Source organism: Aeromicrobium alkaliterrae, assembly GCF_039529015.1.
Lineage (GTDB): Bacteria > Actinomycetota > Actinomycetes > Propionibacteriales > Nocardioidaceae > Aeromicrobium > Aeromicrobium alkaliterrae.
The window spans coordinates 1,245,851-1,289,250 of the sequence record NZ_BAAAME010000002.1; the positions used below are offsets into that span (position 1 = coordinate 1,245,851).

42 protein-coding genes, 2 tRNA genes and 1 other RNA gene are annotated in these 43,400 nt (G+C 71.7%); 22 read left to right on the forward strand and 23 right to left on the reverse strand.

Annotated features, from left to right (window positions below):
* The first annotated feature begins 1,756 nt into the window (after nt 1-1,756).
* Nucleotides 1,757-2,167: an SbcC/MukB-like Walker B domain-containing protein gene (locus tag ABD127_RS19065; protein ID WP_425545798.1), complete on the forward strand. Its 411-nt coding sequence runs from the start codon at nt 1,757-1,759 to the stop codon at nt 2,165-2,167.
* Here the strand turns inward: ABD127_RS19065 and ABD127_RS07275 are convergent.
* Entirely contained in the window at nt 2,151-2,723 is a 573-nt protein-coding gene (locus ABD127_RS07275) for a DinB family protein (RefSeq protein ID WP_344199295.1), read from the reverse strand. The two genes, ABD127_RS19065 and ABD127_RS07275, sit on opposite strands and share 17 nt — an antisense overlap.
* 49 nt (nt 2,724-2,772) lie before the next feature.
* Between ABD127_RS07275 and ABD127_RS07280 the strand changes: the two genes are divergently transcribed.
* Nucleotides 2,773-3,114: a TraR/DksA family transcriptional regulator gene (locus ABD127_RS07280; RefSeq protein ID WP_344199297.1), complete on the forward strand. Its 342-nt coding sequence runs from the start codon at nt 2,773-2,775 to the stop codon at nt 3,112-3,114.
* On the opposite strand, the gene ABD127_RS07285 is transcribed toward ABD127_RS07280, so the two are convergent.
* From ABD127_RS07285 to ABD127_RS07295, 3 genes are all read right to left on the reverse strand, one after another.
* Nucleotides 3,111-3,713: a hypothetical protein gene (locus ABD127_RS07285; protein WP_344199299.1), complete on the reverse strand. Its 603-nt coding sequence runs from the start codon at nt 3,711-3,713 to the stop codon at nt 3,111-3,113. The two genes, ABD127_RS07280 and ABD127_RS07285, sit on opposite strands and share 4 nt — an antisense overlap.
* Nucleotides 3,710-5,053 (reverse strand): MFS transporter, encoded by a 1,344-nt coding sequence (locus ABD127_RS07290; RefSeq protein ID WP_344199302.1) that lies wholly within the window; start codon nt 5,051-5,053, stop codon nt 3,710-3,712. Before ABD127_RS07290 ends, ABD127_RS07285 begins: the two co-directional genes overlap by 4 nt.
* A gap of 243 nt (nt 5,054-5,296) precedes the next feature.
* Nucleotides 5,297-5,920: a TetR family transcriptional regulator gene (locus ABD127_RS07295; protein ID WP_344199304.1), complete on the reverse strand. Its 624-nt coding sequence runs from the start codon at nt 5,918-5,920 to the stop codon at nt 5,297-5,299.
* Between the two features lie 162 nt (nt 5,921-6,082).
* Here ABD127_RS07295 and ABD127_RS07300 point away from each other — a divergent pair, with 162 nt between their 5' ends.
* From ABD127_RS07300 to ABD127_RS07330, 7 genes are all read left to right on the forward strand, one after another.
* The gene (locus tag ABD127_RS07300; RefSeq protein ID WP_344199307.1) at nt 6,083-7,192 is read left to right on the forward strand and encodes a ferredoxin reductase; all 1,110 of its coding nucleotides are present in this window, start codon (nt 6,083-6,085) and stop codon (nt 7,190-7,192) included.
* Between the two features lie 20 nt (nt 7,193-7,212).
* A complete protein-coding gene (locus ABD127_RS07305; protein ID WP_344199311.1) occupies nt 7,213-8,499 on the forward strand; it encodes a fatty acid desaturase family protein in 1,287 nt (428 codons plus the stop codon).
* Nucleotides 8,496-8,720 carry a hypothetical protein gene (locus ABD127_RS07310; RefSeq protein ID WP_344199314.1) on the forward strand — a complete coding sequence of 75 codons (225 nt, stop codon included), beginning with the start codon at nt 8,496-8,498 and terminating at the stop codon, nt 8,718-8,720. Before ABD127_RS07305 ends, ABD127_RS07310 begins: the two co-directional genes overlap by 4 nt.
* A gap of 15 nt (nt 8,721-8,735) precedes the next feature.
* Nucleotides 8,736-10,007: an NAD(P)/FAD-dependent oxidoreductase gene (locus tag ABD127_RS07315; protein WP_344199317.1), complete on the forward strand. Its 1,272-nt coding sequence runs from the start codon at nt 8,736-8,738 to the stop codon at nt 10,005-10,007.
* A complete protein-coding gene (locus ABD127_RS07320; protein ID WP_344199320.1) occupies nt 10,004-10,750 on the forward strand; it encodes a DUF1365 domain-containing protein in 747 nt (248 codons plus the stop codon). Before ABD127_RS07315 ends, ABD127_RS07320 begins: the two co-directional genes overlap by 4 nt.
* Nucleotides 10,747-12,030 (forward strand): class I SAM-dependent methyltransferase, encoded by a 1,284-nt coding sequence (locus ABD127_RS07325; RefSeq protein WP_344199323.1) that lies wholly within the window; start codon nt 10,747-10,749, stop codon nt 12,028-12,030. Before ABD127_RS07320 ends, ABD127_RS07325 begins: the two co-directional genes overlap by 4 nt.
* A gap of 87 nt (nt 12,031-12,117) precedes the next feature.
* Nucleotides 12,118-12,435 (forward strand): WhiB family transcriptional regulator, encoded by a 318-nt coding sequence (locus ABD127_RS07330; RefSeq protein ID WP_344199326.1) that lies wholly within the window; start codon nt 12,118-12,120, stop codon nt 12,433-12,435.
* Between the two features lie 10 nt (nt 12,436-12,445).
* On the opposite strand, the gene ABD127_RS07335 is transcribed toward ABD127_RS07330, so the two are convergent.
* Nucleotides 12,446-15,379, reverse strand: a complete 2,934-nt coding sequence (locus ABD127_RS07335) for a bifunctional [glutamine synthetase] adenylyltransferase/[glutamine synthetase]-adenylyl-L-tyrosine phosphorylase (RefSeq protein ID WP_344199328.1) — start codon at nt 15,377-15,379, stop codon at nt 12,446-12,448.
* A gap of 68 nt (nt 15,380-15,447) precedes the next feature.
* A complete protein-coding gene (glnA, locus tag ABD127_RS07340; RefSeq protein WP_344199330.1) occupies nt 15,448-16,788 on the reverse strand; it encodes a type I glutamate--ammonia ligase in 1,341 nt (446 codons plus the stop codon).
* Nucleotides 16,789-16,890: 102 nt separating this feature from the next.
* On the opposite strand from glnA, the gene ABD127_RS07345 reads away from it, so the two are divergent.
* Nucleotides 16,891-18,660 (forward strand): NAD+ synthase, encoded by a 1,770-nt coding sequence (locus ABD127_RS07345; protein WP_344199332.1) that lies wholly within the window; start codon nt 16,891-16,893, stop codon nt 18,658-18,660.
* On the opposite strand, the gene betC is transcribed toward ABD127_RS07345, so the two are convergent.
* On the reverse strand, nt 18,632-20,179 hold the full coding sequence (betC, locus tag ABD127_RS07350; protein WP_344199334.1) for a choline-sulfatase: 1,548 nt from the start codon (nt 20,177-20,179) through the stop codon (nt 18,632-18,634). The two genes, ABD127_RS07345 and betC, sit on opposite strands and share 29 nt — an antisense overlap.
* A gap of 83 nt (nt 20,180-20,262) precedes the next feature.
* Here betC and ABD127_RS07355 point away from each other — a divergent pair, with 83 nt between their 5' ends.
* Complete coding sequence (locus ABD127_RS07355; protein WP_344199337.1) at nt 20,263-21,138, forward strand: formylglycine-generating enzyme family protein; 876 nt, start codon at nt 20,263-20,265, stop codon at nt 21,136-21,138.
* A gap of 94 nt (nt 21,139-21,232) precedes the next feature.
* On the forward strand, nt 21,233-22,105 hold the full coding sequence (gene panB, locus ABD127_RS07360; protein ID WP_344199339.1) for a 3-methyl-2-oxobutanoate hydroxymethyltransferase: 873 nt from the start codon (nt 21,233-21,235) through the stop codon (nt 22,103-22,105).
* Between the two features lie 25 nt (nt 22,106-22,130).
* Here panB and ABD127_RS07365 read toward each other — a convergent pair whose 3' ends face one another.
* Both ABD127_RS07365 and ABD127_RS07370 read right to left on the reverse strand, forming a co-directional pair.
* Nucleotides 22,131-22,424: a hypothetical protein gene (locus ABD127_RS07365; RefSeq protein WP_344199341.1), complete on the reverse strand. Its 294-nt coding sequence runs from the start codon at nt 22,422-22,424 to the stop codon at nt 22,131-22,133.
* Nucleotides 22,425-22,435: 11 nt separating this feature from the next.
* Nucleotides 22,436-22,627: a hypothetical protein gene (locus ABD127_RS07370; RefSeq protein WP_344199343.1), complete on the reverse strand. Its 192-nt coding sequence runs from the start codon at nt 22,625-22,627 to the stop codon at nt 22,436-22,438.
* A gap of 51 nt (nt 22,628-22,678) precedes the next feature.
* Between ABD127_RS07370 and map the strand changes: the two genes are divergently transcribed.
* The gene (map, locus tag ABD127_RS07375; RefSeq protein ID WP_344199345.1) at nt 22,679-23,533 is read left to right on the forward strand and encodes a type I methionyl aminopeptidase; all 855 of its coding nucleotides are present in this window, start codon (nt 22,679-22,681) and stop codon (nt 23,531-23,533) included.
* A 13-nt stretch (nt 23,534-23,546) separates the two neighbouring features.
* Here map and ABD127_RS07380 read toward each other — a convergent pair whose 3' ends face one another.
* Both ABD127_RS07380 and rnpB read right to left on the reverse strand, forming a co-directional pair.
* Entirely contained in the window at nt 23,547-23,987 is a 441-nt protein-coding gene (locus tag ABD127_RS07380) for a hypothetical protein (protein WP_344199348.1), read from the reverse strand.
* Nucleotides 23,988-24,010: 23 nt separating this feature from the next.
* Nucleotides 24,011-24,402: RNase P RNA component class A (gene rnpB, locus ABD127_RS07385), an RNA gene on the reverse strand.
* A 284-nt stretch (nt 24,403-24,686) separates the two neighbouring features.
* Between rnpB and ABD127_RS07390 the strand changes: the two genes are divergently transcribed.
* From ABD127_RS07390 to ABD127_RS07400, 3 genes are read left to right on the forward strand one after another with little or no spacing between them, the layout of a single operon-like run.
* Entirely contained in the window at nt 24,687-25,268 is a 582-nt protein-coding gene (locus ABD127_RS07390) for a TMEM165/GDT1 family protein (RefSeq protein WP_344199351.1), read from the forward strand.
* Between the two features lie 42 nt (nt 25,269-25,310).
* Entirely contained in the window at nt 25,311-26,366 is a 1,056-nt protein-coding gene (locus tag ABD127_RS07395; protein WP_344199354.1) for an SLC13 family permease, read from the forward strand.
* 19 nt (nt 26,367-26,385) lie between these two features.
* The gene (locus ABD127_RS07400) at nt 26,386-27,183 is read left to right on the forward strand and encodes a YaaA family protein (RefSeq protein ID WP_344199356.1); all 798 of its coding nucleotides are present in this window, start codon (nt 26,386-26,388) and stop codon (nt 27,181-27,183) included.
* A gap of 24 nt (nt 27,184-27,207) precedes the next feature.
* On the opposite strand, the gene ABD127_RS07405 is transcribed toward ABD127_RS07400, so the two are convergent.
* Genes ABD127_RS07405 through ABD127_RS07425 form a run of 5 tightly spaced genes read right to left on the reverse strand, consistent with a single transcriptional unit; the run spans nt 27,208 to nt 32,525 of the window.
* Entirely contained in the window at nt 27,208-27,867 is a 660-nt protein-coding gene (locus tag ABD127_RS07405; protein ID WP_344199358.1) for a histidine phosphatase family protein, read from the reverse strand.
* Nucleotides 27,864-28,652: a zinc ribbon domain-containing protein gene (locus tag ABD127_RS19070; RefSeq protein WP_425545799.1), complete on the reverse strand. Its 789-nt coding sequence runs from the start codon at nt 28,650-28,652 to the stop codon at nt 27,864-27,866. The genes ABD127_RS07405 and ABD127_RS19070 overlap by 4 nt, the downstream gene beginning before the upstream one ends.
* Nucleotides 28,601-29,755, reverse strand: a complete 1,155-nt coding sequence (locus tag ABD127_RS07415; RefSeq protein WP_344199360.1) for a Nif3-like dinuclear metal center hexameric protein — start codon at nt 29,753-29,755, stop codon at nt 28,601-28,603. The genes ABD127_RS19070 and ABD127_RS07415 overlap by 52 nt, the downstream gene beginning before the upstream one ends.
* A gap of 21 nt (nt 29,756-29,776) precedes the next feature.
* Complete coding sequence (locus tag ABD127_RS07420; RefSeq protein WP_344199362.1) at nt 29,777-31,876, reverse strand: RecQ family ATP-dependent DNA helicase; 2,100 nt, start codon at nt 31,874-31,876, stop codon at nt 29,777-29,779.
* Between the two features lie 34 nt (nt 31,877-31,910).
* Complete coding sequence (locus ABD127_RS07425) at nt 31,911-32,525, reverse strand: TetR/AcrR family transcriptional regulator (RefSeq protein WP_344199365.1); 615 nt, start codon at nt 32,523-32,525, stop codon at nt 31,911-31,913.
* Between the two features lie 104 nt (nt 32,526-32,629).
* Here ABD127_RS07425 and ABD127_RS07430 point away from each other — a divergent pair, with 104 nt between their 5' ends.
* Nucleotides 32,630-33,835, forward strand: a complete 1,206-nt coding sequence (locus ABD127_RS07430) for a PP2C family protein-serine/threonine phosphatase (RefSeq protein ID WP_344199367.1) — start codon at nt 32,630-32,632, stop codon at nt 33,833-33,835.
* Nucleotides 33,836-33,884: 49 nt separating this feature from the next.
* Here ABD127_RS07430 and ABD127_RS07435 read toward each other — a convergent pair.
* The 3 genes from ABD127_RS07435 to ABD127_RS07445 form a co-directional block, all read right to left on the reverse strand.
* Nucleotides 33,885-33,958, reverse strand: a tRNA-Val gene (locus tag ABD127_RS07435).
* A 188-nt stretch (nt 33,959-34,146) separates the two neighbouring features.
* Complete coding sequence (locus ABD127_RS07440; RefSeq protein WP_344199369.1) at nt 34,147-34,602, reverse strand: peroxiredoxin; 456 nt, start codon at nt 34,600-34,602, stop codon at nt 34,147-34,149.
* A 4-nt stretch (nt 34,603-34,606) separates the two neighbouring features.
* Entirely contained in the window at nt 34,607-34,993 is a 387-nt protein-coding gene (locus tag ABD127_RS07445; RefSeq protein ID WP_344199371.1) for a DUF3052 domain-containing protein, read from the reverse strand.
* A gap of 149 nt (nt 34,994-35,142) precedes the next feature.
* Between ABD127_RS07445 and aceE the strand changes: the two genes are divergently transcribed.
* Complete coding sequence (gene aceE, locus ABD127_RS07450) at nt 35,143-37,899, forward strand: pyruvate dehydrogenase (acetyl-transferring), homodimeric type (RefSeq protein WP_344199373.1); 2,757 nt, start codon at nt 35,143-35,145, stop codon at nt 37,897-37,899.
* Nucleotides 37,900-37,974: 75 nt separating this feature from the next.
* Complete coding sequence (locus ABD127_RS07455; RefSeq protein ID WP_344199375.1) at nt 37,975-39,087, forward strand: phosphatase PAP2 family protein; 1,113 nt, start codon at nt 37,975-37,977, stop codon at nt 39,085-39,087.
* On the opposite strand, the gene ABD127_RS07460 is transcribed toward ABD127_RS07455, so the two are convergent.
* The gene (locus ABD127_RS07460; protein ID WP_344199377.1) at nt 39,036-39,977 is read right to left on the reverse strand and encodes an alpha/beta fold hydrolase; all 942 of its coding nucleotides are present in this window, start codon (nt 39,975-39,977) and stop codon (nt 39,036-39,038) included. The two genes, ABD127_RS07455 and ABD127_RS07460, sit on opposite strands and share 52 nt — an antisense overlap.
* A 90-nt stretch (nt 39,978-40,067) precedes the next feature.
* Here ABD127_RS07460 and ABD127_RS07465 point away from each other — a divergent pair, with 90 nt between their 5' ends.
* Nucleotides 40,068-40,940, forward strand: a complete 873-nt coding sequence (locus tag ABD127_RS07465; protein WP_344199379.1) for an acyl carrier protein — start codon at nt 40,068-40,070, stop codon at nt 40,938-40,940.
* A 3-nt stretch (nt 40,941-40,943) separates the two neighbouring features.
* Here ABD127_RS07465 and ABD127_RS07470 read toward each other — a convergent pair whose 3' ends face one another.
* The 3 genes from ABD127_RS07470 to ABD127_RS07480 form a co-directional block, all read right to left on the reverse strand.
* Nucleotides 40,944-41,465 carry a DUF3145 domain-containing protein gene (locus ABD127_RS07470; RefSeq protein WP_425545789.1) on the reverse strand — a complete coding sequence of 174 codons (522 nt, stop codon included), beginning with the start codon at nt 41,463-41,465 and terminating at the stop codon, nt 40,944-40,946.
* A 117-nt stretch (nt 41,466-41,582) separates the two neighbouring features.
* A complete protein-coding gene (locus ABD127_RS07475; protein ID WP_344199381.1) occupies nt 41,583-42,017 on the reverse strand; it encodes a phosphatase domain-containing protein in 435 nt (144 codons plus the stop codon).
* A gap of 16 nt (nt 42,018-42,033) precedes the next feature.
* Nucleotides 42,034-42,110: transfer RNA gene (locus tag ABD127_RS07480), tRNA-Met, on the reverse strand.
* Between the two features lie 69 nt (nt 42,111-42,179).
* On the opposite strand from ABD127_RS07480, the gene ABD127_RS07485 reads away from it, so the two are divergent.
* On the forward strand, nt 42,180-42,770 hold the full coding sequence (locus ABD127_RS07485) for a hypothetical protein (protein WP_344199383.1): 591 nt from the start codon (nt 42,180-42,182) through the stop codon (nt 42,768-42,770).
* Nucleotides 42,771-42,826: 56 nt separating this feature from the next.
* Complete coding sequence (locus ABD127_RS07490) at nt 42,827-43,339, forward strand: hypothetical protein (RefSeq protein ID WP_344199385.1); 513 nt, start codon at nt 42,827-42,829, stop codon at nt 43,337-43,339.
* The last annotated feature ends 61 nt before the right edge of the window (nt 43,340-43,400 follow it).

Here is a 43,400-nt window from a genome sequence, read left to right on the forward strand (position 1 = left end):
GGCTCGCGCCGCCGACGAGCTCGCCACCGCCGACGCGGCCTGGCAGGCCGACCGCACCACGGCCGAGCGCCAGCGTCGCCGCGCCGAGGCGGCCGAGCGGCGCGCCGCACTGCTGACCGAGCACGAGCTCACGCAGCAGCGACGCCAGCAGGTCGCGGCCGCGCGGCGCGCCGCACTGGCCCACCAGGCCGTCACCGCCCAGTCCTCGGCCGCCGAGTCGCTGGCCACGGCCACCGCCGCGCTCGACGCCCTCGCCCCCGAGTCGTCCGACGACCTCGCATCGCTGCGCGAGCGCGAGCACGACCTCGCCGGCCAGGTCGGTGCCCTCGCCACCGCAGCCGAGCAGGAGCGCGCGCTGCCGGGGCTCCGCCGCCTCGCCGAGGAGGCACGCGTCGCCCTGGCCGACCTCGAGAGCGAGACGGCTCGACAGCGCGACCAGCAGCGCGAGCTGCGCAGCCGGCAGGCCGAGGTCGACCGCGAGGTCGAGTCCCTCGGCGACCTCGGAGCGCGTCACGAGAAGGCTCGATCCGCCCTCGAGTCGCTCCGTGCCCGACTCGCCCAGGCCACCCAGGCGGAGGTCGTGGCCGAGCAGCTCCGGCAGGCCGAGCACGAGCACGTGACGCTGTCCGAGGCGGCCCTCGAGGCGAACCGCGCCGTGGTCGCACTGCGCCGCCGCCAGCTCGAGGGTTGGTCGGCCGAGGTCGCCGCGCAGCTCGAGCCCGGCGCCGCGTGCCCCGTCTGCGGCTCCACCGAGCACCCTGCACCCGCCGAGGCCCGCGACGACCACGTGGGCGAGGCCGACCTGGAGTCGGCCCACCACGCTCACGAGCGCTCCCGCGACGCCGAGTCCGGTGCGGGCCGGAAGGTCGAGGCCCTGCGCGCCTCACGCGACGCGGCCCGCGCTGCTGCCGACGGGTCGGTCGACGGGCTCACCGTCGAGGTCGCGTCCGCCGAGGCCGAGCTGGCCGAGGCCGCCCAGGCCCTGACCGCCCGCCAGGCGCTCACGGCCGAGGCCTCCACGCTGCGCGAGCAGCTCGCGGCGCTCGAGGCATCGCTCGGCACCGCCGACGAACGACGCCACGAGGCCACCGCCGTCGCCAGCGCCCACGAGACCAGCCTCACGTCGGCCACGACCCTCGTCACGCGGGCCCGGGGCGACGCGGAGTCCGTCCAGGAGCGCCAGGCCCACCTGCGCACCCAGCTCGCCACCGCCCGGCGGCTCATCACCGCCACCGAGGCCGTGCAGCACCGCACCGAGGTGGCGCACGCGGCCGCCGAGGCGCTCGAGGTCGCCTTGGGCGAGCACGGCTTCGCGAGTGCTGCCGAGGCCTCTGCCGCAGTCGTCGCGCCGGCCGAGGTCGCGCGACTGGAGGCCCTCGTCGGGGCGCACGAGCAGGCGCTCGCGGTCGTCACCGCCACGCTCGCCGAGCCCGAGCTGGCCGACCTGCCGGACGTGCCGGTCGACCCCACGCCCCTGCACGAGGCGCGGGCCCTCGCGAGCACCGTCGCTGCCGAGTCCGCCGACGTCCGCGCCACGGCAGCGAAGAGCCTGTCCTCGTGCGAGGCGCTCGTCGCCGACATCAGTGCGGCCCTGCGGGCCTCGGCGGAGCAGCTCGCCCGCTACGACACGGTGCGTGAGCTCGACCTCGCGCTGCGCGGTTACGGCGCGAACCAGCTCCGGATGCCGCTCGAGACGTTCGCGCTCGTGGCCGAGCTCGAGGACATCCTGGGCGCCGCGAACGTCCGGCTCGCCACCATGACCCACGGGCGCTACCAGCTGCTGCACTCCGACGACGCGGGATCGCGCGGCACGTCGGGTCTCGAGCTCACGGTCCTCGACGCGCACACCGGCGACTCCCGGTCGCCCAGCTCGCTCTCGGGCGGCGAGAAGTTCCAGGCGTCGCTGGCCCTGGCCCTCGGCCTGGCCGAGGTCGTCACCTCACGGGCCGGCGGGCTGCGGCTCGACACCCTCTTCATCGACGAAGGCTTCGGGTCCCTCGACGCCGAGACCTTGGAGACGACGATGGAGACGCTCGACTCGCTGCGTGAGGGCGGACGCACGATCGGACTCATCAGTCACGTGGAGGCGATGCGCGAGTCGATCCCCGCTCAGGTGCAGATCGACGTCACCGACGGCGGCTGGAGCACGATCAGGTCGACCGGCTGAGCCGCGCGGCCTGCTCCACCCGCTCGACGTGCTCGGGCCAGTCGACCTCGTCGGGCATGTTGTCCACGCCCGCACGCAGGCCCGCGAACCCGTCGATGGTCTCGCGGAGGATGTCGGCGTGGCCCGCGTGGCGGGCCAGCTCGACGTTCATGTGCACCAGCACCCGGTGCAGGGTCACGCCGCCGCGCCGACCCCACCACGGCACGTGGCCCGCGGCGTCCAGCGGGAGTGCCTCGATCGTCGCGTCCGCGTGCTCCCACGCCCGGTGCCAGAGGTCGAGCACGTCGGAGCGTGACTCATCCGCGGGACACCACAGGTCGAGCAGCGGGTCGTCGTCGCTCAGCGGGATCTCACCGGGGAACGGTCGGTCGAAGACCAGCCCGAAGTACTCGGCGGCGCAGGCCGCGACGTGCTTCGTGAGTCCCAGCAGGTTCGTTCCCGTGGGGGTCAGCGGCCGACGGACGTCGTAGTCGTCGAGACCGTCGAGCTTCCAGAGCAGCGCCTCGCGACTCTGGGTGAGGTAGAGGACCAGCTGCGCCTTCTCGTCGTCGGACATCGACCCATCGTGGCACGAGGTTGTCGGTCCGGCAGTGCACGATGGGGGGATGGACGACCCGCACGAACGGCTCGCGAGCGCACGGCACCGCACGCTGGCCAGGCTCGCCGCCCTCACACGCGACTTCGACGGCGTGGTCGAGGCCTCGAAGGACTCCAACGCCGACGACGAGCACGATCCGGAGGGTGCCACGATCGCGTTCGAGCGGTCCCAGGTCGAGGCGTTGGTGCACCAGGCGCAGCGCCATCTGGTCGACCTCGACCGGGCCGAGTCGCGCCTCGAGGCCGGCACCTACGGCACCTGCGAGACGTGTGGGCGCCCCATCGGCGCCGAGCGTCTCGTGGCTCGGCCCACCGCCACCCGGTGCATCGCCTGCGCCTCCCGCGCCTAGATCAGGGTGCGGAGGCGGTCGGAGAGCGAGTCCTTCACCGCCTGGGTCACCGCCTCGTTGACCTGCTGCTCCAGGTCGCCGCCGCTGCCGAGGTTCTCGAGGAGCTCACGCAGGTCGAGGTCCTCGATCGTGCGGGTCAGCACGTCGTCGGTCTTCAGCGCCGCGTCGATCACGCGGTCGGGCAGGACCCGGATCGCCGCCTTCAGCAGGCTGTTGAGGTCGGCGCTCTCCAACGCCTCGTCGACCAGGGCCGAGGCCGGCGGCAGCGTCCCGTCGGCCTTCATCTCCTGCACCGCCGACAGCAGCCCCGCGCGCACCGCGTCGACCTGCGCGTCGGTGGGTTCCTCGGACTGCGCGAGGTCGAGCGTCAGCTCCTCCCGGCTGACGCCGAGCGCGCAGGCGGCGTCGTCGATGCCCAGCAGCACGAGCCGCTCGGTCAGGCCCTCGATGCCGTCGGCCTGGGCGGTCACGTCCCGCTCGGCACACGCGTCGGCCGGGCGGAGCGGCTCGAACTGACCGCCTCCGTTGAGCAGCTGCACCCCGACGACCGCCACCACGAGCAGCACTGCCGTCACGGGGAGCCAGATCCACCGGTTCACGAGGCGCGCCTCCGTCCTGGCAGGGTCACGGCCAGCAGGGCGAGCAGCGCGAGACCCGCCCCCACGAGGAAGGAGTCGCGGAAGGCACGCGTGGCGGCTCGCTCGAGCTGGCCCACGAGGTCGTCCTCGAGCTGGTCCGTAGCCGCCCGCTCGGATGGGTCGACGTCGAGCCTGGCGAACGCCGGCCGCAGGTCGGGCACCTGGCCCTGCTGGTCGGTCAGCGCCTGACCCAGGGCCTCGGCGACGGCGATCTTGGCCTGGGGCTGCAACGGCGCGTCGATCACGAGCGCCGTGACCGCCTGCTGGGCCGGCTCCTGGGCGTCCTGGAGGTCGGAGGTGAACACCGGCGTCAGGATCGCGAGACCGACGACGACCCCGAGGTGCCGGGCGCCGATCGTCCAGGCGGCGTGCGTGGCGCGCGGGAGGCGCATCTCCATCGCCTTGGCCGTGAGCTGGTCGACCGTGAAGCCGAGGCCCAGGCCCACGAGGGCCTGCGGCGCGATGCTCCAGACCAGGTTCGACGACGGCGGCAGCGCCAGGCCGACGAGACCGCCCGCGACCAGGAAGCAGCCGACCGCGATCTCGACCTCGGGTGGCGGGCGCAGCAGGCGTGCGGCCGGGCGCGCCAGGAGCGCAGCGACGGGCACGACCGAGACCGTGATCGCCGCGGTCGCCGGCGAGTGGTGCCAGCCCTCCACGAGCAGAAGCACCAGCAGGAACAGCGCGGCGGTCAGGGCTGCCGAGAGCAGGGCCAGCGTGACGTTCGCCCGGACGGCCGGGCGGTGCCGGTCGTCGGCGACCTCGGCCGGGGCCGCCACGGCGAGCGCGGCAGGTACCGCGAGGGCCGCGAAGGGCACCTGCGCGACGAAGATCGCCTCCCACGAGATCGCCTGGGTGAGGAGGCCGCCCGCGAACGGCCCGGCCGCCGTGCCGACGACCCCGGCCGTCACCCAGATCGCGACGCCGCGTCGCTCACCCCGCTCCTCGACGAGCAGCTCGAGGCTCCCCGCGAGCGCCAACGCACCACCGAGGGCCTGCACGCACCGGGCGACGATCAGCACCTCGATCGAGTCGGCGACCGCACACCAGGCCGACGCGCCGGCGAACACCGCGATCCCGGTCGCGGCGAGGACGCGGGGCTGCACCCACCGCAGGCCCAGAGCGGCCGGCACGGCCACGAGCCCGAGCACGAGGTTGTAGGCGATCAGCACCCAGGCGACCTGGCCCACGCTCGCGCCGAGGTGCCGCAGGATGTCGGGCAGCGCGAGCGTCACGACGGCCGAGTCCGCCAGCACCAGCCCGACCGTCAGGGCGAGCAGAGGAGACACAGCACGACGCACCCCGCCATCCTCTCAGCGGAGGGCGTCGGCAGCGACCGCGGCGACGCCCACCACATGTGTGCGCTCCCGGGGGTCGACCCGCACGATTTGTGCACTTGTGCGGCTCGAACGGCCTCTTTTACCCGCGCAAGCGCACAAATCTGGAGGGCCGGAGAGCCAACCACGGAGCCGAGCGGAGCGAGGCCAGAGCTGCCTGCAGCTCGCTCTAGCGAGGTGCAGGAATGAGGGCGAGGAACGAGCCCGTCAGCTCTGCCACTTCTCGAAGCCCAGCACGATCAGGCGCATCTCGCGGCGGGCCTTGCGCGTGATCTCCTCCTCGCGGTCGGGCCGACCTTCCGGCATCTGCACGACCTGCTCGGCGCGGTAGACCATGTTGCGCACGAAGAGGCCGGACGCCAGCTTGACGTCCTCGCTCGACCAGGTCTCGATGTTGGGCAGTCGCGCCAGGACCACGGCCAGCTCGGAGATGAACAGCTCGAGCTCGCGCTGGATGGCCTCGCGCACCGCGGCGGAGCCGCTGGCACGCTCTCGGGCCACGAAGGCGAAGTGCATCCGGTTCTGCTTGACGACCCGCACGAGGACCTCGGCGGACGCGTCGATGATGTTCTCGAAGACCTGCGGGTCGCGCTGCGCCTCGCGGATCATGGTGCGCAGCGTGAGGAACGACCGCTCGACGAGGGCCAGGCCGAGCTCGTCCATCGACTCGAAGTGGCGGTAGAAGGCGGTCGGCACGATGCCGGCCTGGCGTGAGACCTGGCGCAGGCTGATCTGCGCGAAGCCGTGCGTGCCCGACAGCTCGAGCGCCGCGTTGAGGATCGCCTCACGCGTGCGGCCCTTCTGCTCCTGCCGAGACGGCGACTCGCTCACGGCGACCATCCTAGGGATCTGCTGAGCACCTGGCGCATCGGCGCTGGTCACAGGCCTGGTGGCCGGCGGGTGTCTCACGTCACGAAACGGGCAACTTGCCAAGCGCGCCTCGTCGGACCACACTTTCAGTGTACGCCTGTTCACTGATGGAAGGAGAGGTCGATGGGAGTCGTCCGCACCGCCCTCGCTTCGCGGGCCGTCGGCAGCGTCACCTCGCCGCACCACGTCGACCACTACCTCGAGAAGCTCCACCCCCTCTGGACCGCTGAGGCCGTGCGCGCCCGCGTCGTCGGGATCGAGCGCGAGACCGACAACGCCACGACCGTGACCCTGCGCCCCAACGGCGCGTGGGACGGGTTCGTCCCCGGCCAGCACGTCGAGTTCGGCGTCGAGGTCGACGGCGTCCGGAAGGTCCGCGTGTTCTCCGTGTCGAGCTCCGCAGCCGCCAAGGGCCGGAACTTCAGCGTCTCGGTCAAGGCCCACCCCGACGGATTCGTCTCACGCTTCCTCAACAGCCGCCTCGCCTCGGGCGAGCTCGTCTACCTGTCGCAGGCCCAGGGCGACTTCGTCCTCCCGGCCGGGCTGCCGGACGAGCTGCTGCTCCTCTCGGGCGGCTCCGGCATCACGCCCGTCATGTCGATGCTGCGCACGATGCTCGACGGCTCGGCCATCCGTCCCCGCCGCATCACGTTCCTGCACTACGCCCGCTCCCGCGACGACGAGATGTTCACCGAGCAGCTCGACGCCTGGGCCGACGTCCCCGACGTCGAGGTCGTGCGGGTGTACACGCGTGAACCGGAGAGCGGCGCCGAGCTGGACGGCCGCTTCACGGTCGACCACCTCAAGCACCTGGGCATCGACCCCGCCACGACGCTCACCTACGTGTGCGGCCCGGCGGGCCTCATCGCCTCGGTCCGCGACGCGTTTGCCGAGCAGGACGCGGCCGACCAGGTGCGGTTCGAGTACTTCAAGGTCCCCACGATCGACCCCGCCCTGCTGGCGGCCGCCTCGGCCGAGGCCAGCGGCACCCTCAGCTTCGACCGCTCCGGATCCGAGGCGGCGAACTCCGGCAACACGATCCTCGAGCAGGCCGAGGCAGCCGGGCTCACGCCCGAGTACGGCTGCCGCATGGGCGTCTGCAACACCTGCGCGATCAAGAAGCTGCACGGCGCGGTCCGCCACGTCATCAGCGGCGAGATCAACGCCAACACCGACGAGACCATCAAGCCCTGTGTCCACGTGCCCGTCGGCGACGTCGCCGTCGCCCTCTGACCGGAAGAAGTGATCCTCCGATGAGCCACAAGCGCACCCTCTCCCGCACCGCCCCCGTCTACGACGCGACGGGCCACGACGAGGCCCCGCGCCCCCTGGTCGGCGACACCGACCGGGAGGCCACGATCGGCCTCGACATCATGAGCCGCGAGGAGCTCGACTCCTTCGGCACCGAGCTTGACGCCCTGCGCCTGCGGACGCTCGAGTCGCTCGGCCAGGCCGACGCCAACTACATCCGTCGCGTCATCCGCATCCAGCAGTGGTCCGAGATCCTGGGCCGCATCGGCATCTTCACGCCGTTCTTCTGGCCCACGTTCGTCGCCGGCATCGTGCTGCTCGGCCTCTCCAAGATCCTCGAGAACATGGAGATCGGCCACAACGTCATGCACGGCCAGTACGACTGGATGAACGACCCGCTGATCGACGGCAAGCGGTACGAGTGGGACAACGTGGCCCCCGCGCAGGACTGGAAGCACGGCCACAACTACCTGCACCACACCTACACGAACATCCACGGGATGGACAAGGACATCGGCTACGGCCTGCTCCGCATCGACGAGGCGCAGCCGTGGTACCCGAACCACCGCTTCAACCTCCCCGCGGCGACGCTCCTGATGCTGTTCTTCGAGTGGGGCGTGATGTACCACGGCCTCGAGCTCGGCGACTACCTCAAGGGCGACATGTCCAAGGAGGAGTTCGTCGCACGCAAGAAGCGGGCGATGGCCAAGACCCGCCGTCAGGTCTTCAAGGACTACGTCGCGTTCCCCGTGCTCGCGATCGCCCTCGTGCCCGTGGTCGGCTGGTGGGCGCCGCTCGCCGTGCTCGGCGCGACCTTCGCGGCCAACATCATCCGCAACATCTGGACCTTCCTCATCATCTTCTGCGGCCACTTCCCGGCCGAGGTGCAGACGTTCGACGAGGAGGAGGCCACGAACGAGTCGCGCGGCCAGTGGTACCTGCGCCAGCTCCTCGGCTCGGCCAACATCTCCGGCAGCCGCCCGTTCCACATCCTCAGCGGCAACCTGAGCCACCAGATCGAGCACCACCTGTTCCCGGACATCCCCGCCCGCCGGTACCCGGAGGTCGCCCGTGAGATCCGCGACATCTGCGAGCGTCACGGCCTGCCGTACAACACGGGCCGGATGAGCAAGCAGCTCCTGAGCGTCGCGCGCCAGCTCGCCGCCTACGGCAGCAAGCCGTCCGATCCGTACCTCCAGGGCAACAGCCCCGAGAGCAAGGCCCTGCGTCGCGCCAAGCGCGAAGCGGCTCGCGCGGCGACCGAAGGTGCGGAACACTTGACCGCATGAGCTTGACCCGACGCGAGATCGGCAAGGACGTCGTCGAGCAGTCGATCGACGCAGCGATCGCCACCACTGGCCGAGTGGTGGCGATCCTGTTCGCTGCGGGCCAGGGCATCGCCCGCGAGCTGGGGGGCTTCGCGACCGAGATCTTCGAGATCGCCGAGGCCAGCAAGCGGGCGGAGAGCGACACCGATCACAGCTCTCCGACCCATCCAGTTGCGGACTGAGACCGAACTACTGACATGACGTCTTCTGTCGCGGTCATCGGCTCCGGGATCTCCGGGCTCACCGCCGCCTACGCGCTGCGGGCCACGCACCAGGTCACCCTCTTCGAGGCCGACGACCGGTTCGGTGGCCACGCGCACACGCACGAGATCGCCGAGGGCGACCGCACCCACCGCGTCGACACGGGCTTCATCGTCATGAACGACCGGACCTACCCCGAGCTGCAGCGCCTGTTCGCCGAGCTCGGCGTCGAGATCCGCCCCACCGAGATGAGCATGAGCATCCGCTGCGACGGCTGCGGCCTGGAGTTCGCCGGCGGTCGGGGCGGCAAGGGCATCTTCGCGCAGAAGCGCCGCCTGTTCGACGTCCGCTACGTCCGGATGCTGCTGAACATCAAGCGCTTCCAGAAGCTGGCGCTGGCCCTGCTCGACGCTGACGACGACGGCGTCGCCCCCGGCGAGGTCCTGACGTACGGCGACTTCCTGCGCCGCCACGCCTTCGACGAGTACTTCCTGCGCCACTACGCACTGCCCGTCGTGGCGTGCGTGTGGTCGTCCAGCAACGACGACGCCCGCGACTACCCCGCGCGCTACCTCTTCGAGTTCCTCAAGCACCACGGCTTCCTGTCCGTCAAGGGCTCGCCGCAGTGGTACACCGTCGTGGGCGGCTCGGGCACCTACGTCGACCGCGTGACCGCCGAGATCGGCGACGTGCGCCACTCGACCCGCATCACGGGCGTGAGCCGCAAGCCCGACCACGTCCTGCTGACCGACGCCACCGGCGCGACGCACGAGTTCGACAAGGTCGTCATCGCGACCCACGCCGACGACGCGCTCGCGCTGCTGACCGACCCGAGCGACGAGGAGACCCGCACGCTCGGCGCGTTCGGCTACTCCCGCAACGAGACCGTGCTGCACCACGACGCGTCGCTGCTGCCGGTCGCCGAGCAGGCCAAGGCCGCCTGGAACTACCGCATGGACGCCTGCGCCCCCAGCGGCACGGCCACCCCGGTCACGTACTGGATGAACCGGCTGCAGGGTCTCACCGACGCCCCGCCGTTCCTGGTCACGCTCAACGGCTCCGACCGTCTCGCCGACGGCTCGGTGGTGCGGACGATGCAGTACACGCACCCGCTCTACACCCCCGACTCCGTCGCCGCCCAGCGCGACCTGCCGGCCCTCTCGCGGCCCGACACGGTCTTTGCCGGCGCGTACCACGGGTGGGGCTTCCACGAGGACGGCTGCCGGTCCGGCATCGCTGCCGCCCGTGCCCTCGGGGCGTCCTGGTGACGGCCACCGTCACCCTTCCCACGCTGCCGGCCCTGGTGCACGGCACGGTCTCGCACGCCCGGAAGGGGCCGGTCGACCACAGGTTCCGCCACCGCGTCTACCAGTGGCTCGTCGACCTCGACGCGATGCCGCGGGTGCCGTTCTGGCTCCGCCCGTTCGCCTCGTTCCGCGCCTCCGACCACATCGGCGACCCGGACGCCACGCTCCGCGCCAACATCGAGCAGTACTGCCGCACGCAGGGCGTCGACGTCAGCGACTGCCGCATCCTGATGCTGGCCAACGCCCGCGTCCTGGGGCACGTCTTCGACCCGCTCAGTGTCTTCTGGGCGATCGACGACGACGGCGTGCGCTGCATCGTCGCCGAGGTGCACAACACCTACGGCGAGCGCCACGCCTACTTCCTCCAGCCCGACGCGGCCGGCAAGGCCCGCGTCGACAAGGCCTTCTACGTCTCCCCCTTCTACGAGGTGGACGGCACGTACGACCTGCTCTTCGAGCTGGGTCAGGACCGTGTCACCACCACGATCATCCTCAAGCGGGAGGGCCGCACGGCCTTCGCCGCGACGTTCGACGGAGCACCCCGCCGAGCTTCCCCCGGGCAGGTCCTGCGCACCGTCGTGACCCAGCCCCTCATGACCCAGCGCACGAGCCTGCTGATCCGTGTCCACGGCATCTGGCTCTGGCTGCGGCGTCTCCCGATCGTCCCCCGACCCCACCGTGACCCCCAGGAGGGCACCTCATGACTGACTCCACCACGGACCTCGTGCCCACCCAGCGCACTCCCCTGCCCGCACCGGACCAGAACGCCTGGCCCGAGCTGTCGGACACCCCGGCGACCCCCTTCAAGGGACGGGTCGCCAAGTCGCTCATGAAGCGCGCCGTCCGCAAGATGCCGGTGCGCGTGAGCTTCCCGGACGGCACCGTCTGGGGCAAGGGCGACGCGACCTCCCCCGAGCTGGCCGTCGCCAGCTCGGCCGGACTGTTCAACCGCATCGGCGACCAGACCAAGATCGGTCTCGGCGAGGCGTACATGGTCGGCGACTGGTCCGCCGGTCCCGACACCGACCTCGCCGACCTGCTCACGCCGTTCGCGGCGCGCCTGACGAAGCTCGTGCCCGCCCCCCTGCAGAAGCTGCGCGGCCTGGTCGACATCGACCTGCCGGGCTCGGACCGCAACACGACCGAGGGCTCGCGCGCCAACATCGAGGCGCACTACGACCTCTCGAACGACCTCTTCACGCGCTTCCTCGACCCGACCCTGTCGTACTCGTCGGCGTGGTTCGCCGACGACGACGAGTCGCTCGAGGCCGCCCAGGTCCGCAAGATGGACGGCATCCTCGACCAGGCCGCCGTGACCGAGGGCTCGCGGGTCCTCGAGATCGGCAGCGGCTGGGGATCGCTCGCGATCCGCGCCGCCCAGCGCGGTGCCACGGTCGTCACGATCACGCTGTCGCAGGAGCAGGCCGCCCTCGCGCAGCAGCGCTTCGAGGAGGCCGGCGTCGCCGACCGCATCGAGATCCGGCTCCAGGACTACCGCGAGGTGCCCGAGGCCGAGACCGGCACGTACGACGCGATCGTCAGCTGCGAGATGATCGAGGCCGTCGGCGAGGAGTTCTGGCCGACGTACTTCCAGACGATCGACCGCCTGCTGGCTCCCGGCGGCCGCGTGTCGATCCAGGCCATCACGATGGCGCACCACCGCTACCGCTCGACGCGCCGCTCGTACGGCTGGATCCAGAAGTACATCTTCCCCGGCGGGCTGATCCCGTCGGAGAAGGCGATCGACCAGTCGCTGGCCAAGCACACGGGCATCAAGGTCACGTCGCGCCGTCCGCTCGGCCGCCACTACGCCCACACGCTGCACCTGTGGCGCGAGGCGTTCAACGCGAACTGGGACGAGATCTCGCACTTCGGCTTCGACGAGACCTTCCGCCGTATGTGGGAGTTCTACCTCGCGTACTGCGAGGCGGGCTTCGCAACGGGCTACCTCGACGTCGTGCAGATCCAGATGCAGCGCCGCTGATCCTCAGGTGACTCCTAGGTGCCCGCTCCAATCCGGGAACCTTCGGGCAGCGAATCTCCTCTGAAAGGCGAGCACAGGAGGAGATTCATGGCCAGCATCACCCGGCTTCCCGCCCCCCGGCAGGAGTCCTACGAGTGGCAGTACCTCGGCGCCTGCAACACGGCCGATCCGGAGACCTTCTTCCCGCCCGAGCACGAGCGAGGCCCGCGACGACGCCGTCGTGAGGCCGCCGCGAAGTCGTTCTGCGCGGCCTGCCCCGTCGTCGAGGCGTGCCTCCAGCACGCGCTCACGGTGCAGGAGCCGTACGGCGTGTGGGGTGGCCTCAACGCGACCGAGCGTGAGCACGTGCTGCGGGCCCAGGCCCACCGTCTCGCGGTCCGACCCGAGATCAAGAAGGCCGGCTGACCCTCGCCCCTCAGGGGTCGGGGGTCGCGGCCTGCTCGCCCCAGAACACGCGCTCGATGACGGCGCGTGCCTGCCGTGTGGTGCGCAGGTAGTCGTCGACCATCCGCTCGCTCTCGTCCTGCCGGTACCCGAGCAGGTGCGCGAGCCCGGCGCGCTCGGCGGCCTGCTCGACCATCGACTCCGCCGGCTTGCCACGCAGCAGGACGACGCCGTTGCGGATCCGGCTGACCAGACGCCACGCCTCCTCCAGGATCGCCGCGTCGTCGGCCTCGACCAGACCGGCCCCGGCCGCCGCGTGCAGGGCGTCGAGCGTGTCGGTCGTGCGCAGGCCCGGGACGTCGTGGCCGTGACGCAGCTGCAGGAGCTGCACCGTCCACTCGACGTCGGCGATGCCGCCGCGACCGAGCTTCAGGTGGGTCGTCGGGTTGGCACCGCGCGGCAGCCGCTCGGACTCCACGCGGGCCTTGATCCGACGGATCTCCCTCACGCCGGCCTCGTCGAGACCGCCCTCGGGATACCGCAGCGGGTCGATCAGGGCACGGAACCGGGCACACAGGTCGGGGTCGCCGATGACCGGGGACGCCCGCAGCAGCGCCTGCGCCTCCCAGACCGCCGACCACTTGGCGTAGTACGCCTCGTAGGAGGCGAAGGTGCGCACGAGCGGGCCGTTGCGGCCCTCGGGGCGCAGTTCCGCGTCGATCTCGAGCGGCGGGTCCTCCCCCGCGACCGAGAGCATCTCGCGCAGCTTCGTCGCCACGGCCGTGGCCGCCGTCGACGCAGCCTTCTCCTCGGCGCCCGGCAGCGGCTGGTGCACGAACATCACGTCGGCGTCCGAGCCGTAGCCGGCCTCACGTCCGCCGAGGCGGCCCATCAGGACGACCGCCATGCGCGTCGGCATCTCACCGCGCTCGGTCTCGACCTCACGGATCGCCGCCGAGAGAGCGGCCCCGATCGTGGCGGCGTTGACCGCCGACAGCGCGTGCCCGACGTCGACGATGTCGAGGCGGCCCAGCACGTCGGACATCGCGATACGCGAGAGCTCGCGGCGCCGGATCCGTCGGATCGCGCGCACGGCGGCCTTCGCGTCGTTGGCGTGGCGCTTGGCGCCCAGCTCCATCTCGGTGTGGATGCGCTCGAGGTCGCGCGGCACCAGCTCGGTGTCGTCGCCCAGCAGCGCCACCGCGTCGGGGTTGCGGACCATCAGGTCGGCCGCGTAGCGGCTGGACGAGAGCAGGCGCGCGAGCTGCTCGGCGCCCTCGCCCTCGTCGCGGAGCTTGCGCAGGTACCAGTGCGACTCGCCGAGGCTCTCGGAGATCGAGCGGAAGGCCAGCAGGCCCGCGTCGGGGTCGGGCGACTCGCTGAACCAGGCCAGCATCGCCGGCAGCAGCGCGCGCTGGATGGCCTTGCGGCGCGAGACACCGGAGGTCATCGCCTCCAGGTGCGCGAGGGCACCCTTCGGGTCGCGGAAGCCCAGGGCCACGAGGCGCTCGCGGGCGGCCTCGGGCGAGAGCCGCAGGCCCTCGGTCGGCAGGGCGGCGACGGCCTCGAGCAGCGGCTGGTAGAAGAGCTTCTCGTGCAGTCGGCGCACGATCCGCCGGTGCGACTGCCACTCCGAGACGAGGTTTGCGGCGGGCTGACCGCGGTACCCCATGCTGCGACCGAGGCGACTGAGGTCCTCTTCGTCGTCCGGCACGATGTGGCTGCGCTTGAGCCGGTAGAGCTGGATGCGGTGCTCCAGCGTGCGCAGGAACTCGTACGCCTCCTCGAGCGCCGAGCCGTCGCGCCGGCCGACGTACCCGCCCTCCGTGAGGGCCTCGAGCGCGTCGAGCGTGGTGGGGCTGCGCAGCGACTCGTCGGCGCGACCGTGCACGAGCTGCAGCAGCTGGACCGCGAACTCGACGTCGCGCAGGCCGCCGCTGCCCAGCTTGAGCTGACGCTCGCGGTGGGCGGCCGGGATGTGGTCGATGACGCGGCGCCGCATCGCTCGGGTGTCGGACACGAAGTTCTCGCGGGTGCTGGCCTCCCACACCATCGGCTGCACGGCGGCGAGGTACTGCTGGCCGAGGTCGGCGTCGCCCGCGGCGAAGCGAGCCTTGAGCAGCGCCTGGAACTCCCAGGTCGTGGCCCAGCGCTCGTAGTAGGCCACGTGGCTGGCGACGGTGCGGGTCAGCGGACCCTGGTTTCCCTCCGGGCGCAGGTTGGCGTCGACCTCCCAGATCACGCCCTCGCTGGTGTGCTCGCTGCAGATGCGCATCGTCGCCGACGCCAGCCGGGTGGCCGCCCGCAGCGCCTTCTGGTCGTCGGCGCCCTCGACGACCTCGTGCACGAAGATCACGTCGACGTCGCTGATGTAGTTGAGCTCGTGGCCGCCGGTCTTGCCCATCGCGATGACCGCCAGCCGCACCAGGTCGGCGTCGTCGTCCTCCGAGCGGGCGATGCCCAGTGCGGCCTCGAGCGTCGCGACCGCCAGGTCGGACAGCTCCGAGGACGTCTCGCGGAACGTCGAGTACGCGTTGAGGTCGCGCGCGATGGTGCACAGCAGCTGGCGGTAGTACGTGACGCGCAGCTCGGTCGCGTTGGTGGCCTCGGCCAGCTCGGCGCGCATCGCGTCGGCCTCGCGCCGACGCAGGTCGAGCTGGTCGGCGGCCAGCTCGTCGAGGTGCTCGGGGTGACGGGCCAGGAAGTCGCCCATCGCCTCGCTGGTGCCGAGCACGACCAGCAGGCGCGAGCGGAGCTCGGGCTCGGCCAGCTTGGCGCGCAGGGCGTCGGCCCCCATCGACCGAGCGATCGCCGCCAGGGACGAGATCGCGCTGTCGGGCGACGCCACGGAGGCGATCTGGTCGATCAGCTCCAGGTCGACGTCACCCAGGTCGGCGAGGTGCGCAGCGGCGGCGTCGGCGTTGCGGAAGCCGCGTCGGGACAGGTCCAGGGACGCAGAGGGCACCGCATCAGGTTACGGCAGCGTCACGACGCCCCCGACCAGCGTCAGTCGGCCCGCCCCGAAGCGCCGCGTCAGACGATCGGCATCAGCTTGTCGATCTCGAACTGCGTGACCTGCGTCCGGTAGTCCTGCCACTCCTGGCGCTTGTTGCGCAGGAAGAAGTCGAAGACGTGCTCGCCGAGGGTCTCGGCGACGAGGTCGCTGCCCTCCATGATGCGGACGGCCTCGTCGAGGTTGCGCGGCAGCGACGGGATGCCGAGCGCCTTGCGCTCGCGCTCCGACAGCGACCAGACGTCGTCCTCGGTCTCGGGCGGGAGGTCGTAGCCCTCCTCGATGCCCTTCAGCCCGGCCGCGAGGAGCAGCGCGAAGGCGAGGTAGGGGTTGCTCGCGGCGTCGATGCCGCGGTGCTCCACGCGGGCCGAGCCGCTCTTGTGCGGCTTGTACATCGGCACCCGCACGAGCGCGCTGCGGTTGTTGTGGCCCCAGCAGATGTAGCTGGGGGCCTCGCCGCCACCGGCCAGACGCTTGTAGGAGTTGACCCACTGGTTCGTGACGGCCGCGATCTCGGCGGAGTGGCGCAGGACGCCCGCGATGAACGCCCGGCCCGTGCCCGAGAGCTGGTACTCGGCGCCCGCCTCGTAGAACGCGTTCTCGTCGCCCTCGAACAGCGAGACGTGGGTGTGCATGCCCGATCCCGGGTGCTCGGTGAACGGCTTGGGCATGAACGACGCCCACTTGTTGTTGTTCAGCGCGACCTCGCGCACCACGGTGCGGAAGGTCATGATGTTGTCGGCCATCGAGAGAGCATCGGCGTAGCGCAGGTCGATCTCCTGCTGACCCGGGCCGGCCTCGTGGTGGCTGAACTCGACGCTGATGCCCATGCTCTCGAGCATCGTGATGACCTCGCGGCGGAAGTCCTGGCCGCCGCCGCCCTGGGCGGTGTGGTCGAAGTAGCCGCTGTCGTCGACCGGGACGGGACGTCCACCGGCCTCCGGCTTGCCCTTGAAGAGGTAGAACTCGATCTCGGGGTGCGTGTAGTACGTGAAGCCCATGTCGGCGGCCTTCTGCATCGCCCGCTTCAGCACGTGGCGCGGGTCGGCGAAGGACGGGGTGCCGTCGGGCAGCTGGATGTCGCAGAACATGCGCGCCGTGGCCGGCGTCTCGCCACGCCACGGCAGGATCTGGAACGTCGACGGGTCGGGCTTGGCCAGCATGTCGGCCTCGTGCACCCGGGCGAAGCCCTCGATCGAGGAGCCGTCGAAGCCGATGCCCTCCGCGAAGGCGCCCTCGAGCTCCGCCGGGGCGATCGAGACCGACTTCAGCGACCCGAGGACGTCGGTGAACCACAGTCGGACGAATCGGACGTCGCGCTCCTCGAGCGCCCGAAGCACGAAGGCCTCCTGCTTACCCATGGCGTCAGTCTCGCACGGGGATTGTTACGCCCATGTTTCCCCCTGAGGCGGTCGTGGAACCTTTTCCGAAGGCGCCCGGAGCACCGTCGCTAGGCTCGTCCCGTGCCCCGCCTGCGCCTCGCCCTCGCCCAGATGAACCCCGTCGTCGGATCGGTCGACGCGAACACCGACGCCGTCGTCGAGCAGGCCCGTGCCGCGCACGCTGCCGGGGCGCACCTGTTCGTCACGCCGGAGATGGTGCTGACCGGGTATCCGATCGAGGACATGGCCTACCGCGCGACGTTCATCGAGGCCTCGCGCGCCGCCGTGGCCGCGCTGGCGACCCGCCTGGTCGACGAGGGCCTGGGCGACCTCGTCGTGGTCGTCGGGCACCTCGACACCGCCAAGGACGCGACGCTGGCGAACCTTCCCGACCGGCTCGGCGTCCCGAAGAACCAGCCGACCAACTCGGCCTCGGTCGTGACCGGCGGTCGGGTCGTCGCGCGCTACGACAAGCACCACCTGCCGAACTACGGGGTGTTCGACGAGTTCCGCCACTTCGTCCCCGGCGACGAGACCCAGGTCGTGCAGGTCAAGGGGGTCGACGTCGCGATCGCGATCTGCGAGGACATCTGGCAGGACGGCCCGTCCGCGGCGGCCGACGCCGCCGAGGCCGGGTTGCTCGTCGTCCTCAACGGCTCGCCGTACGAGGCTGCCAAGGACGACACCCGCCTCGAGCTGTGCGCCCGCCGGGCGCGCGAGGGCCAGTGCGCCCTCGCCTACGTCAACATGGTCGGCGGGCAGGACGAGCTGGTCTTCGACGGCGACTCGATCGTGGTCGACTCCGGCGGCGAGCTCGTCGCCCGTGCCGGGCAGTTCGTCGAGGAGCTCGTCGTCGTCGACCTCGACCTGCCGGCGGCGACCGCACCGATGCCCGAGCCCGGCACCCGCTTCCACGGCCTGCGGGTCGAGCGCACGATCGTCTCGACCGACCACGCCGAGCCGGTCGCGGAGCCGCTGCGTCCCGAGCCCGCCGAGCGCTGGGACGACGCGGGCGAGCGCTACCAGGCGATCGTGCTGGGCCTGCGCGACTACGTCCGCAAGAACGGGTTCCGCACGGTCCTGATGGGACTGTCCGGCGGCATCGACTCCACCCTGGTCGGCGCGATCGCGGTCGACGCCCTCGGCCCCGAGAACGTCTTCGGCGTCTCGAACCCCAGCGCCTGGTCGACCGAGCACAGCCTCGGCGACGCCGGCGAGCTGGCGCGCCGCACGGGGCTGACGCTCGACAACGTGCCGATCGCGGGCATCTTCGACACGTTCCAGGAGTCGCTGCACCTCGACGGACTCGCCGAGGAGAACCTGCAGGCCCGCATCCGCGCCGTGATCTGGATGGGCCTGTCGAACCAGCACGGCCACCTCGTGCTCGCCTGCGGCAACAAGTCCGAGCTCGCGACGGGGTACTCGACGATCTACGGCGACGCCGTCGGTGGCTACGCCCCCATCAAGGACCTGCCGAAGACCCTGGTCTGGGAACTGTCGCGCTGGCGCAACGCGTGGGCCGAGCAGCGCGGCGAGACCCCGCCGATCCCCGAGAACGCGATCAGCAAGGAGCCGTCAGCCGAGCTGCGCCCAGGGCAGCTCGACTCCGACTCGCTGCCGCCGTACGAGCTGCTCGACGCCGTGCTCGACGCCTACGTCGAGCGCGACCTCGGGGCGACCGAGGTCATCGCCGAGGGGTTCGACCCGGCCCTCGTGGAGCGCGTCGTGACGCTGGTCGACCGGGCGGAGTACAAGCGGCGTCAGTACCCGCCGGGACCCAAGGTCAGCCGACGCAACTTCGGTCGGGACCGCCGCCTGCCGATCACGACCCGCTGGCGCGAGTCGCTGTAGCCGTCGGCCTGTCCCCCTCCGGACCCGCGATCCGACCGCGCTCGAGCGCGCTCCAGAAGTCGCCGCGCACGTAGTCGGGCCGCACGGGCGGCTGGTGGTCCCACTCCGTCGGCCTGCCGGACGCCAGCGCCCGGTGGACGACCCGTCGGCGCGCCTGGCTCTGGCGCACGTCCCGCTCGAGCGCGGTGAGGTCGTAGCGCGCCGCGATCTCGGCCCGCAGCTCTCCCACGATCCCGGCGTGCGCCGGGTCGTCGGCGAGGTTCACGAGCTCGTCGGGATCGGCCCGCACGTCGTACAGCTGGTCCGGGTCGCCCGGGCAGCGCACGTACTTGTGGTGGCCCCGCACGACCGTGACCTGGGGGCGGGTCGTGCCCTCGGCGAGGTACTCGATCAGCAGGGGTCGCTGCGGCGCGTCCTCGGCCACCGTGGTCACGAGGCTTCGGCCAGGACCGTCGACCTGGGGCGCCCCCGCGAGCTCGACGAGCGTCGGCAGCACGTCGATCAGCGAGACCGGATCGGCGACGCGGCGCGGCGCAAACCGCTCCGGGGCGTTTACGATCAGCGGGACCCGCGCGGACTGCTCGAACGGCGACATCTTGTACCAGAGCCCGCGCTCGCCCAGCATGTCTCCGTGGTCGGACGTCACGATGATCACGGTGTTCTCGCGCAGGCCGAGCTCGTCGAGCCGTCGCACGATCGCCCCCACGTGGTCGTCCACGTAACTGACGCACGCGTAGTAGGCGCGGCGGGCGCGACGGACCTGGTCTTCGTCGGGCACCTTGACGTCGAACCCGGACATCTGCTGCAGACGCGTGCTGTGCGGGTCGGCCTCACCCACCTGCTCGGCGGTGACCCGCGGGCCGTCGATCTCGACGCCCTCGTAACGGTTCCAGTGCTCGACCGGCGGCTCGTACGGGTCGTGCGGGTGGATGAAGGACGACACGAGGAGGAACGGGCGGCCGTCGTCGGCCCTCGCCCGGTCGTTGAGGTGGCGCAGGGTGCGGAACAGCACCTCGTCGTCGAAGTCCTGCTGCACCGTCGCGCGACTGGTTCCGGCCGTGAAGACGCTGCCGGCGTCGTGGTACCAGGCCAGTCGCTCCTCGCCCGGCAGGTCCCAGTCCGGCACCATGTCGAGCCCGGCGGGATACACGTCGGTCGTCAGGCGCTCCTCGAAGCCGTGCAGCTGGTCGGGGCCGATGAAGTGCATGCGACCGACGAGCGTCGTGGCGTAGCCGGCCGACCGCAGGTGGTGGGCGAACGTCGGCACCGACGCGGGAAAGTCCGCGCCGTTGTCGTACGCGCCGATCTGCGACGGCAGCAGCCCCGTCATCATCGACGCCCGCGACGGCGCGCACAGCGGCGAGTTGCAGTAGGCGCGGTCGAACGTGAGGCCACCGGCCGCGAGCGCGTCGAGGTGCGGCGACTTCACGACGGTGTTGCCGTAGGCGCCGAGGGCCGCCGCGGCCAGCTGGTCGGCCTGGATCACGACGATGTTGGGGCGGTCAGCGGCGGGAGGCATGTCTCCTGGGTAACACCGCACCGGCGCCCGGCGCCGCTCGTCTTGCCCCCTGAGACGCGGCCGAGCGACCTAGGATCGACGGGGTGAGCAGCTGCTGCAGCCCCTCGGCGGGCCGCGAACCGGTGGGGAGGCCCCCGCACGCCGTGCGGCCGGACGGCACCGGCTGCACGAGCGGCCTGATCGAGCTGTCCGGCGGCACGCTGCTGATGGGCTCGGACTCCCCCGAGGCCTACCCGCAGGACGGTGAGGGCCCCGTGCGCGAGGTCGACGTCGCGCCGTTCGCGATCAGCGCCACCGCCGTGACGGTGCAGGAGTTCGCCGCGTTCGTCGACGCGACCGGCCACGTCACCGACGCCGAGCACTTCGGCGACGCCCTGGTCTTCGCGGGGCTGGTCTCGCCCGACGCGCAGCCGCGCGGCGCGGTGGCGGCCACGCCGTGGTGGCACGTCGTGCCGGGCGCGAGCTGGCGTCACCCGGGCGGTCCCGGGTCCACGGTCGAGGACCGCGCCGACCACCCCGTCACGCAGGTCTCCCAGCGGGACGCGAACGCCTACGCCGCCTGGGCCAGCGGCCGTCTCCCGACCGAGCAGGAGTGGGAGTGGGCCTCCCGGGGCGGCCTCGTGCAGCAGCCGTTCCCCTGGGGCGCGGAGCGCGAGCCCGACGGGACGGCCCGCATGAACACCTTCGTCGGCGACTTCCCGGACCCGGCGGGCGCGGTCGGCACGGTGCCCGTCGACGCCTTCGCGCCCAACGGGTACGGCCTGTTCAACACCACGGGCAACGTGTGGGAGTGGACCTCCAGCCCGTTCTCCGCGTGGGACCGCCGACCGGTCCTGCGCGGCGGGTCGTACCTGTGCCACGACTCCTACTGCCGCCGCTACCGGACCTCGGCCCGCACGGCCAACACGCCCGACACGGCCCTCGGTCACACGGGCTTCCGGCTCGCCGCCAACGGGTGACCCTCCTCACGTACCCGCGTGGGTGACCGTGTGCCACGCTGGGACTGTTCCGTGGACCCCGTCTGGGGCCGCGAGAGAGAAAGAAGGCAGTTCCATGACTGAGTCGACCCCTGCCCCCGTGCCCGCCGAGGAGACCGCCCCGTACGGCGCGGGTGCCGCCGCTGCCGTCAAGCGCGTGCGCACCCACCACCTGCAGCAGTGGAAGGCCGACGGCCACCGCTGGGGCATGCTCACCGCCTACGACCAGTACATGGCCGGGGCCTTCGACGCCGCCGGCATCCCGGTGCTGCTGGTCGGCGACTCCGCCGCCAACAACGTCTACGGCTACGAGTCGTCGCTGCCGGTCACGGTCGACGAGCTGCTGCCGCTGGTGCGCGCCGTGACGCGTTCGGCCCACCGCGCGCTCGTCGTCGCCGACCTCCCGTTCGGCTCCTACCAGCGCTCCCCGGAGCAGGCGTACGACACGGCCGTGCGCTTCATGAAGGAAGGCCGCGCCCACGCGGTCAAGCTCGAGGGCGGCGCCGAGATGGCCCCCCAGATCGAGCTGCTGACCAAGGGCGGCGTGCCCGTCATGGCGCACATCGGCTTCACCCCGCAGTCCGAGCACGCGCTCGGCGGCTACCGGGTCCAGGGCCGCGGCGAGACCGCGGACCGGCTGATGCAGGACGCGATCGCGGTGCAGGAGGCCGGCGCGTTCGGCGTCGTCATGGAGATGGTGCCGGGGCCGATCGCCGCCGACATCACCCAGAAGCTGCGCATCCCCACGATCGGCATCGGCGCCGGGCCCGAGTGCGACGCCCAGGTGCTGGTCTGGCAGGACATGCTCGGCCTGCGCACGGGCCGCGCACCGCGCTTCGTCAAGCGCTATGCCGACCTGCACACGATCGTCGACGGGGCCGCGAAGGAGTTCGCCGCCGACGTCGCCGCCGGCACCTTCCCCGGCCCGGAGCACACCTTCGACTCCTGACCCCGACGCCACCACCGGCGGTGGGTCAGAGGCGCCAGCCGAGCAGGCCCACACCGACGGCGTTGACGGCGATCCAGGCCAGGAACGCCGCTGCGGCGATCCAGACGGTCGACGCGGGCCGGACGCGGACGCGTCGGGCGTAGAGCGCCACGAAGCCGGCCAGCACCAGCAGGTGCAGGACGACGCCCCACCACGGGGCGTACAGGGTCGTCGACACGACGAGCCACAGGACGGCCAGCAGGCCGATCGCCGCGATCCACGGGCCCGTGCGGTCGAGGTCGACCCGCCTGCGGCCCGGCGCACGGGTCGCCGGCTTCATGGACCCCGGCTTCACGAGGTCTCGTCGGCGGCCGGCTTGTCGTTCCACTTCGGGTCGTCGTCCCACTCCTCATTGCGCTCGGCGACCTTCTCGAGCGCGTTGGCCGCATCGGCCTCGGTGTCGTACGGGCCGAGCCGGTCCTTCGCGCGGCAGCCGTCCTCACCCTCGACGGTGTGGTGCTTGAGGCAGAAGTAGTAGGCCATGTCCGCATTCTGCCCCAGGGAGCGCCACCCGCACCCCGATAGACTCCTGCGGTGCCGAGCGACCTCCTGACCCCCGGAACCATCAGCCCGACGCGATCCGTGCCGAGCGGCATCGAGCGGCCGGAGTACGTCGGCCAGGTCGCTCCGCTGCCCTACAACGGCCCCGCCGTCCGCGACGCCGCGACGATCGAGGCGATGCGCGTCTCGAGCCGCATCGCGGCGCAGGCGCTGGACGCCGTCGAGGCCGCGATCGCCCCGGGCGTCACGACCGACGAGCTCGACCGGGTGGGCCACGAGTTCCTCCTCGACCACGGCGCCTACCCGTCGACGCTGGGCTACCGCGGCTACCCCAAGTCGCTGTGCAGCAGCGTCAACGAGGTCATCTGCCACGGCATCCCCGACGACCGCCCGCTCGAGGACGGCGACATCGTCAACATCGACATCACGGCCTACCGCGGCGGCGTGCACGGCGACACCAACAAGACCTATCTCGTGGGCGACGTCGACGAGACCTCGCGCCTGCTCGTCGAGCGCACGCACGAGGCCACGCTCCGCGCGATCAAGGCGGTGCGTCCCGGGCGCCAGCTCAACGTGATCGGCCGCGTCATCGAGTCGTACGCGGCGCGCTTCGGCTACGGCGTCGTGCGCGACTTCACGGGCCACGGCGTCGGCCCGGCGTTCCACGACGGCATGATCGTGCCGCACTACGACGACCCGAGCGCCACGACCGTCATCGAGGCCGGCATGACGTTCACGATCGAGCCCATGCTGACCCTCGGCACGATCGAGTGGGACCAGTGGGACGACGACTGGACCGCGGTCACGCGCGACGGAGCCCGCACGGCGCAGTTCGAGCACACCCTGCTCGTCACCGACTCCGGTGCGGAGATCCTGACCCTGCCCTGAGGCGGGGGCGAGCTCAGAGCGGCTCGGGCGTGATGCCGGAGACCGACGGCGTGACGGATTCCCACTTCCACTTCACGCGGCTCGCCTCGCCCGGGTCACCCGTGATCGTGACGAGCGCGTCGCCGATGGGCGTGCCGACCGGCGCCGCCTCCTCGGTGGCCTCCGAGATGACGCAGGTCGCCTGGTTGCCGGTGATCAGCTCGATGCGGTCCGGGCACGTCACCTGGACCGCGCGCCCCAGGCTCTTGCCGGCCTGGACCTCAATCGTCTGCTCGAACTCGTCGGAGACGACACCGGCCGGCGGGGGCTCGGTGGCCGCCGGCGCGTCAGCGGCCTCCTCCTCGGGCGTGGCCGGGGTGATCAGCTCGAGCGTCAGGTAGACGAGCGCGATCACCAGGAGCCGCAGCAGCACCGACGAGACGAGCGACCGGCGCAGGTAGCGTCGACTGTTCACGCTCACTCCTGGTTCGTTCGGGGCGAATGAGCCGGCCTGTAAGCCGGATTCTGTCTGGGCCGGAGCCCTGGGCGACCATCCATCTGGGACGCCCATTGCTGGACGCCTCCTGCAACCTACCCGCTGACGTCGGGCGAGCAGCCCGTCAGCGCAGATCCGAAGATCCTCGTGGTCTTGCTCCCGGTGGGGTTTACCGAGCCGGTGCCGTCACCGACACCGCTGGTGAGCTCTTACCTCACCGTTTCACCCTTACCTGTTCCCCGTCTCCGAAGAGGGGGGCCATCGGCGGTCTGTTCTCTGTGGCACTGTCCCGCACGTCGCCGTGGGTGGCCGTTAGCCACCACCGTTGCTCTGTGGAGTCCGGACTTTCCTCAGCGCCGCCCGGAGGCGGTGCCGCGGCCGCCCGGCCGGCTCATTCGCGTCGCCCATCCTACGCACCTCCGCCCGTGGCGTCGGCCACACTCGCTTGCCCCGGCCGCCGCGGGGCCCGTAGGCTCTCCGGAGCGAAAGGGAGTAGTCCCCAATCACTGCGTCGACATACTGAGTCGCTCCATCAGGACTCCGGTGCGGTGAGCCAGCCCCGAGATCGATCACGGCTGGCGGACGAGACTTTCGACCGGAACTGTCATTGCACGACGAATCCGGTCGAGGACTCGTCAGCACGAGGCTCTTCGTCCGGAAGACGAGGAGCCCTTTTTCATGTTCGACGCACTGCTGCTGAGCACTGCCGTCATCTTCGTGGCCGAGCTGGGCGACAAGAGCCAGCTCATGGCCATGACGTTCGCGTCCCGCTACCGCGCCCGCGACGTGATCCTGGGGATCACGGCCGCCACGGCGATCGTCCACCTGGCCTCGGTCGGGATCGGGTACTGGATCGGGGACGCGTTCTCCGAGTACCAGGGCTGGATCTCGATCGCGGCCGGCGTCGCGTTCCTCGGCTTCGCGCTGTGGACCCTGCGGGGCGACGAGCTGACCGAGGACGAGGCGCAGAAGGCGAAGAACGCCAGCGGCAAGGCGCTGCTCGCGGTCGGCCTGGCGTTCTTCCTCGCCGAGCTGGGCGACAAGACGATGCTCGCGACCATCACGCTCGCGGTCGACAACGACTGGGTCGGCGTGTGGATCGGCAGCACCGTCGGCATGGTCGCCGCCGACGCGCTCGCGATCGTGGTCGGCGCCGTCCTCGGCAAGAAGCTGCCCGAGAAGGCGATCCGCTACGGCGCCGCCGCGGCGTTCGCGATCTTCGCCGTCGTGCTGGTCCTGGAGGGCGTCAACAACGTCTGACCGCGCCCGATCGCGCCTGGCCGAGCGCGCTAGGTTCGGCCCGTGACCCACGACCTCGGCTCTCTCGTCGAGGTCGTGGGTTTTCTCGTGGCGATGACGCTGCTCGGGCGCGCGTGCGCCGACGAGGGCCTGTTCGACGCCTGGGGCGGACTCGTCGCACGGGCGTCGCGCGACCCGCGCCGCCTGACCGTCGCCGCGGGCCTCCTGGCGGCCGGCGTCACCGTCGTGCTGACGCTCGACGCGACCGTCGTGCTGCTGACGCCCGTGCTGCTCGCCGCCGGGATGGCCCGCCGCGGCTCGCTCCTCAGCGTGCGGCTGGCGAACACCGCCTCGACGCTGCTCCCGATCTCGAACCTGACCAACCTGCTCGCGGTGGGCGCGACGGGCTGGGCGTTCCTGGAGTTCGCCCGCGTGATGGCACCGGTGTGGCTCGTCGGGGTCGTCGCGGAGATCGCCCTGGTGACCTGGTGGTGCCGCCGCGACCCGGTGCCCGTGCCGCCCACCGGGGCCGCGCCGGCCACTCCCCTGGTGCCGGCCGGCGTCGTCATCGCCGTGCTGTGCGGCCTCGCGGCCGGCGAGAAGCCGTGGATCGTCGCGACCGCCGGGGCGCTGATCATCGGCGTGCACGCCCTGGCGACCCGCGCCTCGACGTGGCGCGACCTGCTCGCAGCGGCGAACCTCCCCCTGGCCGGGCTCGTGATCGCGTGGGGCTGGGTCGTCACGTGGGCGGCCGGCACGCCCGCCGGTGACTGGATCACCGACCTGCTTCCGCACGGCACGTCGTGGAGCGCGCTGGTCGGCATCGCCGTCGTCTCGATGCTGGTGGCCAACGTCGTCAACAACCTGCCGGCGACCCTGCTGCTGCTCCCGGCCGCCGCGGCGACCGGTCCCGTCGGCGTCGCGGCCCTGCTCATCGGCGTCAACGTCGGCGCCAACCTGACGGCGATCGGGTCGCTCGCGAACCTGCTGTGGCGGGGCTCCGGCGGGCGCCAGAGCGTCGGCTGGGGGCAGTTCCACCGTCTCGGCCTGCTGACGACCCCTCCACTGGTCGTGCTGAGCGCCACGGTGCTCTGGGCCTGGTCGCTCGTCGTCGCCTAGCGGGCCCTAGGCTCGTCCGGTGCTCGTGCTGCTGCCCCCGTCCGAAGGCAAGACGTCCCCGTCGGCGGGCCCGGCCCTCGACCTGGAGGCACTCTCGTTCCCGCGCCTGACGCCGGTCCGTGAGCAGCTGTCCCGGGCCCTGGTCCGACTGGCCTCCGGCTCCTCGAAGCGCGCGGCTGAGGTCCTGGGGCTCGGTCCCACGCAGGCCGACGCGATCGAGGCCGACGCCCGCCTGTGGGAGCTCCCCTGCGCTCCCGCCGCCGAGGTGTACACCGGCGTGCTGTTCGGCGAGCTCGACCTGGCGTCGCTGGACGCGGCGGCGCGCGAGCGCGCCTCCCGGACCGTGGGTGTGGCCAGCGCCCTGTTCGGCGCGCTGCGCATCGACGACCCGATCCCGGCGTACCGCCTGTCCGGCGGGGTCTCCCTGCCCCGCCTCGGACCCGTCGCCTCCCGCTGGCGCGCCAGGCTGCCGCAGGAGCTGACCCAGGCCGCGGGCGACGGGCTGCTGATCGACCTGCGCTCCGGCACCTACGTCAGCCTGGGCAAGCCCGAGGCCGCGATCGCCGATCGCACCGTGACGGTCCGGGTGCTGCACGAGGCGAACGGCGTGCGCAAGGTCGTGAGCCACTTCAACAAGGCCACCAAGGGTCAGCTCGTCCGCGCGCTGCTGCAGTCGGGCGCCGAGCCCGCCACGGTCGACGAGCTGGTGGACGTGTGGTCCGACCTCGGCTGGCACGTGGAGCGCCCCGCGGTCTCCCCGGGCAAGCCCACCCAGCTCGACGTCGTGACGACCGAGGCCGACCACCCCGGTGCCTGACCGCCCCACGGGCGGTCGAGGTGCCTACTCGGGCACGACGGAGAAGTTGCGGACCGACGGGAGTGCGTCAGGCCACCAGACGACCGTGCTGATGCTCGCCGGAGCCAGCTCGAGCGTGTGGATGGCCGACATCGGGGCCCCGAGGGCGTGGCGCACCATCATCTTGATCGGCGTGACGTGGCTCGTGACCACGACGGTCTTGCCCGCATAGGTCTCCACGATCCGGTCACGGGCGGCCACGACGCGTTCGTAGACCGCGTCGAACGTCTCGCCGCCCGGCGGAGCCACGGCGGTCGAGCCGAGCCACGCCGACATCTCGTCGGGCCAGCGCTCCATGATCTCGGCGAACGTGTGGCCGTCCCAGTCGCCGAAGCCGGCCTCGGCCACGCCGTCCTCGATCGCGACGTCCAGGCCCAGCTCGCGGGCGACGAAGCCCGCCGTGTCCTGCGTGCGCTGCAGGGGCGACGACACGACGGCGTCGACCTGGTGGTGCCGGGCGATCCACGCGGCAGCGCGGGCCGCCTGCGCGCGCCCCTCGTCGTTGAGGCCCGGGTCGGACCCACCGCTGCCGCAGAACAGCTTGCGGACCGTGTTGTCGGTGACGCCGTGGCGCAGGAGCACCATGACGGTCGGATCGGTGTCGAGCCGACCGCGCCACCCAGCGCCGATCGAGCTCGTGGTCACAGCCCCGACTCGGCCGTCCGCACGAGGATGCGGCTGCACTCGGGGCAGCGCAGGACCTCGTCGTCGGGAGCTGCAGCGATCTCGCGCAGGTCGGCTCCGTTGATCTCGAGGCGGCAGCCCTCGCAGGCGCGGGCCCGCAGCGCAGCGGCACCGGAGCCGTACTGGGCGCGGACCTTCTCGTAGAGCGCGACCAGCGGGTCGGGCAGACCGCCCGCCAGGATGCTGCGCTCGGCGGCCAGCTCGCCGCTCTGGCCGTCGAGGTCGCTGAACGTGGCGTCGCGCGTGACCGTGACCTCGGCGATCTTGGAGCGCACGGCCTCGAGCTCCTCGAGGACGCCGCTGAGCTCGCTCTCGGCGGTCTCGAACTTGTCCATGACCTCGAGCTCCTCGTCCTCGAGCGTCGTGATGCGACGCTCGAGCGCCTGCATCTCGTGCTCGAGGTTGGTGAGGTCCTTCGGGTTCGAGATCGCGCCGGAGTTCAGGCGCTGCTCGTCGCGCGTGCGCCGCGTGCGGACCAGCTCGACCTCGGCCTCGGCCTGGCGCAGCTCGCGTCGCAGGTCGCCGACCAGGGTGTCGAGCTCGATGCGGCGATCGTCCAGGCGCGCCTCGTCGGCCGTGGCCTCGGCCAGGATCGCGAGCTCGGGGATCGCCGACCGCCGGTGCGAGAGCTGGCTCAGGTGAGCGTCGCAGGTGGCGAGGTCGAGCAGGGTGCGCTGGTCGTGCGGTGCGGCTTTCAGCGTGGGCTCCGGTGTGAGAGGTGGTCGTGGACGAGGGTGGACGTCCAGGGATCGGTGACGGTCGTCGACACGTGGGCCTCCACGGTAGCGCCGAGGCGTTCGACGAGTGCGGCCGCCGCGACCGGCAGCCAGGTCCACTCGGCCGCCCAGTGCGGCACGTCGACGACGGCGCAGGCTCCGGGCCGCTCGAGGTGCTCGCTGACGGCGTGGTGCTTGAGGTCTGACGTGACGTACGCGTCGGCGCCCGCCGCGGTGGCGGCACCCAGCAGGAAGTCGCCCGAGCCGCCGCACAGCGCCACGGTGCGCACGAGCCGACCGGGATCGCCGGCGAACCGCGTGGCACCGCCGTGCGCCGGGAGAGCGTCGCGGACCAGGGCCGCGAAGCGCTCCAGCGGGAGCGGCTCGGGAAGCGTGCCGATGCGGCCCATCCCGCGGTCCGTGGGTGCGGGCTCGGCCTCGACGACGTCGTAGGCAGGGACCTCGTAGGGGTGAGCGGCCAGCAGGGCCGAGCGCACGGCCTCGCGGACGCCCGGAGGTGCCACGACCCGCAGGGCGACCTCGTCGACCTGCTCGAGGTCGCCGATGCTGCCGATCGCGGGCTGGGCGCCGTCGAGGGGGCGGAACTGCCCGGTGCCGGGCCAGCGGAAGGCGGCGCTGTCGTAGCCGTCGTAGCGACCCGCACCGGCGCCGTGCAGCGCGGCCAGGACCTCGTCCGCGGCGTCGCGGGGCGCGAAGACGGTCCAGACGTCGGGCGCTCCTGCGGTCGAGACCTCGAGCGGCTGGACGTCGCGCAGGCCGAAGGCCGCCGCCATCGACGCCGAGACCCCGAGCGGCGGCACGTCGGCGTTGGTGTGGCACGTGTGCAGCGCGATGCCGTGCGAGATCAGCGTGTGGGCGACCCGCCCCTTGGGGTCGGAGGCCGCGACCGAGGTGACACCGGAGAGCCACAGCGGGTGGTGCGTCAGCACCAGGTCGAAGGCACCGGCGACGGCTTCGTCGGCGACGGCCTGCACGGGGTCGACCGCCAGCAGGATGCGCCGGACCTCGGCGTCCGGATCGCCGACCGCCGTGCCGACCGCGTCCCAGGGCTCCGCCCAGCGGGGGTCGTACAGACCGTCGAGGACGGCGACGACGTCACGCAGCGTGGGCATGGGAGGCAGCCTATCGGCGCGTCATCCGACCGAGGCGAGGGCGAACGGCAGGACCGAGTCGGCGCCGGCCTGACGCAGGGTGCGCGCGGCGACGGTGAGGGTCCAGCGGCTGTCGACGAGGTCGTCGACCAGGAGGACGGGCCCGCGGGTGGCCTCGAGCTCGGCCCGCAGCTGCTCGCTCGCGACGAAGCGCTCCCAGACCGCGGCGAGGCGGAAGGCGCTGTTGCCCGTGGGGGTGGCGTCCGGCGCGCCGGGCGTGAGGTCGAGCGGCGGCAGGAGCGGGAGGCGCCCGAGGTGGGAGAGCCCCTCCGCGACGGACGCGACCAGCAGCGGCCGCTTGACCGAGGGCACGGCGACGACGGCGACGGGCCGCTCGCGCCAGCCCCAGTCGCGCAACGACCGGGCCGCCGCCGTGAGCAGAGCCTCGGGCACGGGCGCGTCGTCGGCTCCGGCGGCGAAGATCTCGCGCAGGGCACCGCCCCAGCCGAGGTCGGTGAGGCGGGCGACGACGCGCCCGGTCTCGGGCCGCTCGGCGACGTCGATGCGCCCCGAGACCTCGACTCCGAGGTTGCGCATGCCGGAGGGCCACTGCCCGCGCGGCTCGACCGGGACGCCGACGCGGTCGAGCGAGGCGTTGGCCTGCTCGACCGCCGCGCCGTCGGTGGACGTGGGGTACCAGGGGCCGACGCAGACGTCGCAGCGCCCGCACGGCGAGGCGGTGGGGTCGTCGAGGTGCTGCTGCAGCAGCTCCATGCGGCACGTCGTGGCGCGCTGGTACTCGATCATGGCCTGCTGCTCGTCGAGCCGGGCCTGCGCGATGCGGGCGTACCGGTCCTCGTCGTAGACCCACGGCTGACCGGTCGAGACCCAGCCGCCCTGCACCCGGCGCACGGCGCCGTCGACGTCGAGCACCTTGAGCAGCAGCTCGAGCCCGGTGCGGCGTAGGTCGACCCGCGCCTCGATGGCGGGCACCGACATCGCCTCGGGTCCCAGCACGCCCAGGACCTGGTCGACCTTGGCCTGGGTCGGCATCGAGGCGGTGGCGAAGTAGTGCCAGATCTCGGCGTCCTCGCGCCCCGGCAGCAGCAGCACGTCGGCCGACTCCGTGGCACGGCCGGCGCGGCCCACCTGCTGGTAGTAGGCGACGGGCGAGGACGGCGCACCGACGTGCACCACGAAGCCCAGGTTGGGCTTGTCGAAGCCCATGCCGAGGGCGCTGGTGGCGACGAGCGCCTTGACCTCGTCGTCCTTGAGCGCCTGCTCGAGCCGCGCCCGCTCGTCGGGGTCGGTGCGGCCGGTGTAGGCCGCGACGCCGTGCCCCGCCTCGTTCAGGAGCCGGGCCGTGTCCTCGGCGGCCGAGACCGTGAGCGTGTAGATGATGCCGCTGCCCGGCAGGTCGCCCAGGTGCGAGACGAGCCAGCCGAGGCGCTCGCGGGCCGAGCCCAGCGTGAGGCAGCCGAGGCGCAGGCTCGTGCGCGCCAGGGAGCCCCGCAGGGTCAGGACGTCGTCGCCCAGCTGCTCGGCGACGTCCTCGACCACGCGGGCGTTGGCGGTGGCCGTGGTGGCCAGCACGGGCACGCCCTCGGGCATCGAGGCGACCAGGTCGGACAGGCGCCGGTAGTCGGGACGGAAGTCGTGGCCCCAGTCGGAGACGCAGTGCGCCTCGTCGACCACGAGCAGGCCCGTGCGGCGGCGGAGCTCGGGCAGCTGCTCCTCGCGGAAGCGCGGGTTGGTGAGGCGCTCGGGCGAGACCAGCAGGACGTCGACCTCGTCGGCCGCGAGCTGGGCCCGCACCGCGTCCCACTCGTGGGCGTTGGCCGAGCTCATCGACACCGCGCGCACGCCGGCCCGCTCCGCCGCGGCCACCTGGTCGCGCATCAGCGCGATGAGCGGCGAGACCAGCAGGGTGGGCCCGGCCCCGCGCTGACGCAGCAGCGAGGTGGCGATGAAGTACACGGCCGACTTGCCCCAGCCCGTGCGCTGCACGACCAGGGCGCGACGCTGCTCGTCGACGAGCGCCGTGATGGCCTCGAGCTGGCCGTCGTGGAACGTGGCGTCGTCGCGCCCCGTGAGCCGTCGCAGGGCGTGCAGGGCCTCGTCGGTCGTGCTCGTCGCCGTCATGCCCGCCATCGTGTCAGGCGGCTCTGACACCCCGTCAGTCGTGGACGACGAGGGCCGTGAACAGGGCCGCGACGAGCTCCTCGAGCTGCGTCAGGTCGGCCTCGTCGGCGTCCGACTCCAGCAGCGCGTCGCGCATCGCCATCTCGTACGCACCGATCAGCAGCGTCACGGCCTGCTCCGAGGTGACCAGGAGCCGGCCGCCCAGCAGCTCGACACCGCGTTCGAGCACGCGCTGGATGTCGTCGCGGGTCTCGACCCAGACCTGGCGGTAGACCTCGGCGACCGCGCGCTCGCGGATGCCGTGCGTCACGAACTCCAGGTGCACCAGGAAGCTCTTGCGGTCGCGCGGGTAGGCCGCGAGGAACCGGTCGACCGCGCGGATCGCCGCCGGGACGCCGTCCTCGTCGCCGCCCATCTCCGACTCGACGGCCGACTGCATCAGCGCGATCATCTGGACCTTCTCGCGATCGAAGATCTCGAGGATCAGCTCGTCCTTGGTGGCGTAGTTCGAGTAGAACGCGCCGCGCGTGAACCCGGCCCGCTCGCAGATCGACTCGACCGTCGCGCCCTGGATGCCGATCTCGGCCAGCAGCTCCCGCGCCGCCTCCACGAGGCGTTCACGGGTGGCTTCGCGGCGCTTGGTCGTCACGACGGCGACCGTACACCCGCACTGGATCCCGATACAGGAGTGCATCCGACGTCACGGCCGCACCGAGTCCGTCTGAGTGGGCCCGAGATGGGTACCTTCCGACGGTGAGCATCCTCGACGTGCCGGACACCCCGGGTCCGGACGTCCCGCCGCAGGCGCGGCCCATCAGCACCATCGACCCGGCGCTGACTGCGCTGCTCGACGAGGCTCGCGAACGGCTCGGTACGCAGTCGGTCTCCCTGCTGCTCGTGAACGAGGCCGGGACCGTGCTCGAGCCCCACGTCTCCCTCGGACTCCGCCAGTCGATCCGCGCCGCGTCCCGCGTCGCCGTGGGCGAAGGATTCGCCGGCCAGATCGCGTTGTCGCGTCAGCCCTTGAGCGTCGACGTCTCCCGCGACACCGTCATCAACCCGCTGCTGCGTGCCGCCGGCATCCGCTGCGTGCTCGGCGTCCCCGTGCTGACGGCGGCTCGCCTCGTCGGCGTCCTGCACGTGGGTGCGTCCCACGTGCGCGACTTCGGTGCCGACGACGTGACTGCGCTCCGGGACATCGCCGATCGCGTCGCCACGATCGCCGACGCGGCCACCCCTCGCCGTGCCCACGACGCAGCGCTCGTGCTGCAGCGGAGCCTGCTGCCCACCACCCCGCGCAGGATCGGCGACCTCGAGACCGCAGCACGGTACGTGCCGGCCGAGGGTGAGCTCGGGGGCGACTGGTACGACGTCTTCAACCTCCCCGGCGGCGGTGTCGGGCTCGTCATGGGCGACGTCGTGGGCCACGGCCTGCCCGCCGCGGTCGTGATGGGCCGCCTCCGCAGCGCCCTGCGCGCCTACGCCCTCGAGCACGACGACCCCGCTCGCGTGCTCGAGCAGCTCGACCGCAAGATCCGACACTTCGAGGACGACGCCTTCGCCACGGTCGTCTACGCCGTGGTCCGTCCGCCCTACGACACCATCGCGATCAGCTCGGCCGGCCACTGGCCGCCGCTCCTGGCCGCTCCGGGGACCGAGTCCCACGCGCTCGACGTGACCCAGGACCCGATGCTCGGCGTCGCGGAGTTCGAGCGGCACGTCACGCACCTGTCGCTCCCCGCCGGTGCGATCCTCTGCTTCTACACCGACGGCCTCGTCGAGCGTCGGGACGCGAGCCGACCGGGAATCCCCTCGGTCGACGAGCAGATCGACCTCGTCGGAGGACTCCTCTCCCCCGACGACGACCCCGAGTCCGCCTGCAGCCGCCTCATCACGAGCACCATCGGCGACGACTTCGCCGAGGACGACATCGCCCTGCTCGTCGTGCGCCGGACCTGAGTGGGCGAAGAGGGGCTCGCCCCACCTCAGAGCGACGCTTCGCGTCGAGTGGGCGAAGAGGGGCTCGAACCCCCGACCTTCCGGGTGTAAACCGGACGCTCTGACCAGCTGAGCTATTCGCCCTGGAACCGACCGCACCCTACCCCACGGGAGTCCGGGAGGGCCGGGATGCCGGGCAGAAAAAGACACGGCCGCCAGGGTCTCGGGTCCCGGGCGGCCGTGCGAGACCCATCGTGGCGCATACCTGGCTCACTCCGCACCCAAACGGCGAATTCTGGCCAACTGGCCAGCACTGCGGGGCGCGGGAGGCCTCAGATCGCGGCGAGCGCGGCCCGGTAGTCGTCGAGCGATCGGGCGTCGGGGATGGCGTTCTCGACCTTCCAGCGCACGACGCCCTCGCCGTCGATCACGAACGTGCCCCGGACCGCGGCGCCCACCTTCTCGTGGAACACGCCGTACGCCCGCGCCACCTCGCCGTGCGGCCAGAAGTCGCTCAGCAGCGAGAACTCGTAGCCCTCGGTGTCGGCGAAGACGCGCAGCGCGAACCGCGGGTCGCACGAGATCGCGAGGATCTCCGCCCCGTCGGCCGTGAGGTCGGCGACGTTGTCGCGGAGCTCGCACAGCTCGCCGGTGCAGACGCCGGTGAACGCGAACGGGTAGAAGACCAGCACCACCGTGCGGCCCCGCAGGGCCGCGAGCGAGACGTCCTCGCCGTGCTGGTTCTTGAGCGTGAAGTCCGGTGCCTGCTGACCGATCTCGATGCTCACGCGCTCAGCGCTTGTGCGTCGAGAGCTTGGTCGCCGCCCAGTCGTCGGTGGCCGACGACGTGGTGGTGGTGGACATGCCCGCCACCGGGGCCGCCTCGCCGATGTCGGCACCCGAGACGTACCCGGGGCGCCCGACCTTGGGCGTGAGCAGCCAGATCGACCCGCCCTCGACCAGGTCCTGGAGGGCGTCCATCAGCGCATCGGCCAGATCGCCGTCGCCGTCGCGCCACCACAGGATCACCCCGTCGACCACGAGTCCTACCTCGCCGTCCACGAGCTGGTTTCCGGAGACGGTCTCGACAGCGGCGCGCAGCGCGTCGTCGACGTCGTCATCCCATCCCAGCTCCTGGATGACCGTGTCGGGTTCGAACCCCAACTTCGCCGCGTCCACACTGCTCCTTCCGTCGGATGTCGCCGGGATCCCGGCAGACCTTTAAAACCTACTGAAAAGTAAGGAAAACCGCAGCCTTCCCGGTCTCACCCTAGCGAACAGTGCGTGGAAGGATGGGAGGGTCCACAAGACAGTTCTAGGGAGTCACCATGCCGCAATCCGGCTCGAACGATCGTCGCCCCGTCATCCACGAGGGCCTCCCCACCCAGCTTCCCGACATCGATCCCGACGAGACCTCGGACTGGGTCGCCTCGCTGGACGCGATGGTCGACGAGCGCGGACGCGACCGCGCGCGGTACGTGATGCTGCGTCTGCTGGAGCGGGCCCGCGAGCGTCAGGTCGGTGTCCCGGCCCTGCGCAGCACCGACTTCATCAACACGATCCCGCCGGAGCGCGAGCCCTGGTTCCCCGGCAACGAGGCCATCGAGCGCCGCATCCGCGCGTTCATCCGCTGGAACGCCGCCGTCATGGTCTCGCGCGCGAACCGCCCCGGTCTCGGCGTGGGCGGTCACATCGCCAGCTACCAGAGCGCCGCGAGCCTCTACGAGGTCGGCTTCAACCACTTCTTCCGCGGCAAGGACCACCCCGGCGGCGGCGACCACATCTACTTCCAGGGCCACGCCGCGCCCGGCATCTACGCCCGCTCGTTCCTCGAGGGTCGCCTCACCGAGACGCAGATGGACCGCTTCCGCCAGGAGAAGTCGCACGGCGAGGGCGAGGGCCTGTCGTCGTACCCGCACCCGCGCCTGATGCCCGACTACTGGGAGTTCCCCACGGTCTCGATGGGCCTCGGCGGCATCAACTCGATCTACCAGGCGCGGTTCAACCGCTACCTGCACCACCGCGGCATCAAGGACACGAGCCAGCAGCGCGTCTGGACGTTCCTCGGCGACGGCGAGATGGGCGAGCCCGAGTCGCTCGGCGCGATCAGCATCGCGGCGCGCGAGGAGCTCGACAACCTCACCTGGGTCGTCAACTGCAACCTGCAGCAGCTCGACGGCCCCGTGCGCGGCAACGGCAAGATCATCCAGGAGCTCGAGGCCTACTTCCGCGGAGCCGGCTGGAACGTCATCAAGGTCGTCTGGGGCCGCGAGTGGGACGACCTGCTCGCCCGTGACACCGACGGCGTCCTCGTCAACCAGATGAACCGCACGCCCGACGGCCAGTTCCAGACCCTCTCGGTCGAGACCGGCGCGTACAACCGCGAGAACTTCTTCGGCCCCGACCCGCGCCTGCAGCAGATGGTCGAGCACCTGTCCGACGAGCAGATCGAGCGCCTCCCCCGCGGCGGCCACGACTACCGCAAGGTCTACTCGGCCTTCGACGCCGCCACGAAGCACACGGGCCAGCCGACCGTGATCCTCGCCCACACGATCAAGGGCTGGCTGCTCGACTCCTTCAAGGGTCGCAACGCCACGCACCAGATGAAGAAGCTCACGAAGGACGACCTCAAGGGCTTCCGCGACCGCCTCAACATCCCGGTCACCGACGAGCAGATCGACCAGGATCTCGCGCCGTTCTACCACCCGGGCGCCGACAGCGAGGAGATCCAGTACATGCTGGCTCGCCGCGAGTCGCTCGGCGGCTCGCTGCCGAAGCGTCGGGTCGACCCCACCCCCGTCAAGCTGCCCGGCAACGACGTGTACGCCGAGCTCAAGAAGGGCTCGGGCAAGCAGCAGATCGCCACGACCATGGCGTTCGTCCGCCTCCTGCGCGACCTCATGAAGGACAAGGAGATCGGCAAGCGCATCGTGCCGATCGCCCCCGACGAGTACCGCACGTTCGGCATGGACTCGATGTTCCCGTCGGCCAAGATCTACAGCCCGCACGGCCAGACGTACGAGTCGGTCGACCGCAAGCTGCTGCTGGCCTACAAGGAGTCCGCGCAGGGCCAGCTGCTCCACGAGGGCATCAGCGAGGCGGGCGCCGTCGCGTCGGCCACGGCGGCCGGCAGCGCGTACTCGACGCACGGCGAGCCGATGATCCCGGTCTACCTCTTCTACTCGATGTTCGGGTTCCAGCGCACCGCCGACTCGATCTGGGCGATGGCCGACCAGCTGTCGCGCGGGTTCCTGATCGGCGCCACCGCCGGCCGCACGACGCTGACGGGCGAGGGCCTGCAGCACGCCGACGGCCACTCGCCGCTCATCGCGCAGACCAACCCGGCCGTCGTGCACTACGACGCGGCCTGGGCGTTCGAGCTGACGCACATCGTGCAGGCCGGCATCGAGCGGATGTACGGCAGCAGCGAGGACCACCCGCACGGCGAGGACGTCCTGTACTACCTGACGGTCTACAACGAGCCGCTCGTGCAGCCGGCCCAGCCCGAGGGCATCGACGTCGACGGCCTGCTGAAGGGCGCCTACAAGTTCCAGGCGGCCGAGGGCGGCGACGCGTCGACGCGCATCCTCGCCTCGGGCGTCGCGGTGCCGTGGGCGCTCAAGGCCCAGCAGATCCTCGCGGACGACTTCGACGTCAAGGCCGACGTCTGGTCGGTCACCTCGTGGAACGAGCTGGCTCGCGACGCCGCGAAGGCCGAGCGCGCCAACCTCGCCTCCCCCGAGGCCGAGCAGGCCGTCCCGTACGTCACGAGCGCCCTGAGCGACGAGGTGGACGTGACGGTCGCGGTGAGCGACTACATGCGCGCCGTGCCCGACCAGATCGCCCGCTGGGTCCCCGGCCCGTGGATCGCCCTGGGCGCCGACGGCTTCGGCTTCGCCGACACCCGCGCGGCCGCCCGTCGCTACTTCCAGATCGACGCCGAGTCGATCGTCGTGGCGACCCTGACCGGCCTGTTCCGCGAGGGCAAGGTCGACGCCTCGGTGGTCCGCGAGGCCGCCGAGCGCTTCCGCATCGACGACCCGATGGCGGTCGCCGGCGTCGCGCAGGAGGGCGGCGACGCCTGAGACGTGACCCACGCCGCGGCATGCCCGACCGACGTCTGAGAGCCCTCTCAGACGCACACCATTAGGATGTCGGGCATGCTGCGCCGCAACCCGTACACGTTCATCGGCATCGTGGCATTGGGTTTCGCGATCATCGCGGTCAGCTTCTCGGTCCGCCTCGACATCCCGATGCGCGACCCCGAGGGCTTCCTCGGCCCCGCCTACGTCCGGCTGCCGCTGCTGGCGATGCTGTTCTTCGCCGCGGGCATCATCCCGCAGGCCATCGGGCGCTACGGGTTCAAGCGGGTCGTCTGGGGCGTGCGTGAGGTCATCCGCACCGACTGGACCTGGGCCCGCTTCGGCTACATCGCCGCTGGCCTGCTGGCGTTCTACACGTCGTACGTGAGCTACCGAAACCTCAAGGGGTACCTCCCGGAGCTGCGTCCGCCGACGTGGGACCTCGAGCTCGAGCGGTTCGACCACTGGCTCTTCTTCGGCAACTACCCGTCGGACCTGCTGCACAGCGTCATGGGCACGGGCATCGTCGCCCAGATCATCGCGGTGATCTACGTCAGCTACCTGATGCTGATCCCGATCACCCTCGGCGCCTACCTCGTGCTGAACCGCGACATCTCGATCGGTGCCTGGTACGCGACCGCGCTGAGCCTGAACTGGATCCTCGGCACGATCAGCTACTACATCCTGCCGACGGTGGGCCCGGCGTTCGCCTTCCCGACCCGGTTCGAGGTCATCGACGGCACCCCGGCCTCAGAGCTGCAGCGCTCGCTGTTCCGGGCCGGGCGCGACGTCATCGAGAACGAGCAGAGCAGCAGCATCTACGGCATCGCCGGCTTTGCCTCGCTGCACGTCTCGGTCGTGTTCACGGCCTGCCTGTTCTTCACCATGACCAAGATCCACCCGCTCCTGCGGACGATCGCCTGGGTGTACTTCGCGGGCACCGTCCTGGCGACGGTGTACTTCGGCTGGCACTACGTCTCCGACGACCTCGCGGGCCTGCTGATCGGCGTGATCTCGGTGTACGTGGGCGCCTGGGCCACCGGCAACACCAAACGGCAGAAGGCCAGGGCCGCGGCCGGACACCCCGACGTCGAGGTGCCGGACGTCCGTCCGCACCCGGAGGCCGAGCAGCAGAAGGCTCAGACCACGGCGGGCGAGGACGACTCCGACACGGTGGTCAGCACGGCCTGATCGCCGCGGCGCAGCATCGCGCGCCACTTGCCCCGGTGGTAGGTGGCCGGCGGGTTCTCCGCGACGAACTCCGTGACCATCGCGACGAACCGCTCGGGGTGGTCGCGGTGCGGGAAGTGGCCCGCGTCGTCCAGGAGCCGCACGTCGGTCAGTGAGTGGTGCTCGGCGTTGACGGCGTGGCTCGCCGGGATGACCCGGTCGTCACGGCCCCACACGACCATGACGGGCATGAGCTGGGCCAGGTAGGTGCGGTCGGTCATCGTGACGTACTGGCCGCGCCAGTCGAGCACGTGGCTCGTCAGCCGGCGCACGGCGGCGCGCGAGCGCGGCTCGGCGAACGACTCGTAGATGCGGGCGACCTCGCCGAGGTCGCGCGTCGCGCTCATCCCGGTGGCCGAGAGTCCTCGCAGGCCCGCCGCGACGAAGGGGCGCCAGGCCCGGGCCGTCGCGACCGCCATCACGAGCGGTGCGCCCGGCAGGGTCAGAGCCCGGATGAGCGGCGTGACCTCACGCCCCAGACCGCCGCTGGAGACCAGCACGACCCGCTCCGTGCGCTCGGGGAACTGGTAGGCGAACTGCATCGCGACACCGCCACCGAAGCTGTGCCCCACGATCGTGACCTTGTCGACGCCGAGCACCGTGAGCAGGTCACGCATGCCGTTGGCGTACCCGCCGATCGAGTAGTCGCCGTCGGGCTTGTCCGACTCCCCGTGGCCCAGCAGGTCGGGCGCGATCACGGTGAAGTGCTCCGAGAGCGGCCCGATCACGCGGTCCCACGTGGTCGAGTCGCAGGCCATCCCGTGGATCAGCAGGAGCGTGGGACCGCTGCCGACCTTGCGATATGCGCGGCGATACCCGTGCACGACGACGAACTGGAGCTCCGTGCTCACCGGGGGGCTGATCACTCGCGTCATCGTAGGGGCGACCCGTTGCAGCGACGTTACGTCCGTCCCGGCCGGTCACGCCGGTAGGATGCCCGCATGGTGTCCGAGGGGGAGGTCAGGGCGACGGTCGTCGACCTCGTGGTCCGTCTCACCGGCACGGAGATGACGGCGATCGAGCGCACGAGCCGGCTCAAGGAGCTCGGCGTCGACTCGCTGCTGACCGTCGAGCTGGCCGACGAGCTCGGCCGCCGCTACGACCTGTACCTCTCCGACGAGGCCGTCGACGCGATGCGCACGATCGAGGACGTCGTCCGGTCGGTCGTGCACCACGACGGCGCCACCCCTCCTGCGTGGGCACAGACGCCCGACGCCGATCCGGTCGCGGCCGCTGCGGTCGTCGGGGCCGGCGCCGACGCCCCCGAGGACGGTGGGCCCTCGCGCCACGACGTGCCCCTCAACCGCAAGCGCTTCACCGCCGGTGCCATCACGACGGTCCTGACGATGGTCGTCATCGGCACCATCGTGGGCGGCGCCCTCGGCCTCGGCGCCTCGGCGCTGCTGAGCTCGACCGGCCTCGGCACCACCGAGCTGCCGCCCATCTCGTCGGCCCCGGCCGACACCGAACCCACGCCGACGCCCACCGAGACCCCCACTCCGAGCGAGGACACCGAGCCGCCGGAGTCCGCCGCACCCGAGCCCAGCCTCGCGGCGTCGTCACAAACGGTCCCGCCGGGTCAGCGTTTCACCCTGACCGGGGCCATCCCCGCGGTCGGGCCCGGCGCCGAGCTGCAGGTCCAGGTCAAGGACGCGGGCGGCGACTGGGACGACTTCCCCGTCAAGCTCACGACGGGCGCCGACGGCGGCTTCTCCGCCGAGGTCTACACCTCGCGCACCGGGGCCCGCGAGTGGCGCCTGATCCACCTGCCGACCGGCGAGGCGACCCCGTCGGTCGCCGTCACGATCGGCTGAGCCTCACACCACCTGGTGCAGCCAGCGCACCGGCGCGCCGTCCCCGGCGTGGCGGAACGGCTCGAGCTCGGCGTCCCACCGGACCCCGAGCAGCGCGTCGAGCGCCTCGTCGAGGCTGACGTCTCCGCGGGAGGCCCGCTCGCGCACGGCCTTGATGCGGTCCTCGGGGATCACGATGTCGCCGTGGACGCCGACGACGGCGTGGAAGATGCCGAGCTCAGGCACGTAGGAGTAGCGCGAGCCCTCCGACGACGCCGTGGCGTCCTCGGTGACCTCGAAGCGCACGAGGTCCCAGCCGCGGAGCGCGCTCGCGACGGCGGCGCCGGAGCCGACGGGGCCGCTCCAGGACAGCTCGGCGCGGTAGGTGCCGGGCTCGGCGGGCTGGGCCTGCCAGGCCAGCTCGGCTCCCTCACCGAGCACGCCGGTGACGGCCCACTCGATGTGCGGGCACAACGCGGACGGCGCGGAGTGGATGAACACCACACCTCGCGCAGAGCGCACAGCGGCGCTGTCGGCCATGCTCATGGGAACCTCCCGGTCTCGAGTAGAAGCCTTCCCCAGCACCTCTCGAGCCGACGTGCCCGTGCACACCAACGCTCCCATTCTGCCCGACAGGTCGCGACCTGCCAACTGCAATCCCGGTCAGCAGCCGATGTCGTGGGCCGTGATGCCCTCCTCGCGCCACATCGCGGACACCCGCTCCTTGTCGTCCCACGCCTCCAGGACGCGGTAGCCGTCGTCGCCGATCGCGGTCAGGATCTCGCGCTTGACCTCCACGTCGGGGCGGTAGTCGCCCACGATCCGCAGGTACACGGCGTCGTGCGGGACCTCGTGCTGCACGAGCCAGTCGAGCGTGTGGTCGAGCCAGATGAACTCGCGCGACGACACGACCAGGACGGCCCGACCCGCAGCGGCCTGCTCGCGTGCGACCTCGACCATCGCCGGGTTCGGCGGGCAGCCGACGGCAGCCTCCTGGAAGGCCTTGAAGTCCTTGTCCTCGCCCCTGATCAGGTGCTCGACCCCGGACGTGTCGACCAGCGTGCCGTCGAGGTCGAGGATCACCGCGTCGCGACTCATGCCAGCAGTGTCGCACTGGTAGGGAGGGCGGGGCTCGAACCCGCGACCCAGGGATTATGAGTCCCCTGCTCTGACCGGCTGAGCTACCTCCCCCGGGTCCGACCACCCTAGTGGTGCCGCTCTCGACGAGCGGCACGTGGACGCGCTGAGTACGTTGACGAGATGCGCCTCCCCCTCCCCGATCCCCGCGACGTCGTCGCCCTCGCCGCGCGGGGCCCCGCCCTCGCGGAGGGGCTGGTGTCGGCGCTCCCCCGCGCCCTGGCCCTGCTCGACGCGGCCGAGGCGCTGGTGGCGCGGGCCGCCGTCCTCGTCGACGAGATCGACCAGACGCGGCAGGCCGCCGACGAGGTCGTGGCCCGGACGAACGAGACCGTCGACGCCGCGAACGTCGTGATCGTGCGCACCGCCGGCACAGTGGCCAGCGTGGAACCCACCCTGGAGCGGGCGGAGGGCCTGATCGACCGCTTCGCACCGGCCCTCGAGAAGCTCTACCCGACGCTCGAGCGGCTCTCCGAGACGACCGACCCGAAGGAGGTCGACGCGCTCGTCTCGCTGATCGACCAGCTCCCCCACCTCGTGGAGCGGCTCGACGCCGACATCCTGCCGATCATCACGAACCTCAAGACGGTCGCGCCCGACATCCACGACATGCTCGACGTGACACGCGAGCTCAACCTGATGCTCGCCAAGCTGCCCGGCATGGGCCGCATCAAGAAGCGGGTCGACGAGCAGCAGGCCATCGACGGCGCCTGACACGAGTTCGGCGAAATCGCGGACCTCAGGCGCGATCGAGGTTCATGATGCTGCTCATGCGCCGATTCCTTGCTCCCTTCGCCCTCGTCGCCGTGCTGGCACTGTCCGCCTGCGGAGGCGGCGACAGCGACGCGGGGACCGACGATGACACGAGCACCTCGTCCGACACGGGCACCCCGGCGAGCCCCAGCGACGTCTCGCCGTGCGACCTCACGACCGAGGACACCGTCGCACAGGTCTTCGGCGGCACCGTGGAGAGCGCGGAGCCGGGCGAGGCGCGCAACTGCGAGTACACGCTCTCCGGGGCGTCGGTGACCCTCGTGGAGGTCTACTACTTCGGCGACGCCGACGACTGGGACGCGCTCAAGGCCGGGTACGAGGCGAACCGTGGTCCGTTGACGCCGGTGGATCTCGGTGACGAGGCGTTCTACCCGGGCGATCTGGCCCAGAACGAGTACGTCGTCCTGGCGGGCGACACCGTCTTCGCCGTCGGCATCGGTGATTTCACGACTGACATCGCGCCGGGTGTGGCCGAGCTGGCCGGGATCATCACGGGCGAGGTCGGCTGACCCGTCACCTCACGTGCGTCGGTGGGGGCGGGGTGGGCGTGAGATGTACGTGTGTCCGGTG

Bases quoted from the DNA above. Each gene is read 5' to 3' on its own strand.
- ABD127_RS07485 (WP_344199383.1), top strand. From the start codon at position 42,180: ATGCGCCTCCCCCTCCCCGATCCCCGCGACGTCGTCGCCCTCGCCGCG.
- ABD127_RS07365 (WP_344199341.1), bottom strand. From the start codon at position 22,424: ATGAAGCCGGCGACCCGTGCGCCGGGCCGCAGGCGGGTCGACCTCGAC.
- ABD127_RS07305 (WP_344199311.1), top strand. From the start codon at position 7,213: ATGAGCCACAAGCGCACCCTCTCCCGCACCGCCCCCGTCTACGACGCG.
- ABD127_RS07475 (WP_344199381.1), bottom strand. From the start codon at position 42,017: ATGAGTCGCGACGCGGTGATCCTCGACCTCGACGGCACGCTGGTCGAC.
- betC (WP_344199334.1), bottom strand. From the start codon at position 20,179: ATGCCTCCCGCCGCTGACCGCCCCAACATCGTCGTGATCCAGGCCGAC.
- ABD127_RS07325 (WP_344199323.1), top strand. From the start codon at position 10,747: ATGACTGACTCCACCACGGACCTCGTGCCCACCCAGCGCACTCCCCTG.
- ABD127_RS19065 (WP_425545798.1), top strand. From the start codon at position 1,757: ATGACCCACGGGCGCTACCAGCTGCTGCACTCCGACGACGCGGGATCG.
- ABD127_RS07390 (WP_344199351.1), top strand. From the start codon at position 24,687: ATGTTCGACGCACTGCTGCTGAGCACTGCCGTCATCTTCGTGGCCGAG.
- ABD127_RS07415 (WP_344199360.1), bottom strand. From the start codon at position 29,755: ATGCCCACGCTGCGTGACGTCGTCGCCGTCCTCGACGGTCTGTACGAC.
- panB (WP_344199339.1), top strand. From the start codon at position 21,233: ATGACTGAGTCGACCCCTGCCCCCGTGCCCGCCGAGGAGACCGCCCCG.
- ABD127_RS07300 (WP_344199307.1), top strand. From the start codon at position 6,083: ATGGGAGTCGTCCGCACCGCCCTCGCTTCGCGGGCCGTCGGCAGCGTC.
- ABD127_RS07455 (WP_344199375.1), top strand. From the start codon at position 37,975: ATGCTGCGCCGCAACCCGTACACGTTCATCGGCATCGTGGCATTGGGT.
- ABD127_RS07315 (WP_344199317.1), top strand. From the start codon at position 8,736: ATGACGTCTTCTGTCGCGGTCATCGGCTCCGGGATCTCCGGGCTCACC.
- aceE (WP_344199373.1), top strand. From the start codon at position 35,143: ATGCCGCAATCCGGCTCGAACGATCGTCGCCCCGTCATCCACGAGGGC.
- ABD127_RS07330 (WP_344199326.1), top strand. From the start codon at position 12,118: ATGGCCAGCATCACCCGGCTTCCCGCCCCCCGGCAGGAGTCCTACGAG.
- ABD127_RS07470 (WP_425545789.1), bottom strand. From the start codon at position 41,465: ATGAGCATGGCCGACAGCGCCGCTGTGCGCTCTGCGCGAGGTGTGGTG.
- ABD127_RS07490 (WP_344199385.1), top strand. From the start codon at position 42,827: ATGCGCCGATTCCTTGCTCCCTTCGCCCTCGTCGCCGTGCTGGCACTG.
- ABD127_RS07310 (WP_344199314.1), top strand. From the start codon at position 8,496: ATGAGCTTGACCCGACGCGAGATCGGCAAGGACGTCGTCGAGCAGTCG.
- ABD127_RS07465 (WP_344199379.1), top strand. From the start codon at position 40,068: ATGGTGTCCGAGGGGGAGGTCAGGGCGACGGTCGTCGACCTCGTGGTC.
- ABD127_RS07370 (WP_344199343.1), bottom strand. From the start codon at position 22,627: ATGGCCTACTACTTCTGCCTCAAGCACCACACCGTCGAGGGTGAGGAC.
- glnA (WP_344199330.1), bottom strand. From the start codon at position 16,788: ATGGGTAAGCAGGAGGCCTTCGTGCTTCGGGCGCTCGAGGAGCGCGAC.
- ABD127_RS07280 (WP_344199297.1), top strand. From the start codon at position 2,773: ATGGACGACCCGCACGAACGGCTCGCGAGCGCACGGCACCGCACGCTG.
- ABD127_RS07275 (WP_344199295.1), bottom strand. From the start codon at position 2,723: ATGTCCGACGACGAGAAGGCGCAGCTGGTCCTCTACCTCACCCAGAGT.
- ABD127_RS07420 (WP_344199362.1), bottom strand. From the start codon at position 31,876: ATGACGGCGACGAGCACGACCGACGAGGCCCTGCACGCCCTGCGACGG.